Origin of the sequence: Mesonia sediminis, assembly GCF_042684705.1 — a bacterium.
Classification (GTDB): Bacteria; Bacteroidota; Bacteroidia; order Flavobacteriales; family Flavobacteriaceae; genus Mesonia; species Mesonia sediminis.
This window is the reverse complement of sequence record NZ_JBHULZ010000008.1, coordinates 1-57671: the sequence shown is the minus strand read 5'-3', so window position 1 is coordinate 57671 and position 57671 is coordinate 1. Positions and strand designations below refer to the sequence as shown.

48 protein-coding genes and 5 tRNA genes (1 of these 53 running past the window's edge) are annotated in these 57671 nt (G+C 36.2%); 41 read left to right on the top strand and 12 right to left on the bottom strand.

The window, feature by feature from the left end; genetic code table 11:
• Window positions 1–146, bottom strand: the start of a protein-coding gene (locus tag ACFSQ0_RS01615) for a class I SAM-dependent methyltransferase (protein WP_379043198.1). The gene continues 580 nt to the left of window position 1, outside the view; only the first 146 of its 726 coding nucleotides appear in the window; the start codon lies at window positions 144–146; its stop codon lies beyond the left edge, outside the window.
• Window positions 147–164: 18 nt separating this feature from the next.
• On the opposite strand from ACFSQ0_RS01615, the gene ACFSQ0_RS01610 reads away from it, so the two are divergent.
• A complete protein-coding gene (locus tag ACFSQ0_RS01610; protein ID WP_379043195.1) occupies window positions 165–659 on the top strand; it encodes a YkgJ family cysteine cluster protein in 495 nt (164 codons plus the stop codon).
• A gap of 163 nt (window positions 660–822) precedes the next feature.
• Here the strand turns inward: ACFSQ0_RS01610 and ACFSQ0_RS01605 are convergent, their stop codons facing one another.
• Complete coding sequence (locus ACFSQ0_RS01605; RefSeq protein ID WP_379043192.1) at window positions 823–2049, bottom strand: exo-beta-N-acetylmuramidase NamZ family protein; 1227 nt, start codon at window positions 2047–2049, stop codon at window positions 823–825.
• 9 nt (window positions 2050–2058) lie between these two features.
• Here ACFSQ0_RS01605 and ACFSQ0_RS01600 point away from each other — a divergent pair, with 9 nt between their 5' ends.
• The 3 genes from ACFSQ0_RS01600 to ACFSQ0_RS01590 all read left to right on the top strand — a co-directional run bounded on the left by ACFSQ0_RS01600 (window position 2059) and on the right by ACFSQ0_RS01590 (window position 6583).
• Window positions 2059–3300, top strand: a complete 1242-nt coding sequence (locus ACFSQ0_RS01600; protein ID WP_379043189.1) for an ABC transporter permease — start codon at window positions 2059–2061, stop codon at window positions 3298–3300.
• A gap of 140 nt (window positions 3301–3440) precedes the next feature.
• On the top strand, window positions 3441–4421 hold the full coding sequence (locus ACFSQ0_RS01595) for a PLP-dependent cysteine synthase family protein (protein WP_379043186.1): 981 nt from the start codon (window positions 3441–3443) through the stop codon (window positions 4419–4421).
• A gap of 65 nt (window positions 4422–4486) precedes the next feature.
• The gene (locus tag ACFSQ0_RS01590) at window positions 4487–6583 is read left to right on the top strand and encodes an amino acid carrier protein (RefSeq protein ID WP_379043183.1); all 2097 of its coding nucleotides are present in this window, start codon (window positions 4487–4489) and stop codon (window positions 6581–6583) included.
• Between the two features lie 11 nt (window positions 6584–6594).
• Here the strand turns inward: ACFSQ0_RS01590 and ACFSQ0_RS01585 are convergent, their stop codons facing one another.
• Window positions 6595–7008 (bottom strand): hypothetical protein, encoded by a 414-nt coding sequence (locus ACFSQ0_RS01585; protein ID WP_379043180.1) that lies wholly within the window; start codon window positions 7006–7008, stop codon window positions 6595–6597.
• Between the two features lie 264 nt (window positions 7009–7272).
• On the opposite strand from ACFSQ0_RS01585, the gene ACFSQ0_RS01580 reads away from it, so the two are divergent.
• From ACFSQ0_RS01580 to ACFSQ0_RS01450, 27 genes are all read left to right on the top strand, one after another.
• A complete protein-coding gene (locus ACFSQ0_RS01580) occupies window positions 7273–8544 on the top strand; it encodes a DUF2851 family protein (protein ID WP_379043178.1) in 1272 nt (423 codons plus the stop codon).
• Between the two features lie 4 nt (window positions 8545–8548).
• Complete coding sequence (locus tag ACFSQ0_RS01575) at window positions 8549–8779, top strand: PspC domain-containing protein (RefSeq protein WP_147860563.1); 231 nt, start codon at window positions 8549–8551, stop codon at window positions 8777–8779.
• Between the two features lie 3 nt (window positions 8780–8782).
• Entirely contained in the window at window positions 8783–9814 is a 1032-nt protein-coding gene (locus ACFSQ0_RS01570; RefSeq protein ID WP_379043175.1) for a potassium channel family protein, read from the top strand.
• 94 nt (window positions 9815–9908) lie between these two features.
• Window positions 9909–12002, top strand: coding sequence for an amino acid carrier protein (locus ACFSQ0_RS01565; protein ID WP_379043172.1), 2094 nt, complete (start codon window positions 9909–9911; stop codon window positions 12000–12002).
• Between the two features lie 11 nt (window positions 12003–12013).
• The gene (locus ACFSQ0_RS01560; protein ID WP_379043169.1) at window positions 12014–12883 is read left to right on the top strand and encodes a helix-hairpin-helix domain-containing protein; all 870 of its coding nucleotides are present in this window, start codon (window positions 12014–12016) and stop codon (window positions 12881–12883) included.
• Between the two features lie 42 nt (window positions 12884–12925).
• Window positions 12926–14083 (top strand): acyl-CoA dehydrogenase family protein, encoded by a 1158-nt coding sequence (locus ACFSQ0_RS01555; protein WP_379043166.1) that lies wholly within the window; start codon window positions 12926–12928, stop codon window positions 14081–14083.
• Window positions 14084–14172: 89 nt separating this feature from the next.
• Window positions 14173–15066, top strand: a complete 894-nt coding sequence (locus tag ACFSQ0_RS01550) for a tyrosine-type recombinase/integrase (protein WP_379043164.1) — start codon at window positions 14173–14175, stop codon at window positions 15064–15066.
• Between the two features lie 128 nt (window positions 15067–15194).
• Window positions 15195–15268 (top strand) — tRNA-Thr (locus ACFSQ0_RS01545).
• A gap of 37 nt (window positions 15269–15305) precedes the next feature.
• Window positions 15306–15388, top strand: a tRNA-Tyr gene (locus ACFSQ0_RS01540).
• 24 nt (window positions 15389–15412) lie between these two features.
• Window positions 15413–15485, top strand: a tRNA-Gly gene (locus tag ACFSQ0_RS01535).
• Between the two features lie 69 nt (window positions 15486–15554).
• Window positions 15555–15626 (top strand) — tRNA-Thr (locus ACFSQ0_RS01530).
• 108 nt (window positions 15627–15734) lie between these two features.
• Window positions 15735–16922 carry an elongation factor Tu gene (tuf, locus tag ACFSQ0_RS01525; RefSeq protein ID WP_147860557.1) on the top strand — a complete coding sequence of 396 codons (1188 nt, stop codon included), beginning with the start codon at window positions 15735–15737 and terminating at the stop codon, window positions 16920–16922.
• A gap of 51 nt (window positions 16923–16973) precedes the next feature.
• A tRNA-Trp gene (locus tag ACFSQ0_RS01520) sits at window positions 16974–17046 on the top strand.
• 138 nt (window positions 17047–17184) lie between these two features.
• Window positions 17185–17382, top strand: a complete 198-nt coding sequence (secE, locus tag ACFSQ0_RS01515) for a preprotein translocase subunit SecE (RefSeq protein ID WP_147860556.1) — start codon at window positions 17185–17187, stop codon at window positions 17380–17382.
• A gap of 14 nt (window positions 17383–17396) precedes the next feature.
• Window positions 17397–17948, top strand: coding sequence for a transcription termination/antitermination protein NusG (gene nusG, locus ACFSQ0_RS01510; protein WP_147860555.1), 552 nt, complete (start codon window positions 17397–17399; stop codon window positions 17946–17948).
• Window positions 17949–18017: 69 nt separating this feature from the next.
• Window positions 18018–18455 carry a 50S ribosomal protein L11 gene (gene rplK, locus ACFSQ0_RS01505; RefSeq protein ID WP_147860554.1) on the top strand — a complete coding sequence of 146 codons (438 nt, stop codon included), beginning with the start codon at window positions 18018–18020 and terminating at the stop codon, window positions 18453–18455.
• 18 nt (window positions 18456–18473) lie between these two features.
• A complete protein-coding gene (gene rplA / locus ACFSQ0_RS01500) occupies window positions 18474–19172 on the top strand; it encodes a 50S ribosomal protein L1 (protein WP_147860553.1) in 699 nt (232 codons plus the stop codon).
• Between the two features lie 10 nt (window positions 19173–19182).
• Complete coding sequence (gene rplJ / locus ACFSQ0_RS01495; protein WP_147860552.1) at window positions 19183–19704, top strand: 50S ribosomal protein L10; 522 nt, start codon at window positions 19183–19185, stop codon at window positions 19702–19704.
• Window positions 19705–19765: 61 nt separating this feature from the next.
• Window positions 19766–20140 carry a 50S ribosomal protein L7/L12 gene (gene rplL / locus ACFSQ0_RS01490; protein WP_147860551.1) on the top strand — a complete coding sequence of 125 codons (375 nt, stop codon included), beginning with the start codon at window positions 19766–19768 and terminating at the stop codon, window positions 20138–20140.
• Window positions 20141–20312: 172 nt separating this feature from the next.
• Window positions 20313–24125, top strand: a complete 3813-nt coding sequence (gene rpoB / locus ACFSQ0_RS01485; protein WP_379043156.1) for a DNA-directed RNA polymerase subunit beta — start codon at window positions 20313–20315, stop codon at window positions 24123–24125.
• A gap of 54 nt (window positions 24126–24179) precedes the next feature.
• A complete protein-coding gene (gene rpoC, locus ACFSQ0_RS01480; RefSeq protein ID WP_379043153.1) occupies window positions 24180–28481 on the top strand; it encodes a DNA-directed RNA polymerase subunit beta' in 4302 nt (1433 codons plus the stop codon).
• A 13-nt stretch (window positions 28482–28494) separates the two neighbouring features.
• Window positions 28495–28809, top strand: a complete 315-nt coding sequence (locus ACFSQ0_RS01475) for a DUF3467 domain-containing protein (protein WP_147860548.1) — start codon at window positions 28495–28497, stop codon at window positions 28807–28809.
• 195 nt (window positions 28810–29004) lie between these two features.
• Window positions 29005–29373: a T9SS type A sorting domain-containing protein gene (locus tag ACFSQ0_RS01470; protein WP_379043150.1), complete on the top strand. Its 369-nt coding sequence runs from the start codon at window positions 29005–29007 to the stop codon at window positions 29371–29373.
• An 11-nt stretch (window positions 29374–29384) separates the two neighbouring features.
• On the top strand, window positions 29385–30083 hold the full coding sequence (locus tag ACFSQ0_RS01465; RefSeq protein ID WP_379043147.1) for a T9SS type A sorting domain-containing protein: 699 nt from the start codon (window positions 29385–29387) through the stop codon (window positions 30081–30083).
• Window positions 30084–30086: 3 nt separating this feature from the next.
• Window positions 30087–30791, top strand: coding sequence for a T9SS type A sorting domain-containing protein (locus ACFSQ0_RS01460; protein WP_379043144.1), 705 nt, complete (start codon window positions 30087–30089; stop codon window positions 30789–30791).
• 3 nt (window positions 30792–30794) lie between these two features.
• Entirely contained in the window at window positions 30795–31484 is a 690-nt protein-coding gene (locus ACFSQ0_RS01455; protein WP_379043141.1) for a T9SS type A sorting domain-containing protein, read from the top strand.
• Between the two features lie 99 nt (window positions 31485–31583).
• Window positions 31584–32192, top strand: coding sequence for a T9SS type A sorting domain-containing protein (locus ACFSQ0_RS01450; RefSeq protein WP_379043138.1), 609 nt, complete (start codon window positions 31584–31586; stop codon window positions 32190–32192).
• A 72-nt stretch (window positions 32193–32264) separates the two neighbouring features.
• Here the strand turns inward: ACFSQ0_RS01450 and ACFSQ0_RS01445 are convergent, their stop codons facing one another.
• Window positions 32265–33851 (bottom strand): peptide chain release factor 3, encoded by a 1587-nt coding sequence (locus ACFSQ0_RS01445; RefSeq protein WP_379043135.1) that lies wholly within the window; start codon window positions 33849–33851, stop codon window positions 32265–32267.
• A gap of 205 nt (window positions 33852–34056) precedes the next feature.
• Between ACFSQ0_RS01445 and ACFSQ0_RS01440 the strand changes: the two genes are divergently transcribed.
• The 7 genes from ACFSQ0_RS01440 (at window position 34057) to ACFSQ0_RS01410 (ending at window position 43499) form a co-directional block, all read left to right on the top strand.
• A complete protein-coding gene (locus ACFSQ0_RS01440; protein ID WP_379043132.1) occupies window positions 34057–37929 on the top strand; it encodes an SdrD B-like domain-containing protein in 3873 nt (1290 codons plus the stop codon).
• Between the two features lie 9 nt (window positions 37930–37938).
• Window positions 37939–38868, top strand: coding sequence for a PorP/SprF family type IX secretion system membrane protein (locus ACFSQ0_RS01435; RefSeq protein WP_379043129.1), 930 nt, complete (start codon window positions 37939–37941; stop codon window positions 38866–38868).
• Window positions 38869–38878: 10 nt separating this feature from the next.
• Window positions 38879–41200, top strand: a complete 2322-nt coding sequence (locus ACFSQ0_RS01430) for an OmpA family protein (RefSeq protein WP_379043126.1) — start codon at window positions 38879–38881, stop codon at window positions 41198–41200.
• Window positions 41201–41262: 62 nt separating this feature from the next.
• Entirely contained in the window at window positions 41263–41778 is a 516-nt protein-coding gene (gene idi / locus ACFSQ0_RS01425) for an isopentenyl-diphosphate Delta-isomerase (RefSeq protein WP_379043123.1), read from the top strand.
• Between the two features lies 1 nt (window position 41779).
• On the top strand, window positions 41780–42190 hold the full coding sequence (locus ACFSQ0_RS01420) for a 6-pyruvoyl trahydropterin synthase family protein (protein WP_379043120.1): 411 nt from the start codon (window positions 41780–41782) through the stop codon (window positions 42188–42190).
• Window positions 42174–43166: a type I phosphomannose isomerase catalytic subunit gene (locus ACFSQ0_RS01415; protein ID WP_379043117.1), complete on the top strand. Its 993-nt coding sequence runs from the start codon at window positions 42174–42176 to the stop codon at window positions 43164–43166. The genes ACFSQ0_RS01420 and ACFSQ0_RS01415 overlap by 17 nt, the downstream gene beginning before the upstream one ends.
• Before the next feature lie 66 nt (window positions 43167–43232).
• Window positions 43233–43499, top strand: coding sequence for a hypothetical protein (locus ACFSQ0_RS01410; RefSeq protein ID WP_379043114.1), 267 nt, complete (start codon window positions 43233–43235; stop codon window positions 43497–43499).
• Window positions 43500–43504: 5 nt separating this feature from the next.
• On the opposite strand, the gene gldG is transcribed toward ACFSQ0_RS01410, so the two are convergent.
• From gldG to ACFSQ0_RS01390, 4 genes are read right to left on the bottom strand one after another with little or no spacing between them, the layout of a single operon-like run.
• Window positions 43505–45175: a gliding motility-associated ABC transporter substrate-binding protein GldG gene (gene gldG / locus ACFSQ0_RS01405; RefSeq protein WP_379043111.1), complete on the bottom strand. Its 1671-nt coding sequence runs from the start codon at window positions 45173–45175 to the stop codon at window positions 43505–43507.
• 1 nt (window position 45176) lies between these two features.
• Window positions 45177–45908 (bottom strand): gliding motility-associated ABC transporter permease subunit GldF, encoded by a 732-nt coding sequence (gene gldF / locus ACFSQ0_RS01400; RefSeq protein ID WP_379043108.1) that lies wholly within the window; start codon window positions 45906–45908, stop codon window positions 45177–45179.
• A complete protein-coding gene (locus ACFSQ0_RS01395; RefSeq protein WP_379043105.1) occupies window positions 45908–46204 on the bottom strand; it encodes a putative quinol monooxygenase in 297 nt (98 codons plus the stop codon). The genes gldF and ACFSQ0_RS01395 overlap by 1 nt, the downstream gene beginning before the upstream one ends.
• Window positions 46204–47034 carry an SAM hydrolase/SAM-dependent halogenase family protein gene (locus ACFSQ0_RS01390; RefSeq protein ID WP_379043102.1) on the bottom strand — a complete coding sequence of 277 codons (831 nt, stop codon included), beginning with the start codon at window positions 47032–47034 and terminating at the stop codon, window positions 46204–46206. Before ACFSQ0_RS01390 ends, ACFSQ0_RS01395 begins: the two co-directional genes overlap by 1 nt.
• Window positions 47035–47127: 93 nt before the next feature.
• Between ACFSQ0_RS01390 and ACFSQ0_RS01385 the strand changes: the two genes are divergently transcribed.
• Together ACFSQ0_RS01385 and ACFSQ0_RS01380 are read left to right on the top strand one after the other, a co-directional pair.
• Window positions 47128–48081: a PhoH family protein gene (locus ACFSQ0_RS01385; RefSeq protein WP_379043099.1), complete on the top strand. Its 954-nt coding sequence runs from the start codon at window positions 47128–47130 to the stop codon at window positions 48079–48081.
• A gap of 3 nt (window positions 48082–48084) precedes the next feature.
• Complete coding sequence (locus ACFSQ0_RS01380; protein WP_379043096.1) at window positions 48085–49044, top strand: phosphoribosylaminoimidazolesuccinocarboxamide synthase; 960 nt, start codon at window positions 48085–48087, stop codon at window positions 49042–49044.
• Between the two features lie 57 nt (window positions 49045–49101).
• On the opposite strand, the gene ACFSQ0_RS01375 is transcribed toward ACFSQ0_RS01380, so the two are convergent.
• Together ACFSQ0_RS01375 and ACFSQ0_RS01370 are read right to left on the bottom strand one after the other, a co-directional pair.
• Window positions 49102–50193, bottom strand: a complete 1092-nt coding sequence (locus tag ACFSQ0_RS01375; RefSeq protein WP_379043093.1) for a DNA topoisomerase IB — start codon at window positions 50191–50193, stop codon at window positions 49102–49104.
• 132 nt (window positions 50194–50325) lie between these two features.
• Window positions 50326–51414 carry a M42 family metallopeptidase gene (locus ACFSQ0_RS01370; protein ID WP_379043089.1) on the bottom strand — a complete coding sequence of 363 codons (1089 nt, stop codon included), beginning with the start codon at window positions 51412–51414 and terminating at the stop codon, window positions 50326–50328.
• A 105-nt stretch (window positions 51415–51519) separates the two neighbouring features.
• Here ACFSQ0_RS01370 and ACFSQ0_RS01365 point away from each other — a divergent pair, with 105 nt between their 5' ends.
• Window positions 51520–52191 (top strand): DUF4294 domain-containing protein, encoded by a 672-nt coding sequence (locus tag ACFSQ0_RS01365; RefSeq protein WP_379043086.1) that lies wholly within the window; start codon window positions 51520–51522, stop codon window positions 52189–52191.
• 114 nt (window positions 52192–52305) lie between these two features.
• On the opposite strand, the gene ACFSQ0_RS01360 is transcribed toward ACFSQ0_RS01365, so the two are convergent.
• Both ACFSQ0_RS01360 and ACFSQ0_RS01355 read right to left on the bottom strand, forming a co-directional pair.
• Window positions 52306–53727: a SusD/RagB family nutrient-binding outer membrane lipoprotein gene (locus tag ACFSQ0_RS01360; protein WP_379043084.1), complete on the bottom strand. Its 1422-nt coding sequence runs from the start codon at window positions 53725–53727 to the stop codon at window positions 52306–52308.
• A gap of 9 nt (window positions 53728–53736) precedes the next feature.
• A complete protein-coding gene (locus ACFSQ0_RS01355; RefSeq protein WP_379043080.1) occupies window positions 53737–57027 on the bottom strand; it encodes a SusC/RagA family TonB-linked outer membrane protein in 3291 nt (1096 codons plus the stop codon).
• Window positions 57028–57671: the final 644 nt, after the last annotated feature.

Genomic DNA, 57671 nt, shown 5'->3' with positions numbered 1-57671 from the left:
AAAGCTCTAAAAAGGTAGGCGGTGGGAATTTCATCTTCATCGAAATCTTCTTGCCAAACACGTATTGATTCGGCTTGACCCTTAATAAAATAATCGTGAACGGCTTCTCCAAAAATATCGGGATTATAGGTTTTATCTTGTTTCATTTCATTTACTTTTGTGGTATGGAAGATTTGCTGAAAAACCTACCCAAAAACGCCAAAGATAAGCATAAGCAGAACAAAAAGTTTTTTGCTAAGCTTAAAAAAAAGCCCCCCAAACAACTTGATGTCTTGATGCAAGATTTACACGAGGAAGAATTTGCTAAAGATTATTGTTTAGATTGTGCTAACTGCTGTAAAACTACTGGACCGCTTTTCACCGATAAAGATATAAACCGGATTTCGAAATTCTTGAGAATGAAACCAGCTAACTTTATTGCTACCTATTTGCGTATTGATGAAGATCAAGATTATGTTTTGCAGCAGGTGCCTTGTGCTTTTCTGGCCGAAGATAACAGGTGTTTGATTTATGAAGTGCGCCCAAAGGCTTGCGCCGAATTTCCGCACACCGATCGGAAAAAATTTCATCAAATTTCTAATTTAACACTTAAAAATGTGGCTATCTGTCCGGCAGCTTATGCAATTGTTGAGGCGATGAAAGAGAAAATTAAAGTTTAAATAGAATAATTTGTTCGCCAAGATAGCATAGAGCTTTATTCTGGCCTGTACCGAACTTATTTACAATAGAACAAGTATTTTCATCAAAAAGTATCAAAGCGAGATGACTATTAAATGTTCCCAGAATTTAATAGTTTTACAGTTACCCATAATTACACCCAAGCTATTCGTAAATCAAATAATTAGCTCTCATTTTTTTAAATGCTTTAAGTGCAGGTTTCCAAGTTTTGCGAATGGCTTCTGGGCTTAAACCTGCTTCGATTTGAGATTGTAATTTTGCAGTGCCCGCTAACTTGGTGAAAAAAGAGTTAAAAAATTTACTTTTATCGGCAGTATTTTGATAGGCTTCAATCAGCCAATCTAATTGTATTTTATTTTCGATTTTACTATTTGAGAGGTTCCTGCCATAACATAATTGACCCATATGTTTTGGGTTTTTGGCCCCCTCATTAGCTTTTGGGGTATAGGAAAAATCAAAATAATTTTTGGCTAAAAAAGGTGAGCCAAAAACTTGGAATTGCAAGGCTGTACCACGCCCTGCATTTACCTGGGTGCCCTCAAAAAAACAAAGACTAGGGTATAGTTTTATAGCCTGAGCGTTGGGAAGATTTGGCGAGGGTTTTATGGGTAAAATATACGGGTCTTGGCGCGTGTAATTTTTTACAGGAATAACTTCTAATTCGGGTTTTACGCCTTTTTCGAGCCAATTTTGGCCTATAATCATTTGGGCATATTCGCCTATACTCATACCATGAACAACAGGTATAGGATGCATCCCAACAAAACTTTTATGTTGTAATTCTAAAACGGGACCGTCTACATAAGCGCCATTGGGGTTAGGCCTATCGAGAACCAAAACAGCAATATTATTTTCGGCTGCAGCCTCTAGTACATAATGCAAAGTTGAAATATAAGTGTAAAACCGTGTGCCTACATCTTGTATATCAAAAATGAGTAAATCTATACCTTCTAGTTGCGCTGGAGTGGGTTTTTTGTTTTTTCCATACAGCGAAATGATGGGTAGACCCGTTTGTGTATCCATACCGTTTTTTACTTGCTCGCCTGCATCTGCCTTACCTCTAAAACCATGCTCGGGTGAGAAAACACGAACAATATTAAAATTATGTACCAATAAGCTATCGACCAAATGGGTATATGCTCCGTTTTCTTTAAATATAACCGAGGTCTGATTCCCTACTATTCCGATACGTTTACCTTTGAGTTTATTAAAATAAGCTTGTGTTTGGTTTGCTCCTACCATTAATGTACTTGAGGGTGAAACCTGGCGCTCGGTATTGTGGGTTTGTTTTTCTGAATTTGTTTGAGCCTGACAAGAAACCAGACCTAAAACCGCAAGAAAAAGTGTATTTTTGACCAATTGAAAAAACATAAGCTAAAATTGAATTTCGAATTTTTTATAAGTAAGCGCCTTATCGGTGCTAAAGATTATAAAAGTAGTATATCTGCACCAATTATTAAAATAGCGGTTACTGCAATTGCAGTAGGAGTGGTTATGATGTTGGTTGCCGTAGCTACAGGTGTGGGGCTACAGCAAAAGATCCGCGATAAAATAGCGGCATTTAATGGGCATGTTAAAATAAGCAGTATTAATAATACAGATGCACAGATTTCGGTTATTCCTATCGATAAGCATCAAGAATTTTACCCCGATTTTAATCAAATTGAAGGTATAAAACACATTCAGGCGGTGGCTACCAAATATGGGGTCATACGTACCGCCGAAACTTTTGAAGGAATTGTAGTAAAAGGGGTAGGCCAAGATTATAACTGGACGTATTTTGAAGAGTATTTGGTATCTGGAAGGTTGCCTCAATATAAAGCAAACTCACCCAATAGTAAAGAAATTCTAATCTCTTCTTATCTCGCAAAGCGATTGAAGTTTGAGTTAGATGATCAAGTGGTGGTCTATTTTATGAATGATGAAAATCAAAAACGCCCTCGCTTAGTGGCATTTGAAGTGGTAGGAATATACAATTCTGGCTTTCAGGAATTTGACGAAACCTTTTTATTAGCCGATATTACCCAAATACAACGTTTAAACAAATGGGATGCTAATCAAATAGGTTATTTCGAGGTGTTTGTAGATAACTTTAAAGAGCTTCCTCAAAAGGGAAGAGCAATTTATGAACACATTAGTTCTTTCTTAGATGCCGTGAGCATTCAGCAAGAATATGCTTCAATTTTTGAATGGTTGGCCTTATTTGATTTTAATATCGGACTTATTATTGGAATTATGATTTTGGTCTCAGGAATTAATATGATAACAGCTTTACTGGTACTCATACTAGAAAGAACCCCCATGATTGGGATGCTTAAAGCCTTGGGCGCAACAGATTGGAGTATCCGTAAAATATTCCTTTATAACGCCGCCTATTTAATACTAAAGGGTTTATTTTGGGGTAATGTAATTGGTATTGGTTTGTTGCTTATTCAAAAACATTTTAAGCTGATTGCCCTCAACCCAGAAACCTATTATGTTACCGAAGCACCTGTATTCTTAAATTGGAATTACGTTGTACTAATAAATTTAGGTACGCTTTTACTTTGCTTATTTATGCTTTTAATACCTAGTATTTTAATTGCGAGAATAAATCCGGTAAAGGCGATTAAGTTTGACTGATTTGGAGCCTCTCGCTTAAAGCGGATTTTAATTATCAAATTCTTATTTTTATAAGATTTTAAACCTGTTTTGTTAAGCATTTATTAGAATTTTATTACTCGTAATATGTTTCTTATCTTTGCAGCCGAAAAAATTGCACGATGGATTATAAAAACAATATATTAGAAACCATAGGAAATACCCCATTGGTTAAAATAAATAAATTAGCTGCCGAAATTCCTGCTTTGGTTTTGGCAAAGTATGAAACTTTTAATCCGGGTAACTCGGTAAAAGACCGTATGGCGGTGAAAATGATTGAAGATGCCGAAAAAGAAGGAAAAATAAAACCAGGAGGTACTATAATCGAAGGAACTTCGGGAAATACTGGTATGGGGCTGGCCCTTGCTGCAATTGTAAAAGGTTATAAAATGGTTTGTGTAATTGCAGATAAACAAAGCAAAGAAAAAATAGATATTTTACGCGCCGTGGGGAGTGAGGTGGTTGTTTGCCCCACCGATGTAGAACCAGACGATCCGCGTTCTTATTATTCTACTTCTAAGCGTTTAGCCGAAGAAACTCCCAACTCTTGGTACGTGAACCAATATGATAACCCCAGTAATGCCAAAGCGCATTATGAAAGCACCGGACCAGAAATTTGGAAACAAACCGAGGGTAAGGTTACGCATTTTGTAGTAGGAGTGGGAACGGGAGGTACTATTTCGGGAGTTGGTAAATACCTGAAAGAACAAAACCCGAATGTTAAGGTTTGGGGTATAGATACCTATGGTAGTGTTTTTAAGAAATACCATGAAACCGGTATATTTGATGAAAAGGAGATCTACCCGTATGTTACCGAAGGAATCGGAGAGGATATTTTACCTAAAAATGTAGACTTTTCAATTATCGATGGTTTTACCAAAGTAACCGACAAAGATGCTGCAGTTTACACCCAAAAACTAGCTAAAGAAGAAGGCATGTTTTTAGGAAATTCTGCAGGTGCCGCTATGAAAGGCTTGTTACAGTTAAAAGAACATTTTACCAAAGATGATGTGGTGGTGGTATTGTTTCACGACCATGGAAGTCGCTATGTAGGTAAAATGTTCAATGATGATTGGATGAAAGCCCAAGGTTTCCTGGACTAAAAAAATAAATTACAACATTAAATCCTGCCAAAAGCAGGATTTTTTTATTAAATAAATTACAACCCATGAATAAATATTTGTATTGCCTATTCGTATTATTAATTAGTTTAAATCCGCTTTTAGCTCAAGATCAATTAAATACAGATAAGAGTCTGTTCGTTGAATTAGAGCTTAAAAATCCTAGTCGGGAGATAAATGATGCCGAGGCCATGCTACAAGTGAGTGGAGGGGTAGCACCTTATACGTATTATTGGAGCAATAAAGAAACTTCTATGCAAGCCACTAAATCTACCGGTCTAATTGAGGGTATGGCTCATCAAGTTCGTGTAGTAGATAGTCAAGGTAATGAAGTTACCAAATCCTTTAAAATCCCGGCCCAATCGATTACCGAAATTTTTAACAGCAAGGTACAACCTGCCGTTGATGTATTGGCGAGTATTCTTTTTTGGGATCCTTTTGCTAGTTTGGGCGTATATGACCCCGTGGTTTACACCCAACATGAGCGTATTGGTATTCCTAAATGGGATGCCACAACACAGGCTGCTTATACCTTGAAAACTTGGTTGGTAGCCGATGGTGAATCCGTTAAAACCGGAGATAAGATAGCAATAATACAAAGCGATAGCGGTAAAGAGATGCCGGTTTTTGCTAGTGTAAACGGTAGTTTAGAACATAAAGTAGGTGAAGGAGAAGTAATCTACAATCCAGATGATCAAAAAGATGTGATACAAGCCAATGCTCACATTTTAGCACGCATCGCATTTGAAGAGCCTCGACCTTTATTGCATAATAATGGAGAGGTAAGAACCAATACCATTCCGTTTATCGTGATTTGGCTTATTTTAGGAAGTATATTTTTCACCTTTCGTCTGGGGTTCATCAACATCAGTGGTTTTAAACATTCCATTGATTTGGCAAGAGGTAAATATGACAACCCCGATGCGCCAGGAACTATAACCCACTTTCAAGCCATGGCAACAGCCGTATCGGCTACCGTTGGATTAGGAAATATCGCAGGTGTGGCAGTGGCCATATCTTTGGGAGGAGCCGGAGCAACTTTTTGGATGTTTCTAGCTGGTTTTTTTGCGATGTCACTAAAATTTGTTGAATGTACGCTAGGGGTAAAATACCGATTTATCAATAAAGAGGGGCGTATATTTGGTGGGCCTATGAATTACCTGCGTTATGGTTTAGAAAAGAAAAACCTAAAAGGTCTTGGAAAATTTTTGGCAATTCTATTTGCAGTACTTGGGGTGGGAGCCTCTTTTGGCGGAGGAAATATGTTGCAATCTAACCAGGCCTTTAAAATAGTATCAGAACAATTACCGTTTTTACAAGGTCACGGCTTTTGGTTTGGTGTTATTTTTGCCCTGCTAATAGGTGCTGTAATTATAGGTGGTATAAACAGTATAGCCCGAGTAACCGGTAGGGTTGTTCCATTTATGGCGGCGGTTTATATTATTGGTTGTTTAATTGTTATTGGTGTGCATATTGAAAATATAGGCGGAGCATTCGCAGCTATTTTTAACGGTGCCCTTTCTGCCGATGCGCTTAAAGGCGGATTTATTGGCGTATTGATTATTGGCCTACAACGAGCTGCATTCTCTAGTGAAGCAGGAGTAGGATCGGCAGCTATTGCCCACAGTGCCTCAAAAACAAATACTCCCATCGCCGATGGTTTTACCTCATTAGTAGAGCCATTTATAGATACTATGGTGGTGTGTACTATGACCGCGCTAGTGCTTATCTTTTCGGGAATGCACGAGAGAACAGGCTTAGGTGGGGTAGAGCTAACCTCAGACGCTTTTGGTAGTGTGATATCCTGGTTTCCTGCAGTGCTGGCTTTTGCTGTTTTCTTATTCGCCTTTTCGACAATGGTCTCTTGGTCGTATTACGGAATGCGTTCTTGGACCTACCTTTTTGGTAGAAGCAAACAATCTGAACTTGTTTTTAAAGTATTATTTTTAGTTTTTGTAGTGCTCGGAGCTTCAGTAAGTTTAGGGGCCGTGTTGACTTTTGCCGATATGATGATTTTGGCCATGTCTTTTCCTAATATTATCGGGTTATATTTATTATCATCGGAGGTTAGAGCAGATTTAAAATTGTATTTAGCAAAACTCAAGAAGGGAGAACTTTACATAAACCCTAAGTTTAGGGAGTAACTTTTTTTATTTTAAGTAACCAAGCGGTCTTTGTGTTGAAAAAAAGCATAAAGACCGCTTCCTATTAAATAGCAGCCTACATCTAAAAGGTCTGCCGTATACCGGCTGTTTACCTGCGGTAGATAGCATTCAAAATATAAAGAATAACCAACCACCAACACCACGAGCATCAAAACCGTAAAACGAAACGAAGGAAAAACAAACTGCATTACACCTTGAATAATACCTAATACAACAGGCATACAAACAATATCCATCAAATGGTTAGTAAGGAAAGTAGGTAAACTGTAATGGCTGGCCTTGAGTCCTAAATAGATAAGTGCTATAGCGGTACTTACGATCCATAACCTGCGGGTATAACTCATATTAGTAAAAAAGAAATAAGCCAAGCCAAAAAAGCCCCAATAGCCAATACACCACTCCATAAGTAAAAACCAACATCACCTAAAAACCTTAGGAAGGCATTTGAACTATCTCGTAGGCTTTTTTTTTGTTTTGAATTTTCTTTTTTAGGTGACGTGTCCATGCTGCTTTTGTACTGCTTATATTTTAGCCTAAAAATACACTTATTTTTAGGCTAAAAAAAATAGTAAAATCTACAAGTTTATAATTTATTAGGTATCTTTAAGCCTATGTTGTTATAAATGAGCGATTAAAAGCTCTCGGATAGGTTTTGTTTGTCTTGTAATATGAAAGAAGATTATTTACATTATGTATGGAAATTTAAAAAATTTAATTTCCTAAATCTAAAAACCAGTCAAGGTCTACCCATTGTTGTAAAACATGTAGGCTGGCATAATGAAGATAAAAGCGGTCCCGATTTCTTTGATGCGAGAATTCAAATTGATCACCAATTGTGGGCGGGTAATGTTGAAATTCATCTTAAGGCAAGCGATTGGTTTGCACACCACCATCATACCGATAAAGCTTATGATAATGTTATCTTGCATGTAGTGTGGGAAGAAGATATGCCCGTTTATAGAAGCGATGGTAGCAGTATACCTAGTCTTTGCTTGAAGCATTACGTAAATCTAGAAAGCTTAGAACACTACCAAGAATTATCTAGGCAAAAAAAGTTTATCAACTGTGAAAACCTCTTGCCATATTTTTCAACTTTTATAATCCATAGCTGGCAAGAGAAATTATATGTACGCCGTTTAGAGCAAAAAACAGAATACATTCAACTTTTATTAAAAAACACCAAAAACGATTGGGAAAAAGTTTTGTTTATTCTCTTTGCTAAAGGCTTTGGCCTTAACGTGAACGGCTTATCTTTTCAACAGATGGCTGCTAATATTCCATTTAACCTAGTCCGTAAAACGCAAAAAGTTCAAGTCTTAGAAGCCTTGTTTATGGGGATGTGTAAATTATTAGAAGGTGAGAAAGAAGATGTCTATTACCAAGAGCTCCAAAAAGAATTTAGTTTTCTTCGCCATAAATACCAATTAGCAAGTATTACAAACCCTTTGGCATTTTTTAGGTTAAGACCACCAAATTTTCCTAGCATTCGGCTAGCTCAGTTAGCTTATTTATATCAGGATTCGGCCAATTTTTTTAATTTACTGATTGAAAAACCCGATATTCGATTATGGAGAGATCTCTTATTTAAAGTTAAAACCAGCCCGTATTGGGAAACGCATTATAATTTTGAGGTCAACTCCAAAACTAGGGTAAAAAAACTCTCTACTTCTTTCGTAGATTTAATGATCATCAATGTATTGGTTCCCTTTAGTTTTAGTTATCACAAAGCCCGCGGAAAAGAAGTGGTAGATGATTTGTTTAGCATAATGAGTTCGCTTAAAGCGGAAGAAAATTCTAGTGTTAAAAAATTTAAACAATTAAAACCTGAAATGGTACAAAATGCTTGGCATTCGCAATCTTTACTAAGCTTATACCAAGATTACTGTAAAAAACAAAAATGTTTAAATTGTCAAATTGGTGTATCTTTGCTTAACAAATAACCCTATGCTTAACCTTATTTATAAAATTCGCTATTATTTTGAACGCAATGGCTTTTATGTAAGCACTCGCCTAGCCGATAGGTTGGGGATAAAGGTTAAAAGTGTTCGTTTGTTTTTTATTTACCTTTCATTTGCCACCTTAGGGGTGGGCTTCGCTGTTTATTTAACGCTTGCCTTTTGGTTAAAATTAAAAGACTTAATCTATACTAAAAGAAGCTCGGTATTTGACCTGTAGCGTATGCAAAAAATCTCTACCAAGGTACTTTTAGCTTTACTTTTACTCGTTACTATTGTAATAGGTGGAGTGATAGGCTTTAAACTGCTTGCCGATTACTCTTGGATAGATGCTTTCTATATGACGGTTATAACTGTTACCACAGTGGGGTTTGGTGAGGTAGTACCCTTAACGCCAGACCAAAAATTATTTACCGGCATTTACATCATATTGAGTATATCTATTTTTGGGTATGCGATATCAACGGTTATTGAATTTATTCTGAGTGCTAACAATATTGGTACTTTAAAACAAAGACGTATGCAAAAAGAAATTTCAGCCCTTTCCAATCATATTGTAGTTTGTGGCTATGGCCGAAATGGTAAAGAGGCCGTACAAAAATTGAGTTCAAATAAAATGAATTTTGTTATAATTGAAAATTCTGAAGAACAACTTGATCAAATCCGCCAAGAGGGTTTTTATTATATTGCTGGTGATGCCACCCAAGATGAGGTGCTAGAAATGGCAGGTATAGAAAAAGCGAAAGTGCTTTTGTGCTCCTTGCCCAGCGATGCCGATAATCTATTTATTGTACTCTCGGCGAGACAGCTCAATCAAAACCTTACTATAATCAGCCGGTCTACAGATGAAAGCTCAAATAAAAAGCTAAAACTAGCAGGAGCAGATCAAGTCATTATGCCCGATCGTATTGGTGGTAGTCATATGGCTTCATTGGTTGTAAACCCAGATTTGATTGAGTTTATGAGCGAGTTGGCAAATATTAATGAGAACGAAGAGGTTGAAGATCAAATTTTGGTTAAGAAAATCAACTTTTCTTTATTAGGACGCTCAATCCCTATGAGCATTGCCGAGCTAAACCTTAGAAAAGATACAGGATGTAGCATTATTGGGGTTCAAGCCAAAACCGGTGAATACACAATAAATCCAGAGGCTGACATGAATTTAGATGAGTTTTCACAATTGATAATAGTGGGAAATATGCATCAAATGCGTAAACTTAAAAGTAAATATCCTAGACTTAATTTTAAAGTATAAACGCGATAGCAAGTACTTTTTCTTTAAATAGTAAGCTAAAAATTTAATTTTTTTTTAATATTGCTATCTATTCTATCAAAAAACAAGATATCTTATGAGAAAGTATTTACTTTCGTTTTTATTTTTTTTACTGATTTTTTCATCGCTGCAAGCTCAAGAAGATTTTAATGAGAAAGATATTAAAGTCGTACCAGAGCTAATTAATCCGTCAAATTTAATCAATGACGGAATTATTGAACTGAATGTCACAGGGGGCGTTCCTCCTTACACTTTTAAGTGGAGTGACCAAGACACTTCGCTAAAATCTAACAAAGCAACTGGTGTTGTTGAGGGTATTGATTATACAGTAGTAATTACAGATGCTGAACAAAATACTTTAACCAAATCTTACCGCATACCTGCCGAGTCAATTACAGAAAACTTTAATGGCGCGTTTAAACCCATTGTAGATAATCTGGCTTCAATTTTATTTTGGGACCCTTTTTCGGCTATAGGTTTGTATGATCCTATTGTGTACGCCGATGAAAAAAATGTCCCTATTCCTAATTGGTATTCAGGAATTCAAGACGCTTATAAATTAGAGGAGTGGTTGGTAAAAGAAGGAGAACACGTAGATAGAAACCAATCTATTGCTATAATTAAATCGGAAAAAGAAGGAAATATAGAAGTTAAAGCATCTGCAAGTGGAACGCTAACCCATTTGACGTCTGAAGGAAATACCATTTACGATTACCAAAATACAGAAGATGTAATTGAAGCGGGAGCACATTTTTTTGCCAAGGTGAAATACGATGAGCCAGTAATATTGACACACCCCAACGGAGACCCTATTACTTTTCCTATTCCTTTTATTGTAGTTTGGTTAATTTTAGGAGCTGCCTTTTTTACTTTAAGAATGGGCTTTATAAACCTAAGAGGGTTTCGCCACGCTTTAGATTTGGCTAAAGGAAAATATGACGACCCCAATGCTCCAGGTAGAATTACTCATTTTCAAGCATTAGCTACAGCGGTTTCGGCAACTGTTGGTTTAGGGAATATTGCTGGTGTAGCAGTGGCAATTTCATTGGGTGGTGCTGGCGCAACCTTTTGGATGATTTTAGCCGGACTGTTAGGAATGTCTTCTAAGTTTGTAGAATGTACTTTGGGTGTAAAATATAGGTTTATCAGTAAAGAAGGAAAGATTTTTGGGGGACCAATGAACTACCTCCGCTACGGATTAGAAAAACGAAATATGTCTGGTTTAGGTAAATTTTTAGCAGGTTTCTTTGCCGTCTTAGGAGTAGGAGCATCTTTTGGAGGAGGTAATATGTTTCAAGCCAATCAATCTTTTGAGATCTTATCGGGTCAATTTCAATTTTTAGAGGGACACGGCTTTATCTTCGGACTTGTGGTTGCGGCTTTGGTAGCAGTAGTAATCATTGGAGGTATTTCAAGCATTGCTAAAGTTACCGGTAAGGTAGTTCCTTTCATGGCAGCCATTTATGTTTTGGGAGCCTTAATTGTTATTGGTATAAACATTGAAAATATTGGCCCCGCCTTTAATGCTATTTTTGAAGGTGCTTTTAATCCTACGGCCCTAAAAGGGGGAATTATCGGGGTACTTATTGTAGGCTTTCAAAGAGCTGCTTTTTCTAACGAAGCTGGTGTAGGTTCTGCAGCTATTGCCCATAGTGCCGCAAAAACAAATCATCCTCCATCAGAAGGTTTTGTAGCCTTGCTAGAACCTTTTATAGATACTGTAGTAGTTTGTACGCTTACCGCATTGGTTTTAATTTTTACAGGAATGCACGAAGTTGAAGGAATAGGCGGAGCTCAGCTTACCTCAGAAGCCTTTGCTAGTGTAATATCTTGGTTTCCCTATGTATTGGCGGCCGCGGTATTTTTGTTCGCTTTTTCAACAATGATTTCTTGGTCTTATTATGGTATGAGAGCTTGGACCTATTTATTTGGGAAGTCAAATCAATCGGAATTAATTTATAAATTACTATTTTTATTGTTTGTGGTGGTAGGAGCATCGGTAAGTTTAGGGGCTGTGTTAGATTTTTCAGACATGATGATCTTAGCGATGTCATTCCCTAATATCATTGGGTTGTATATATTATCTGGAGAAGTACGTGATGATTTACGGGAGTATTTGAGAAAATTAAAAGCCGGTGAGTTATTTAAAAAGCAAAAAATTAAAGTGTAAAATAAAAGTAAATGAAAAGCAAATTATCCCATTTCAGGTTCAATAAAAGAGAACAAAATGGGATTTTTGTTTTTATAATCCTCTTAGTTCTTGGTTTTTTTATCATTGCTTTTAAAGAGCATTTATTTGCTGGAACTAGCACAGTGATTCTTAAGCCAGATCAAGCGTACGAAGCTCAAATAGATAGTTTAAAACAAAAAGCTGCCGCGGAAAGAGTGGCGTATCAACAAAAACCATTTAACCCAAATTTTATCAGCGATTATAAAGGATACCTCTTAGGTATGAACGTAGATGAAATAGACAGACTTCTTGCTTTTAGAGCCAAAGAGCAATGGATTAATTCTGCACAAGAATTTCAAGCGGTAACAAAGGTTTCAGATTCTTTACTTACTGCCATCGCTCCACTGTTTAAGTTTCCAGATTGGGTGAAGCAGAATCAAATCCGTAAAGCTGCAGAACCAAAGCATCTTAGTTATGCTAAAAAAAGTGATTTGAATACTATGACCTTTGAAGAGCTGGTTCAAGTAAAAGGGATTGGTGAGGTTTTAGCCAATCGTATAATCAAATACAGAACTAAACTTGGCGGATTCCTTCACGATATTCAATTAAAAGATATTTATGGGTTAAATTATGAAGCCCAGAAAAATTTGCTAGCACTAAGCACGGTAAAAACCCCTCCCGCACACACAATAAAAGATCTTAATACCATAGAGGTGATTGAGCTTTCAGAAATTCCTTACTTTAATTATGAAAGTGCACGAGATGTAGTACAATACCGTAAGTTAAATCAAAAAATTAAAAATTTTAACGAGTTGGCAAAAATTGAGTCCTTTCCAGCTCATAAATTAGATAGAATACAATTATATTTGAAGATTGATTGAAAAATCAAATAAATAGCAATTGTTAAAAGAAAAAGAAGAAATATGTATTTTACAGAAGAGCACGAACTCTTTAGGCAGAGTTTAAAGGAGTTTTTACAGAAAGAAGTCGTTCCGCATATCGATAAATGGGAAAAAACAGGTACTATAGAGCGTTTTATCTGGAAGAAATTTGGTGAGATGGGATACTTTGGGATTAATTATCCGGAGCAATACGGCGGACTAGATTTAGATCTTTTTTACACCGTTATTTTTCTCGAGGAACTGCAAAAAATTAATTCTGGCGGATTTGCAGCTGCGATGTGGGCGCACGCCTATTTAGCGATGACTCACTTAGCAAAAGAAGGAGATGAGCGTATTAAAGAGGAATATTTGGCGCCTAGTATTGCTGGAGATAAAATAGGTTGTCTTTGCATCACAGAGCCTTTCGGCGGATCTGACGTAGCTGGAATGAAATCAACCGCAGTTAAAAAAGGAGATAAGTACATTTTAAATGGATCAAAGACCTTTATAACCAACGGTGTTTATTCTGATTATCTTGTGGTAGCTTCCAAAACGACTCCAGAAAAAGGGAATAAAGGAATGAGTATCTTTGTTGTCGATCGCGATACTCCGGGAATTGCAGCTACAAAATTAGATAAATTGGGATGGCGGGCTTCAGATACCGGTGAAATTAGCTTCACTGACGTTGAAATTCCTGCAGAAAATTTAATGGGAGAAGAAGGTAAAGGTTTCCCCTATATCATGCAGCATTTTGCTTTAGAAAGATTAATAATGGGAGTAAATGCACACGCTAGAGCCGAGTTTGCATTAGATTATACGCTTCAGTATATGAGCGAGCGAGAAGCCTTCGGTAAAACCATAAACAAGTTTCAGGCCTTAAGGCATAAAATGGCCGAAATTGCAAGTGAAGTAGAAATGTGTAAAACGTTTAATTATGCTATCACTAAACAATTGGATGAAGGAGCTTATGTTGTAAAAGAGGCAAGTATGTCAAAATTACTTTCAACTAAAATGGCAGATAGCGCTATTTACGACTGCTTGCAAATGTTAGGCGGTTATGGTTATATTGAGGATTATCCTTTAGCACGATTGCTTCGCGATTCACGATTAGGACCTATTGGAGGAGGGACTAGTGAGATTCTTAAAGAGATTATCGCAAAAATGATTATAGATGGCAAAAGTTATAAGCCGGCAACCTAGTATTATTTAGGTTTGTAAAACCAAGAAATAACTACACATTACCAAAAAAATCAGGTTAAACTACTATATTTAACCTGATTTTTCTATTTATGGATGCTATTCAAAAATTCCTGGATTACTTAAAGGTTGAGAAAAACTATTCTTCTCATACACTTATGGCTTATAAAAATGATTTGGTTGGTTTTGAGCAATACTTGCAAAAGATTAAACCCGACGCCAGCATTGTAAAAGCTACTTACTCTTCTTGTAGAGGGTGGTTGGTAGCGCTTTCTCAGCGAGGTTTAGATAACCGTAGCATCAACCGTAAGGTTTCTACTTTACGTAGTTTTTATTTTTTTTTGTTAAAGATACGTGAGATAGAGAAAAGCCCTTTAAGCCAACATAAACCTATTAAGGTCAAGAAAAATTTACGTGTACCCTTTTCAAAAGAAGAAATGAAAAGGGTGTTTGATTCGTTGGCCATCGATAGCTTTTCGGATGCGAGAGACCGTTTGCTCATCGAGTTGTTTTATGCTACAGGAATGCGACGCGCCGAGTTAATTAATTTACATTTAGTAGATCTAGACCTGAGTCAAATGACGGTTAATGTATTGGGTAAGCGAAATAAAGAGCGACGTATACCTTTATTAAATAGTTTGGTAGTACCTATTGAAGCGTATTTAAAATTCCGTAAAGATCATTTAGCACATATAAAACAAGAGAGTACTTATCTTTTTATAACAGACAGCGGCAATCCGGTTTATGCCGATTGGGTTTATAAGAGAGTCAACCAAATTTTTAAAACTTTTTCGCAAAAAAAAGTCTGTAGTCCGCATATTTTGCGACATAGTTTTGCTACTCACTTATTAACAGAAGGTGCTAACATACAAGAAATCAAAGAGTTGTTGGGTCATTCTAGTTTAGCCTCTACAGAGGTTTATGCAAAAAATGACATTCAAGGATTGCGCAAAGTTTATCTTTCAGCTCACCCACGTTCTAAATAATTGAAAATTAAGGTATTGAAAAAAAATATAAAAAAAAGTAAAAAAAAGTTTTGCGTAATTGATAAACAGCTCTATATTTGCAGTCCGTTAGAAAAGCGGTAGTTCTTTAAGAATAGACGAAACAAAGTGCCGATGTAGCTCAGCTGGCTAGAGCAGCTGATTTGTAATCAGCAGGTCGTGGGTTCGAGTCCCTCCATCGGCTCTATTCTATGAAATAATGATTCAAAATTAATTAAATTGGGGAGATACTCAAGCGGCCAACGAGGACAGACTGTAAATCTGTTGTTTTTTAACTTCGCAGGTTCGAATCCTGCTCTCCCCACAAAATTTAGAAATAATTTGGAATGCGGGAGTAGCTCAGTTGGTAGAGCGTCAGCCTTCCAAGCTGAATGTCGCCAGTTCGAACCTGGTCTCCCGCTCTATTTTCTTTAAGTGAAAGCTGAAGAGGGTAGGGCTTTACTTGTATAAAAGTAACTCTGAATCACTAGGCCGACGTAGCTCAGGGGTAGAGCGCTTCCTTGGTAAGGAAGAGGTCACGAGTTCAATTCTCGTCGTTGGCTCAAAAAGCGTAAGTCGCTTACTTATACTGGCAGCTTTTTAAAGTTGTTTTTTGTATTGTATATAATTTGAACACTAATATATAACTAAGATTAAAACAAGTATTAATTATGGCAAAGGAAACTTATGATCGTTCCAAACCGCACTTGAATATAGGTACAATTGGACACGTAGATCACGGAAAAACAACTTTAACTGCAGCTATTACTAAGGTGTTAGCTGATGCTGGGTATTCAGAGGCTTCTGCTTTTGATCAAATTGATAATGCTCCAGAAGAAAAAGAAAGAGGTATTACAATTAACTCTTCTCACGTAGAGTATGCTACTGCAAATCGTCACTATGCACACGTTGACTGTCCAGGTCACGCCGATTACGTAAAGAACATGGTAACTGGTGCTGCTCAAATGGACGGTGCTATTCTTGTGGTTGCTGCTACAGATGGTCCTATGCCACAAACTCGTGAGCACATCTTATTAGGTCGTCAGGTAGGAATTCCTAGAATTGTTGTTTTCTTAAACAAAGTTGATTTAGTAGATGATGAAGAGCTTTTAGAACTAGTAGAAATGGAAGTTAGAGACTTGTTATCTTTCTATGAGTATGATGGTGACAATGGTCCTATCGTTGCAGGTTCTGCATTAGGAGCTTTAGAAGGAGAGCAAAAGTGGGTTGATACAGTATTAGAGCTTATGGAAGCTGTTGATAACTGGATCGAGTTACCAGAGCGTGATGTTGATAAGCCATTCTTGATGCCTATTGAAGATGTATTCTCTATTACAGGTCGTGGTACTGTTGCAACTGGTCGTATTGAGACTGGTATTGCAAACACTGGAGATCCTGTAGAGATTATTGGTATGGGTGCAGAGAAATTAACTTCAACTATTACTGGTATTGAGATGTTTCGTCAGATATTAGATAGAGGTGAAGCTGGTGATAATGCTGGTATCTTATTGAGAGGTATTGAGAAGACTCAGATTTCAAGAGGTATGGTAATTACTAAGCCAGGTTCTGTAACTCCTCACGCTAAGTTTAAGGCAGAGGTTTATATCTTGAAAAAAGAAGAAGGTGGTCGTCACACGCCATTCCATAACAACTACCGTCCTCAGTTCTACGTAAGAACAACTGATGTTACAGGAACTATTAGTCTTCCTGATGGAGTTGAGATGGTAATGCCAGGTGATAACTTAACTATTCACGTTGAGTTGATTCAGCCAATCGCAATGAATGTTGGTCTTCGTTTTGCTATCCGTGAAGGGGGTAGAACAGTAGGTGCCGGTCAGGTTACTGAAATTTTAGACTAATTTAAATATAGTTTAGGTTAAGGTTTGGTAGCAAACCTTAACCTAAATCCTACGGGTTTAGCTCAGTTGGTAGAGCACTGGTCTCCAAAACCAGGTGTCGGGAGTTCGAGTCTCTCAACCCGTGCAAAGCACTGGAAAAGTGCTGGTCAAATCGGTTTTATATTAAGACCGATTTGCTGAATTAAAACAAATTCAAAGGCGATGCGCCTTTTTTTCTTCAGAGAAGAGATAAAGATGCTCATCTTTTGTAAACCTTAATAAAATGGCAGGAATCGTAAAATATATATCTGAGTCTTATAGTGAATTGAAAAATCATGTTACTTGGCCTTCATATGCGGAAGGGCAAAGACTTACGGTTATAGTGCTTGTTTTTTCGGTAATATTCTCTTTAGCAATTTGGGGGGTGGATACTGTTTTTAGTTCTGTGATTGAGCAGTATTTTGATTGGGTTAAATCTTAAGAATTACAAGTAATATGTCTGAAGATAATTTGAAGAAGTGGTACGTTGTTCGTGCGGTAAGTGGTCAAGAGAATAAGGTTAAAGATTATATCGAGAAAGAGATTTCTTATCAAGGTTTAGAAGATTTTGTAGATCAAGTTCTAGTGCCTACAGAGAAAGTTATACAAATTAGAAATGGTAAGAAAATAAACAAAGAAAGAGTTTATTTTCCTGGTTATGTAATGGTTCAGGCAAATTTAAGTGGTGAGGTGCCGCATATCATTAAGAGTATCAATGGTGTGATAGGTTTCTTGGGTGAAACTAAAGGTGGTGATCCTGTGCCTTTAAGACGTTCTGAAGTAAATAGAATGTTAGGTAAAGTTGATGAGCTTTCTGTTAAAAAGGATACCGTGGCTATTCCATATACAGTTGGAGAAACAGTTAAAGTGATAGACGGACCTTTTAATGGCTTTAACGGTACTGTAGAAAAGGTAAATGAAGAAAAACGCAAGCTTGAGGTGATGGTGAAAATTTTTGGAAGAAAGACACCAGTAGAGTTGAGCTATATGCAAGTTGAGAAAATATAAATTGTTACATATATAGAATTATTGTTAATGCTTCCACTTTAAAAATAATTCAATTTTAAATTTTTAAAAATGGCAAAAGAAGTAAGTAAGGTTGTAAAGCTACAAGTTAAAGGAGGAGCGGCGAACCCGTCTCCACCAGTAGGACCTGCTTTGGGTGCGGCCGGTGTGAATATCATGGAATTCTGTAAGCAATTCAATGGTAGAACACAAGATAAAGCTGGAAAGGTGTTGCCTGTTGTGATTACAGTATATAAAGATAAATCTTTTGATTTTGTAATTAAAACACCACCTGCTGCAGTGCAAATTATGGAAGCAGCCAAAGTTAAGAAAGGTTCTGGAGAGCCAAACCGTAAAAAAGTCGCTAGTATTACTTGGGATCAGGTAAAAGCTATAGCAGAAGACAAAATGCAAGATTTAAATGCATTCACAGTAGATTCAGCCATGAAGATGGTAGCAGGTACTGCTCGATCTATGGGAGTGAATGTTAAAGGTGAAGCACCATTTTAATCTATAAAGAACTAAAAAATGGCAAAATTAACAAAAAAGCAAAAAGAAGCTCAATCTAAAATAGATTCTTCTAAATCATACACGGTAGCCGAGGCTTCTGCTTTAATTAAAGAGGTGTCAAACGTAAATTTTGATCCTTCTGTAGATTTAGCAGTGCGTCTAAACGTTGATCCGCGTAAAGCGAATCAAATGGTAAGAGGGGTGGTAACGCTTCCTCACGGTACTGGTAAAGATGTAAAAGTATTGGCTTTAGTAACTCCAGATAAGGAGCAAGAAGCTAAAGATGCTGGTGCAGACTTTGTAGGTTTAGATGAGTACTTAGATAAAATAAAAGGAGGTTGGACAGACGTTGATGTGATCATCACAATGCCGAGCGTAATGGGTAAATTAGGACCATTAGGTAGAGTTTTAGGGCCTAGAGGTTTGATGCCTAACCCTAAAACCGGAACGGTAACTATGGATATCGCTAAAGCTGTAGCTGATGTAAAAGCTGGTAAAATTGACTTTAAAGTTGATAAAACTGGTATCGTGCACGCAGGTATAGGAAAAGCCTCTTTTGATGCAGAGAAAATTGCTGGAAACGCAAGAGAATTATTAACTACTTTGGTGAAATTGAAGCCGCAAGCGGCTAAAGGTGTGTATATTAAAAGTATTCACATGTCTAGTACAATGAGCCCAAGTGTTGCAATTGATACTAAAAGGTATACTGAGCAATAAATAAATCATTATGACAAGAGAAGAAAAATCACAAGTAATAAAGGATTTAACGGCCCAGTTAGCAGATACATCTACCATCTATTTAGCAGATATCTCTGGTTTAGATGCTGGAACTACTTCAAATTTAAGAAGAGCTTGTTTTAAAGCAAACGTTTCGCTATCTGTAGTTAAAAATACCTTATTAGCAAAAGCTATGGAAAGCTCTGATAAAGATTTCGGAGACTTACCACAAGTACTTAAAGGAAATACTTCTATTATGATTTCTGAAACTGGAAATGCTCCAGCAAAAGTAATCAAAGAATTTAGAAAGAAGTCTGAAAAACCGTTATTAAAAGGAGCTTTTATAGATGAAGCTATCTATGTAGGTGACGAAAACCTTGAAGCCTTAGCCAATATCAAGTCTAAAGACGAAGTTATTGGAGATATCATCGGTCTATTACAATCGCCTGCTAAAAACGTTGTTTCTGCACTTAAATCAGGAGGCGGAAAAATCGCTGGTATTTTAAAGACTCTTTCTGAAAAGGAAGGATAAAAAACGTACGCACTTTTTAACAATTATATAAACTAAATTACACATTTTAAAACGATAGAAAATGGCAGATTTAAAAGATTTCGCAGAACAGTTAGTTAACTTAACAGTAAAAGAAGTTAATGAGTTAGCTGATATTTTAAAAGAAGAATATGGTATTGAGCCTGCTGCTGCTGCAGTAGCTGTTGCTGGTGGTGCTGCCGCTGGTGGTGAAGAGGCTGAAGAGCAAACAGAATTCGACGTGATTCTTAAGTCAGCTGGAGCTTCAAAACTAGCAGTAGTTAAATTGGTTAAAGAATTAACTGGTTTAGGATTAAAAGATGCTAAAGGATTAGTAGATGGTGCACCTGCTCCAGTAAAAGAAGGTGTTGCTAAAGACGAAGCTGAGGCATTAAAATCTCAATTAGAAGAGGCAGGAGCTGAGGTTGAGCTTAAATAAGCTTAACAAGCAATATTATTTAGGTTTAGACCTCAAGCATTGCGTCTTGAAGGTCTAAACCATTTTGCGTATGTATACGCAGCGTTTAGTCGCAAACATTATAACTTTAATTAAGTGTTTAATTTTTAGAGCTTCAAATTAAAATTAAATACTTTCAAATTCCGTCAAATAGATGTTAGAAACGCAAGTTGAAAGATTGAATTTTTCTTCTGTTAAAAACAGACCAGATTATCCTGACTTTTTGGATATTCAGATAAAATCGTTTCAAGATTTTTTTCAGTTAGAAACCAAATCAGAAGAAAGAGGGAATGAAGGATTATACAATACATTCCTAGAAAATTTTCCCATTACCGATACCCGCAACCAATTTGTATTAGAATTTCTAGATTACTTTATTGATACTCCAAGATATTCTATTCAAGAATGTATAGAAAGAGGCCTAACTTATAGCGTGCCTCTTAAAGCCCGTTTAAAATTATATTGTACAGACCCTGAGCACGAAGACTTTGAAACTATAGTGCAAGATGTATATTTGGGTACTATCCCTTATATGACACCTAGTGGCACCTTCTGTATTAACGGAGCAGAACGTGTTGTAGTGTCTCAACTACATCGTTCGCCAGGGGTTTTCTTTGGGCAATCTTTTCACGCAAACGGAACAAAATTATATTCTGCAAGAGTAATTCCTTTTAAAGGATCTTGGATAGAATTTGCTACCGATATTAATAGCGTTATGTATGCTTATATCGATAGAAAGAAAAAATTACCAGTTACCACCTTATTTAGAGCTATCGGCTTTGAGCGAGATAAAGATATTTTAGAAATATTTGATCTTGCCGAAGAAGTAAAAGTGTCTAAATCTGGACTTAAAAAGGTGTTGGGTAGAAAACTTGCTGCCCGTGTACTTAACACTTGGTATGAAGATTTCGTAGATGAAGATACTGGAGAAGTGGTTTCTATTGAAAGAAACGAAATTGTTCTTGATCGAGATACCGAATTAGAGAAAGAGCATATCGAAGAAATTCTTGAAACGGGTACTAAAACCATTTTATTACACAAAGAAGATAATAGCACAGGAGATTACGCTATTATTCATAATACACTACAAAAAGACCCTACCAATTCAGAAAAAGAGGCGGTAGAACATATATATAGACAATTGCGTAACGCCGAGCCGCCAGATGAAGAAACTGCTCGCGGAATTATAGACAAGCTGTTCTTCTCTGATCAGCGCTATAATTTAGGAGAGGTTGGTCGTTACCGAATGAATAAGAAATTAGGTTTAGATATCGCTATGGATAAGCAAGTGCTTACCAAAGAAGATATCATAACCATTATAAAATATTTAATTGAGTTAATCAATTCAAAAGCTGAAATTGATGATATTGACCACTTGTCTAACCGTCGTGTGAGAACTGTAGGTGAGCAATTATCACAACAGTTTGGTGTGGGGCTAGCCCGTATGGCTAGAACCATTCGTGAGCGTATGAATGTGCGTGATAACGAAGTGTTTACTCCAATAGATTTGATTAACGCGAAGACATTGTCTTCTGTTATTAATTCTTTCTTTGGTACCAATCAACTTTCGCAGTTTATGGACCAAACCAACCCTTTAGCCGAAATTACGCATAAGCGTAGATTGTCTGCTTTAGGACCAGGAGGTTTATCTAGAGAGCGTGCAGGTTTTGAGGTGCGAGATGTTCACTACACACATTACGGAAGATTATGTCCTATTGAAACCCCAGAAGGACCGAATATTGGACTGATTTCTTCGCTATCGGTTTATGCTAAGGTAAACTCTATGGGATTCATCGAAACTCCATATAGAAAAGTAGAAGAAGGGAAGATAGATTTGGCTAATGACCCAGTTTATTTTTCTGCCGAAGAAGAAGAGGAAAAGTTAATTGCGCAGGCCAACATTCCTACCAAAGAAGACGGGACAATCGATGCCGAAAAGGTTATTGCCCGAATGGAAGGTGATTTCCCTGTTGTAGATCCTAAAGAAGTTCACTTTACGGATGTAGCACCTAACCAAATTTCTTCAATATCTGCATCATTGATTCCTTTCTTGGAGCATGATGATGCAAACCGTGCTTTGATGGGATCAAACATGATGCGTCAAGCAGTTCCGTTATTGCGTGTAGATTCACCAATCGTAGGAACAGGCTTAGAGAGACAAGTTGCCTCAGATTCGCGCGTGTTGATTAACGCAGAAGGAGAAGGAACTGTTAAATATGTAGACGCACGTAAAATTACTATTGAATACGATCGTACAGAAGAAGAACGCATGGTAAGTTTTGACTCTGATGATAAGACCTACGATTTAATTAAGTTTAGAAAAACCAACCAAGGTACTTCGGTAAACTTAAAACCAATTGTTAAGGTGGGTGACCGTGTTTCTAAAGGACAGGTACTTTGTCAAGGTTATGCTACCGAAGCCGGAGAATTGGCGCTGGGTAGAAACATGAAAGTTGCTTTTATGCCTTGGAAAGGATATAACTTTGAGGATGCAATCGTTATCTCAGAGCGTGTTGTTCGTGAAGATTTATTTACTTCTATTCATATCGATGAATATTCATTGGAGGTGAGAGACACCAAATTAGGTAATGAAGAGTTGACCAATGATATACCTAACGTATCTGAAGAAGCCACCAAAGATTTGGATGAGCACGGAATGATTCGTATCGGAGCGGAAGTTAAGCCAGGCGATATCTTAATCGGTAAGATTACTCCAAAAGGAGAATCTGATCCTACTCCCGAAGAAAAGTTATTACGCGCTATTTTTGGAGATAAAGCAGGAGATGTTAAAGATGCATCTTTAAAAGCTTCACCTTCTTTAAATGGAGTAGTAATTAACAAGAAACTTTTTGCTCGTGCGGTAAAAGATAAAAGAAAGCGTGCAAAAGATAAAGAGGAAATTGCCAAACTCGAAGATAAGTACAAAGTTAAATTTGAAACGCTTAAAAATGAGTTGATCGATAAGCTTTTTGCTATTGTAGGCGGTAAAACAGCTCAAGGTGTTAAAAATGATCTTGGAGAAGATATCTTACCAAAAGGTAAGAAGTATACCTTGAAGATGTTAAATTCTGTTGATGATTATACCCATTTAACGCAAGGTACTTGGACTACCGACGAGCATACCAATGCTTTGGTAGCCGACTTAATACACAATTATAAAATTAAAGAAAATGACCTGCAAGGTAATCTTAGAAGAGAAAAGTTTACTATTTCTGTAGGAGATGAGTTGCCATCAGGTATCATTAAATTGGCCAAAGTATATATTGCTAAAAAGCGTAAACTTAAGGTAGGAGATAAAATGGCAGGTCGTCACGGTAACAAAGGTATTGTTGCTCGTATTGTTCGACAAGAAGATATGCCATTCCTTGAAGATGGAACACCAGTTGATATTGTACTTAACCCACTAGGTGTACCTTCTCGTATGAATATCGGTCAGATTTATGAAACTGTATTAGGATGGGCAGGCGAGAAATTAGGTCAGAAATATGCTACACCAATTTTTGATGGTGCAACTATAGACCAAATTAATGAGTTAACCGATAAAGCTGGGATACCACGATTTGGACATACCTATCTTTATGATGGAGGAACTGGTGATCGTTTTGATCAAGCGGCAACTGTGGGAATCATCTACATGTTAAAGTTAGGTCATATGATTGAAGATAAGATGCACGCCAGAAGTATTGGGCCATATTCGTTAATTACGCAACAACCACTTGGAGGTAAAGCTCAATTTGGAGGTCAGCGTTTTGGAGAGATGGAAGTTTGGGCACTTGAAGCTTATGGAGCATCAAGTACACTACGTGAAATCTTAACGGTAAAATCTGATGACGTAATAGGAAGGGCTAAAACTTACGAAGCAATCGTGAAGGGTGAGCCAATGCCAGAACCAGGACTACCAGAATCTTTTAATGTATTAATGCACGAATTAAAAGGTTTAGGTTTAGATATTAAATTAGAAGAATAATCAAGTAGTAACAGCGATTATTCAAATTAGCAAAATTCTTTAGTACCATACATTATGGCAAGAAATAATGACAAGAATACACAAAAGAGATTTAACAAAATCTCTATAGGTTTAGCATCTCCAGAGGCTATTTTAGCAGAATCTCGAGGAGAAGTGCTTAAACCTGAAACCATTAACTACCGTACGCACAAACCAGAAAGAGATGGGCTTTTTTGTGAGCGAATCTTCGGTCCTGTAAAAGATTATGAATGTGCTTGTGGAAAATACAAACGCATTCGTTACCGCGGGATTGTTTGTGACCGATGTGGGGTAGAGGTTACTGAAAAGAAAGTTCGTCGTGACCGTGTGGGTCACATCAATTTGGTAGTTCCTGTAGCGCATATTTGGTATTTTAGATCGTTACCCAATAAGATAGGATACTTATTAGGTATACCTTCTAAGAAATTAGATATGATAATTTACTACGAGAGATACGTAGTAATTCAACCGGGAATCGCTAAAAATGAAGAAGGAGAACCTTTACAAAAAATGGATTTCCTTACAGAAGAAGAATACCTAAACATCTTAGACAGCTTACCACAAGAAAATCTTTATCTAGAAGATGAAGATCCTAATAAGTTTATCGCTAAGATGGGAGCAGAGTGTCTTATTGAGATTTTAAAACGTCTAGACTTAGACGAATTATCTTACGAGTTAAGACATAAGGCAAATAATGAAACTTCTAAGCAACGTAAAACCGAGGCGCTTAAACGTCTTCAGGTAGTGGAAGCTTTTAGAGAGGCTAACGAAAGAAAAGAAAATAAACCAGAATGGATGATAATGAAAGCCATTCCGGTAATTCCACCAGAGTTAAGACCATTGGTGCCGTTAGATGGTGGGCGTTTTGCAACTTCAGATTTAAACGATCTATATAGACGAGTAATTATTAGAAATAATCGATTAAAGCGTCTTATGGAAATTAAGGCACCTGAAGTCATTTTACGTAACGAAAAACGTATGCTTCAGGAATCTGTAGATAGTTTGTTTGATAATACCAGAAAATCTTCTGCTGTTAAAACAGATTCTAACAGACCGCTTAAATCTTTATCTGATTCGTTAAAAGGAAAGCAAGGACGTTTCCGTCAGAATTTATTAGGAAAACGTGTAGATTATTCGGCTCGTTCGGTAATTGTTGTTGGTCCAGAAATGAAATTGTTTGAGTGTGGTTTGCCTAAAAACATGGCTGCAGAACTTTATAAGCCTTTTATTATTAGAAAACTTATAGAGCGCGGTATCGTTAAAACGGTTAAATCGGCTAAAAAAATTATAGATAAAAAAGAACCAGTTGTTTGGGATATATTAGAGAATGTGCTTAAAGGACATCCGGTTTTATTAAACCGTGCTCCAACTTTGCACAGATTAGGAATTCAAGCATTCCAGCCTAAATTAATTGAAGGTAAAGCAATTCGATTACACCCGCTTGTTTGTACGGCATTTAACGCCGATTTTGACGGAGATCAAATGGCGGTGCATTTACCATTAGGTCCAGAAGCAATATTAGAAGCTCAATTGCTTATGCTTGCCTCTCATAATATATTAAACCCAGCTAACGGTTCGCCCGTTACTGTACCTTCTCAAGATATGGTACTTGGTTTGTATTATATGACCAAAGAAAGAAAATCTACACCCGAGCGCAAAGTATTAGGTGAAGGACTTACTTTCTACTCTGCAGAAGAGGTAATTATTGCTTATAATGAGAAGAAGGTGGAAATCAATTCTAGTATTAAAGTAAAAACAGAAGACTTTAATGAAGAAGGAGAGTTGGTTCCACAAATTATTGAAACAACCGTTGGTCGTGTTTTATTTAATGAAGAAGTTCCAAGAGCAGCTGGTTTTATTAATGAAGTATTGACAAAAAAATCGCTTCGAGATATTATTGGTAATATCTTAAAAGTGACTAGTGTACCTGAAACAGCCGAATTCCTTGACAAAATTAAAAGTCTAGGTTACGGATTTGCTTTTAGAGGTGGATTATCATTCTCGTTAGGGGATATTATTATTCCGGCCGAAAAAGAAGGTATGATTCAAGATGCTAATGAGCAAGTTGAAGGTATTATGGCTAATTATAATATGGGTCTTATTACCAACAATGAGCGTTATAACCAGGTAATTGATATTTGGACAGCGACCAATGCTAATCTTACTGAATTGGCAATGAAGAGAATCCGCGAAGATAACCAAGGTTTTAACTCGGTTTATATGATGCTTGACTCAGGAGCGCGTGGTTCTAAAGAACAGATTAGGCAGCTTACTGGTATGCGTGGACTTATGGCAAAACCTAAAAAGTCGAATTCTGGAGGTGGAGAAATTATTGAGAATCCAATTTTATCTAACTTTAAAGAAGGTCTTTCAATTTTAGAATACTTTATCTCTACTCACGGTGCACGTAAGGGTCTTGCAGATACCGCACTTAAAACTGCAGATGCGGGTTACTTAACCCGTAGATTGGTAGATGTATCGCAAGATGTAATCATTAATGAGGTAGATTGCGGTACCCTTAGAGGAATCGAAGTTAGCCCACTGAAGAAAAATGAAGAGATTGTTGAAAGCTTAGCCGAAAGAATTATCGGTAGAACTGCTCTTAATGATGTGATTGACCCTATATCTGAAGAAGTATTGGCTGAAGCTGGTCAAGAAATATCTGAAGAAATAGCTAAGAAAATAGATGCTTCTGTATTAGAAAGTGTCGAAGTTAGATCTGCTCTTACTTGTGAAGCGAAACAAGGGGTTTGTGTTAAATGTTATGGTCGAAACTTAGCTACCGGTAAAACGGTACAAAAAGGTGAAGCCGTTGGTGTAGTAGCCGCTCAATCAATTGGAGAGCCGGGTACACAGTTAACCTTGAGAACGTTCCACGTAGGAGGTATTGCAGGTAACATCTCTGAAGATAGTAAACTTGAAACTAAATTTGCAGGTATCGTAGATATCGAAGACCTTAAAACTGTTAAGGGAGAAGATAATGAAGGAAACCCTGTAGATGTGATTATCTCGCGAACTTCTGAATTGAAAATAAGAGATGCCAAAACAAATATTGTATTAAGTAACAACCTAATTCCTTATGGTGCACAATTATTTGTGAAGCCAGGAACAAAAGTTGAAAAAGGTACTGTGATTTGTCAATGGGATCCTTATAATGGGGTGATTATTTCTGAATTTGCTGGTAAAATTAAATTCGAAAATATTGAGCAGGGAGTTACTTATCAAGTTGAAACCGATGAGCAAACTGGTTTCCAAGAAAAAGTTATTTCTGAATCGAAAAATAAAAAGAAAATCCCTACTTTATTAATTATGGGTAAAGGCGACGAGGTAATTCGTTCGTATAACTTGCCAGTCGGCGCCCACTTAATGGTAGATGACGGGGAGAAAATTAAAATAGGTAAAGTTTTAGTGAAGATACCACGTAAATCATCTAAAGCAGGTGATATTACTGGAGGTCTTCCTAGAGTTACTGAGCTATTTGAAGCACGTAATCCATCTAATCCAGCTGTAGTATCAGAGATTGATGGGGTAGTTTCGTTTGGTAAAATTAAACGAGGTAACCGTGAAATCATCGTTGAATCAAAACTGGGAGAGGTTAAGAAATACTTAGTGAAATTGTCTAATCAAATTCTTGTTCAAGAAAATGATTACGTAAGAGCGGGTATGCCTTTATCTGATGGATCTATTACCCCAGAAGATATTTTAAATATCAAGGGGCCTAGCGCGGTACAACAGTACTTGGTAAATGAAGTACAGGAAGTATATCGCTTGCAAGGGGTGAAAATTAACGATAAGCATTTTGAAGTAGTAGTACGTCAAATGATGCGTAAAGTTAAAATTCAAGATCCAGGAGATACTATTTTCCTTGAGAATCAATTAATTCATAAAGATGATTTTATTGATGAGAACGATGAGATTTTTGGTAAAAAAGTTGTTGAAGACGCGGGAGATAGTACAAATCTAAAAGCGGGTCAAATTGTGACTGCACGTCAATTAAGAGATGAGAATTCTTTATTAAGACGTGAAGACAAGCAATTGGTTACGGCTAGAGATGCACAACCAGCGACTGCCACACCAATACTGCAAGGTATTACAAGAGCTTCTTTACAGACCAAGTCTTTCATCTCTGCGGCTTCTTTCCAGGAAACCACAAAAGTATTGAACGAAGCTGCTGTAAGCGGTAAAGTTGATACCTTAGAAGGACTTAAAGAAAATGTAATCGTAGGACACAAGATTCCAGCAGGAACCGGATTAAGAGAATACGATGATATTATTGTTGGTTCTAAAGAAGAATTGGATCAAATGCTGGAAGCCAAACAAGAAGTGAATTATAATTAATACTGAACGTACAATGAGCGAAGATCAAAAAAATAAAAAGAATCAATTAAATATTGAGCTCGATAATGAAACGGCACAAGGTAAATACAGTAACTTGGCCATCATAAATCATTCTCCGGCAGAATTTGTGGTTGATTTTGTGAGTATTATGCCAGGAGCCCCAAAAAGTAAGGTGCAATCTAGGATTATTCTTACTCCGCAGCACGCCAAACGACTGCATAAGGCACTTGGTGAAAATATACAGCGTTTTGAGCAAGCACATGGTACTATAGAAAACGATGATAAGCCACCCATCCCATTAAATTTTGGGCCTACGGGTCAAGCTTAATAAAAGAAACTCCGAAGTAAGAACTTCGGAGTTTTTTTTAGTATTTAGTAAATTTTAATCACACATCTTAAAATGAGTATAAAAAATAATCAAAAAAATTATTTTATTTTGATTATTTATTAAGTTATATTTATAAAATTAACTAAAATAATATTTTATGAAAAAAATTACTTACTTGCATTAGCTAGTTCAGCGATGTGGGGGAAAGAAACCTATCCAGCAGTTTATTATTATTACATAGAAGAAAAAGAAGCTGGAATTTCTTTTTTTAGCGAGAGGCACAAGGATTACACTATCATTATTAGTGAAAGTTCTTATGCTATACAAAGCTTAAGTCCTAATCCCGCAAATAGCCAAGTGCAAATACATTATCAATTTGAAGGAGCAACTTCAAGCTACATCAGTATTACTTCTGTAAAAAATGCAGTAAGCAATAATTATATATTGAATGTAGATGATCCCAATTTTAATATTGATGTTGCTAACTATACCTCTGGGATTTATGTGGTTACTCTTTATTGCGACGGTGAAAGCGTTGAATCAAAATATCTTATAGTACAATAAAAATTTAAATCATGAAAAGATTTATAAAATTAGTTATTTTCTTGTTAAGCCTAACTAGCTTCGCACAAGTGGCCCCGCTAGAAAATCATACTTGGTATTTAGAGAAATTGGTGATTAACGGGAATGATTTTCTGCCACCAAGTGCCTATCAAAATAGTTATACTGCAAATTTTGCCAACAATGCAGATTTTATTTTTTTAGCCGCTTGTTATCCAGTTGATGGTACATTGACGTACAATCAAAACCAAAATTTTAATATTAATTTTGCGGGCTATCCTTTAGATTGTGATGGCTTATCTCAGCAAGTTATAGATTATGATTTAAAAATAATTAACGATTATGTTAATACTAATGCACCAAATAATCCTTTTTCTTATTCCTTCACTTATCAACCTAATTATATAGTGTTAACAGTAACTAACGCCAATGGCGATCAAGCTATATACCGTAACCAACAACTTGGGATTTCTAGCAATGACAAATCAGAAGTTAATCTTTATCCTAATCCCGCAACAAACAGTTTTCAATTAGATATAAATGCTGGGAGCAATATTAAAACAGTTCGTATTTTTTCCGTTAACGGAAAAGAAGTAATGCATTTTAAACAACCACAAGGCAGTTATAATGTATCTCAACTTTCACCGGGTATTTATTTTGTAAAAATTGAGGGTGAATACGTTAAGAATAATATGAAGCTTTTTAAAATTTAAATCATGAAAGCAATTATAAAATTAGTTATTTGTTTATTGAGCCTAACTAGCTTTGCGCAAGTAGCCCCACTAGAAAATCATACTTGGTATTTAGAAAAATTGGTGATCAACGGGAATGATGTGTTTCCGCCACAAAATTTAAATCCTTATAATGATTTTAACTGGAACAATCAACAAGATTATTTTGTAGTGCAATCTTGTTCGGATTTACTTGGAATAATGATTTATGATGACGGGAATAGTCAATTCACTATAACCAATTCTTCGGTAGGACCAGGCGAATGTCCGAGTGTTCCAGATGCTGATATGTTTGATACCACGTATATCTTCGAGTTTTATGATTTCTATACTGGTCATCCAAACCCATTTACTTATGCTTTTACTAATGTATCCAATTATGTTGTCTTAACAATTACTAGCGCCAATGGGGATCAAGCCATATACCGTAACCAACAACTTGGGGTTTCTAGCAATGACAAATTAGAAGTTGACCTTTATCCTAATCCCGCAACAAGCAGTTTTCAATTAGATATAAATGCTGGGAGCCATATTAAAACAGTTCGTATTTTTTCCGTTAACGGAAAAGAAGTAATGTATTTTAAGCAACCACAAGGCAGTTATAATGTATCTCAACTTTCACCAGGTATTTATTTTGTAAAAATTGAGGGTGAATACGTTAAGAATAATATCAAGCTTTTAAAAATTTAAATCATGAAAGCAATTATAAAATTAGTTATTTGTTTGTTAAGCCTAACTAGCTTTGCGCAAGTAGCCCCACTAGAAAATCATACTTGGTATTTAGAAAAATTGGTAATTAACAATACAGACTTTTCTGTGCCGAATGGGTTTAGTAATTCTTATTTCGCAAATTTTACTAACGGTGCAGATTATTCCCTAAATGCACCCTGTTATCCCATTCAAGGAACATTAAGCTATAGTCAAAACCAAACTTTTAATATCAATGATGCAAGTTCACCTTTAGACTGTGACGGCTTGCCTCAGCAAGTAACAGAATATGATGAAAAAATAATGTTTAGCATTAATCTTTCAAACAACCCATTTTCTTACGTCTTTAGTTACAAGTCCAATTATATTGAACTAACAATTACTAACGCCAATGGCGATCAAGCTATATACCGTAACCAACAACTTGGGATCTCTAACAATGACAAACCAGAAGTTGATCTTTATCCTAACCCCGCAACAAGCAGTTTTCAATTAGATATAAATGCTGGGAGCAATATTAAAACAGTTCGTATTTTTTCCGTTAACGGAAAAGAAGTAATGTATTTTAAGCAACCACAAGGCAGTTATAACGTATCTCAACTTTCACCAGGTATTTATTTTGTAAAAATTGAGGGTGAATACGTTAAGAATAATATCAAGCTTATAAAAATTTAAATCATGAAAACAATTATAAAATTAGTTATTTGCTTGTTAAGCCTAACTAGCTTTGCGCAAGTAGCCCCACTAGAAAACCATACTTGATATTTAGAAAAATTGGTAATAGGTGGAAATGATTTTCTGCCGCCAACGGCTTATCAAAATAGTTATTTTACTGAATTTTTAAATGGCTCGTTATATTATTTTAATACACCTTGCTCTGCTGTTTATCTTGAAGGTGGAATAACACATTTGAATAATCAAAAGTTTAAAATGAATTATGCTTATGTAACTTTATCCACTTGTCCATCTTTAAATGGAGTAGATGAGTATGACTTATTAATATCTCATACATATATAAATATAAGTAATATCAATAATAATTTTTCCTACGCCTTCACTTATCAACCTAATTATATAGTGTTAACAGTAACTAACGCCAATGGCGATCAAGCCATATACCGTAACCAACAACTCGGGATTTCTAGCAATGACAAATCAGAAGTTGATCTTTATCCTAATCCCGCAACAAGCAGTTTTCAATTAGATATAGATGCTGGTAGCAATATTAAAACAGTTCGTATTTTTTCCGTTAACGGAAAAGAAGTATTACATTTTAAAAAACCACAAGGCAGTTATAATGTATCTCAACTTTCACCGGGTATTTATTTTGTAAAAATTGAAAGTGAAATAGGGCAGATAATGAAGAAAATTATTATAGAATAAGCTACCTAAGCCATAATTAAAAAACCTAACTGCAGTAGTTAGGTTTTTTTAGTTTTATTTTTAAAATAAAGTTTAGAACTCAGAAGTGAGATGAAATTTAATTGTTGGGTATTTTTGTTGGGTCATTTGCAATGAAAATGCAGAATCGGCTAAAAATACCAATTGGTTCTTTTTATCTTTGGCTAAATATTTAGCTTTTACCCTTTTAAACTCTTTAAACTCCTCATTTTTTTCATCAGAGGGTTCTACCCATAGCGCTTTATACACATTTAGATTTTCATAATTGCATTTTGCTCCATACTCATGTTCCAATCTGTACTGTATAACCTCAAATTGTAAAGCGCCTACAGTACCAATTACCTTTCGGTTATTCAACTCGAGTTTAAACAGTTGTGCCACTCCTTCATCCATCAATTGGTCAATACCTTTTTCTAGCTGCTTTGACTTCATGGGGTCTGCATTGTTGATGTATCTAAAATGCTCTGGGCTAAAACTAGGTATTCCTTTGTATTGCATTTTTTCGCCTTCGGTAAGCGTGTCACCTATTTTAAAGTTGCCAGTGTCGTGCAAGCCTACGATGTCACCCGGATATGAAATATCTACGATTTCTTTTTTCTCTGCAAAAAAGGCATTTGGACTACTAAACTTCACCTTTTTTTGATTTCTTACGTGTAAATAGGGCTTGTTACGCTCAAAAGTTCCCGAGACAATTTTCACAAAGGCTAGCCTATCTCTGTGTTTGGGGTCCATATTGGCATGTATTTTAAACACGAAACCGCTAAACTTATCTTCTGTAGGTTCTACCAAACGCGTATCGCTTTCTTTAGGTCTGGGGCTAGGAGCAATTTTTATAAAACAATCAAGCAATTCTCTCACTCCAAAATTATTTAAAGCACTACCAAAAAATACGGGTTGTAAATCGGCTTTTCTGTATTCCTCAATATCAAATTCAGGATAAACGCTTAAAGCTAAGTCTAAATTATCTCTTAGCTCTTCGGCGTGTTTTTCGCCAATTAGTTCATCGAGTTCTGGGTTTTCAATTTCATCTATTTCTACCGTTTCCTCAATATCTTTTCGAGGGTCTCCAGTAAATAGATTTACATTTTTCTCCCAGATATTATAGATTCCTTTAAAATCATATCCCATACCAATAGGAAAACTTAGTGGAGTGACGCTTAAGCCTAATTTTTGCTCAATTTCATCAAGCAAATCAAAAGCATCTTTTCCTTCTCGGTCTAGCTTATTGATGAAAACAATAATGGGAATTTTGCGCATACGGCAAACCTTAACCAATTTTTCGGTTTGTTCTTCGACTCCTTTAGCTACATCTACCACCACTATAACACTATCTACGGCAGTTAAAGTTCTAAAGGTGTCTTCGGCAAAATCTTTGTGACCCGGCGTATCGAGAATATTAATTTTAATATCTTTATATTCAAAAGCTAGTACCGAGGTGGCCACAGAAATTCCACGCTGGCGCTCAATTTCCATAAAATCACTAGTGGCGCCTTTTTTTATTTTATTAGATTTTACCGCTCCAGCCTCTTGAATGGCCCCTCCAAAAAGCAATAATTTTTCTGTAAGCGTTGTTTTACCAGCATCAGGATGCGAAACGATACCAAAGGTTCTACGCTTGTTTATTTCTTGTTTTAACTTCATGCGGCAAAAATACTTAAAATTTGTTGAAACAAAACCTCCTGTTTTTAATTCTGATTGATTATTGTTAATAATAAAAAAGTATGTAACTTTTAACTAATTCATTTTTATTAAATAATGCGTACCTTTACCCCAAATTAAAATTTTATTCTTCTGTACTTGAGTGGATAAGCTTTTATTAAACCTAACCAATAAATTTTCTTTCTGTATGAAGGTGTTTTTACGAGTTCTGTTTTTACTCTTTTTCTTGTTTGTTTTTGATTTTACTTACTCTCAGCAAAAACAACCGCCATCAATTTTTAGCATAGACGCTATTATTTTAGGAAACAACAGCATATTTGCCACTACCACTGTATCGGGTAGAATTTATCGAGATGCTAATAATAATGGTACCCAAGATCCGTTTGAGAATGGTATTCCCAATGTAGATGTTTTAATTTTTGGGGCAACTATTTCCCAAGCTGTTTCTACCGATGCCAATGGCGATTGGATAGCGGTTATAGATCCAGGGCCAACCACTATTGCTATTGATAATACTGATTTACCTCCAGGGTACATTCAAACAGAAGGTACAAATCCACAAACCATTAATGCTGTTGCCAATGTCGATAATTTTACCGATAATGATGGTTTTTATTTTGAAGGTCAAATAAACGGTCATTTATATTTTGATGTCAATGGTAATGGATCGCAAGATTCAGGCGAACCCGATATGCCTAATGTCACCATAAACATTACCGATACTTTTGGGCAAGTTACCAGTGTGAGTACAGATGCCAATGGAGACTGGCTAGCTACGGTTGCAGCTGTAGACGTAAGTATTGATATAGATGATAACGACCCCGACTTCCCTACAGGGGCTATACAAACTGAAGGAACAGATCCTACCCCTTTTACGGTAATCAATAATACCAATACTTTTACCGAAAATGACGGTTTTTATGAACAAGGTATATTAGAAGGGCATCTTTATTTAGATGTAAACGGTAACGGAACACAAGACACAAGTGAACCAGATTTAGCCAATATCGATGTGAACGTTGTTGATGCTTTGGGAACTACTCATGCCTTAATTACTGATGCAAACGGAAACTGGTCGGTAATTTTGCCAGCAGGAAATGCTACCTCTACTATAGATGTTAATGATCCCGATTTCCCCACAGGAGCGGTACAAACCGAAGGAACTAATCCTACTACAACCATGGTGGTGAACAATCAAACGGTTAGCGATGATGGAGTGTTAAATGATGGTTTTTTTGAATCAGGTACACTAGAGGGGCATGCTTATCTTGATAAAAATGGAAATGGAAGTCAAGACCCTACAGAGCCAGATTTGGCAAATGTAGATGTAAACATTACCACCTCTTTAGGTACTAACTTGGTTGTGGTTACAGATGCCGCTGGAAATTGGAGTGCTATGGTTCCTATTGGGAATACCACCGCTTTTATAGATGTAAATGATCCTGATTTTCCCACTGGTGCTATACAGACAGAAGGAACCAATCCTACCACAAGTTTTGTTACTTTGAATACAGTGGTAAGCGATGATGGGACTACAGTAAATGATGGATTTTATGAAGTAGGTACCTTAGAAGGTCGAGTTTACTTTGATGCCAACGGTAACGGCACCCAAGATAATCAAGAAACAGGTATTGCCAACGTTAGAGTAAATGTTACCGATGTGTTTAACACTACCCAAGTAGTTACCACTGATGGAAACGGAGACTGGTCTGTTAATCTGCCAGCAGGTACTGCAGTGTCAGATATTGAGAATAGTGATTTGCCTAACGGGGTGTTGCAAACCGAAGGAACAGATCCTACAACCAGCACCATTGTGACAGGTCAAATTACAAGCGACGACGGGCCCAATACCAATGATGGTTTTTTTGCGGAAGGTACACTGCTAGGCCACTTGTACCACGACCAAAACAATAATGGTGTTCAAGATGCGGGAGAACCTAATTTACCCAATGTAGATGTTCAAATAACCAATAGTTTGGGTATTACTACGGTAGTCACTACTAACGCAACTGGAGATTGGTCCATTACTACTCCAGTGGGAAATACAACTTCTTTAATCGATGTTAACGATCCAGATTTTTTAGTAGGAGCCGTACAAACCCAAGGTACGAATCCCACCACTACTGCCGTTACGGCAAATAACGTTTTAAATGAAGTTCCAGACGGATTTTATCTGCCAGCTCAAAACTTAGGTACGCTACAAGGCCATCTATATTTTGATAGCAATGGAAACGGAACCCAAGATGCCGGTGAGCCCGATTTAAGTTATGTTGATGTGGTAATAACCGATTCGCAAGGAATAATTCAAGTGGTAACCACCAATACTTCGGGCGATTGGAGTGCAAACGTGGCAGCCGGTAATACGCAATCGGCTATTGATAGAAATGATCCAGATTTTCCTGCGGGTGCCATTCAAACCGAAGGTACAGACCCTAGTATTACCGCTGTTACTGCCAATAATACGATAAGCGAAACACCAGATGGCTTCTCATTTACAAATCAGGCAACAGGAACTTTACAAGGTCATGTATACCACGATGTAAATGGTAACGGAACCCAAGATAGTGGTGAACCCGATTTTTCAAATGTTCAAATTATTGTTCAGGATGCTGCAAACTTAATTTATAATACTGTTACCGATGCTAATGGTGATTGGTCTGTAGTGGTTAATGCAGGGGCTGCGACCTCAAACATTAACAATGCCGACTTACCACCTGGTTTTGTGCAAACCCAAGGTACTGATCCTACAACAACTAATGTAATAGCCAATACCGTAACAGCTGAGACTCCCGATGGCTTTACAGATTCAAACTTACCTCTCGGCGAGTTAACGGGGCATATCTATTTTGATAGTAATAATAATGCCACTCAGGATACTGGAGAACCCAATTTACCTAATGTAGATGTGCAAATCATAGATGTAAATGGTATAATACAAGTAATTTCTACAGATGCTAATGGAGATTGGAAGGTAACGGTACCCGAAGGTTTAACCACTTCAGATATAGTCTTAACCGATCCAGATATGCCTGCGAATGTGGTTCAGACCGAGGGTTCTAATCCAACAATAACTGTAGTCGTAAAGAATACTTTTACAAGCGAAGTTCCAGATGGTTTCTTTGTGCCTAATACCCAATTTGGAATGCTCCAAGGTCATTTGTATGAGGATGCTAACAATAATGGCATACAGGACGCTGGCGAACCCGACTTGCCTAATGTTGATGTAGTAATAACCGATGCACTGGGTATACAACAAACCTTGGTTACCGATACTGCCGGAAATTGGAGTGTTAGCGTGCCAGAAGGTATAACCCGTAGCGAAATTCAAACCACAGATCCAGATTTTCCTGCCGGTGCGGTACAAACCCAAGGAACAAATCCTACGCTTACCGTGGTGGTGGCAAACACTACAACCAGTGAAGTGCCTGACGGATTTTACACTACGGGTAATGAAGTTGAAGTTTTTAGAGGGATTGTTTACTTGGATGTAAACGGTAACGGAACCCAAGATGACAACGAGCCAGGTATTCCAAATATTCCAGTACAAATCACCGATGGTCAAGGAAATATGATTCAAGTACAAACAGATAGTCAAGGGGAATGGGAAGAAGAGATATTTACAGGGCAAGTATTGTCTTATATAGATGTAGATAGTCCTAATTTTCCCTCCTACTCGTATCAGACAGAAGGGAGTAATCCTAGTAGTTTTACTTTGCTGAAGGATTCACCAATTTTCGAGAAAAATGGTTATCACTTAGAACCTTTACACGTATACAATGCGATTTCTCCTAATGGTGATGGTAAAAATGACGTACTTATTATTCAAGGTATCGAGCGTTATCCTGATAATGAATTCAAGGTGTTCAATCGTTGGGGAGTGTTGGTTTATGAAGCGAAAGGTTATGGACAAGACAATAAGTTTTTTACTGGCTTTAGTCAAGGAAGAGCCACCCTTAATAAGGATGAAAAATTACCTTCAGGAACTTACTTTTATACCTTAAAGTATAGAGATAGTAATAATCAAGAACGAGATTTAGACGGTTATTTGTACATCAATTAATAAAATAGTATGAACAAGAATATTTTTCTTTTAATCATAAGTATGGTGCTTGTTGTACCATTTAGTAATGCACAACAAGACGCACAATTTACACAATATATGTACAATCCGCTTAGCTTTAACCCAGCCTATGCGGGTAGTCGTGATGTGCTTAGTGCCGTTCTAATTCATCGTTCACAATGGTTGGGCGTACAAGGAGCTCCAACCACACAGCATTTGAGTGGTCATAGCCCAATAAATGAGACTATGAGTGTAGGCTTAAATATTATGCGTGATGAGGTAGGGCCAATGCAAGAAAATACTATTCAAGCAAGTTATAGCTACGGTATTTTTCTTAATCGAAGCTTGAGACTTAACTTCGGTTTGCAATTGGGAGCAAATTTACTCGATGTAGATTTTAATAAATTATCGATTAGAGACCCTAATGATCCCAACTTTGCTGAAAATATCGATAAGAAGTTTTCGCCACAATTCGGTTTAGGTGCCATGCTATATGATGAAAATTATTATGTTGGAATTAGCGTTCCAAATCTGGTTGAAACCGAACATTTTGATCAATCCAATAATTCAAATTCGAAAACTTTAGTAAAAGAAAAAGCCTCTTTCTATCTAACTGGGGGGTACGTTTGGCAAGTTTCTCCCAATTTAAAATTTAAGCCTACTTTACTATCAAAAATTACAACGGGCTCTCCCTTGCAAATAGATATTTCAACAAACTTCTTGTTGTATGATAAATTTACGCTAGGAGCTGCTTACCGTTGGGATTCGGCTATAAGTGCATTGGCTGCATTTCAAATTTCAGACTCCTGGTTGATAGGTGTTGCCTACGATATGGAAACGACCTCTTATTCGGCCTACAACAATGGTAGCCTAGAAGCCTTCTTAAGATTTGAGTTATTCAAGAAATACAATAAAATGCTAACGCCACGATTCTTCTAAAAAATTGGTTATGAAAATGCGAAATATTACTTACTTACTTTTTCTTATCGTCTTTTTCTTTCAAAGCGCATTATTGGCACAGGAAGATAAACTAAAAGAAGCAGATAAAATGTTCGATAGGTATGCCTTTATAGATGCCCGAGAAATATACTTAGAAGTGGCAAAAGCGGGCTATGAGTCTGAAAACCTTTTTAAAAAACTTGGGGACTCTTATTATTTTAACGGAGAACTTACTCAAGCACTCAATTGGTATGAAAAGCTCTATGCATTGAAAACAGAAAATCTAGACGAGAGTTATTTGTTTAGGTATGCCATGGCTTTAAAAAGTAATGAACAGTACAAAAAATCGGATTCGGTGCTTCTAGAGTTTGAAAAATTAAAAGAAAATGATTCGCGGGTTGAACTTTTAAAAGGAGAACGAAATTACCTCGAATTAATTGAACTGCAATCTGGTAAGTTTGAAATTGAATTGGCTAATATCAATTCAAAGTTATCAGACTTTTCGCCCCAAGTGGTTGATAGTTTGTTGATTTTTGCATCCAATAAGGAAGTTGCTTCTACAGTAAAAAGGGTTCATGAATGGAATAAACAACCTTATTTAGACTTGTATTTTGTAAAGCTTAATGAAGATAATCAAATTGTGAGCGAGCCAACCCCATTTGAAGAAACCATTAATTCAAAATTCCACGAATCTTCGGCTTGTATGACAAAAGATGGCTTAACCCTCTATTTTACCCGAAATAATTACAATAAGAAAAAATACGGAAAAAGTGAGGAGGGAATCAATTTTTTAAAAATATATAAATCAGAACGTGAAAGTATAGATGCCCCTTGGGGAACACCAGAGGAGTTACCCTTTAATAATGATAACTATTCCGTAGCACATCCTACCTTAAATAAAGACGAGACTAAGTTATTTTTCGCCTCAGATATGCCAGGTACTAGAGGAATGTCTGATATTTATTTTGTCGAAATTTTAGCTGACGGTTTTGGGGATCCTGTAAATTTAGGCGAGCACATTAATACAGAAGCCAGGGAAACTTTCCCATACTTTTCAGATAAAAATGAGCTTTATTTTGCCAGTGATGGGCATATTGGTCTAGGAGGTCTAGATGTATTTGTCACCGTTTTGAAAGAGGATGGTACATTTGGCGAAGTTTTTAATGTTGGCGCACCTATAAACAGTTCAAAAGATGACTTTAGCTTCGTATTTACACAAGGAAGCAAAAAAGGTTTTTTTGCTAGTAACCGTCCAGGCGGATTAGGCGAAGATGATATCTATCATTTCACTCAAAAAGAAGATTTAATAACCGCCTGTCAACAATATGTGAGTGGAGTAATTACGCAAACCGAGAACCAACAACCCATTGCAGGAGTGAAAGTAGAGTTGTATGATGAAAATTTAACTTTCCTAGATGAAACGGTTACAGATGATGAAGGGGGCTATGAATTTACTCTTGATTGCGATACACGTTATATTATACGAGTTTCAAAAGATCAATTCAAAACCGACGAGAAGCTGTTAAAATCGGGGTCTGAATTTGAGAAAAATTTTGATCTTCCTTTGAACGTAGAAAAAGGAGGTAATTCAACCTTGGGCGTAACTAAAGCGGGAAAAGGAGATGATTTACGAAGTCTGCTACAACTCGACCCTATTTATTTTGATTTAGATGATAGTCAAATAAGAGCAGATGCTGAGGTGGAATTACAAAAAATCGTTGCAGTACTTAAAAAGTATCCTGAGATGAAAATTGATATACGATCGCATACCGACAGTAGAGCTGGAGACGCCTATAATATGCTTTTATCAGAAAAAAGGGCACAAGCAACCTTGTCATACCTTAGAAACCAAGGTATTTCTTCAAAACGAATATCAGGAAAAGGGTATGGCGAGACGCAATTAATCAACCATTGTGAAAACAATGTACCTTGCTCAGAACAAGAACATCAATTAAATCGTAGGTCAGAATTTATCATATTAAATGATAATGAAACACCAGAGGAGCTAAGAAAAAACATCAGTAAACGTCAGCTAGAAAGCCAGCAAATAAAAGACAAAACAGAAAATAATAAGCTTACTACAACTTACGATTTTACTGGAAATGAGATTTATTATACCGTTCAAATTGCAGCGGTAAATAAAAACAATCCTTTGGTTCGTTTCAATGAGGTTTCTAGTGTATTTAACCATGTTTATCCCGATGGGCTACGAAGATATTTCTCTAAGTTATTTAAAACGAGAGAGGAAGCAGAGCAGTATAAGATGGTCGTTCGTGAGGCTGGTATCCAAGGTGCCTTTGTGGTAGGAATTCAAGGGCAGAACAGATTCTAAAAAAAGGCTAAACCACCATTATAGTTTAGGTTATCTCAAATACTTTTGTATTTTTGATAACTATGGAAGAACAAGTGATTTTGGTAAACGAGAAGGATGAGCAAATCGGTTTGATGGAAAAAATTGAAGCTCACCAAAAGGCTTTATTGCATAGAGCGTTCTCGGTTTTTGTCTTTAACGACAAAGATGAAGTGATGATTCAACAACGTGCCTTAGGTAAATACCATTCCCCAGGGTTATGGACCAATACTTGCTGTAGTCATCAAAAGCCAGGCGAAACCAATACTCAGGCCGGTGAAAGACGACTGCAAGAAGAAATGGGTTTTACCACGCCTTTAAAAGAAGTTACTTCTTTTATATACAAGGCCCCATTTGACAATGGTTTAACAGAACATGAATTTGACTATATCTTAATTGGGCATTATAATGATGTACCTCAAATTAACGAAGAAGAGGTAGCATCTTGGAAATGGGTTACTTTAGATTTTTTGAAAAAAGACATCGAAGCCAATCCCGATATTTATACCGCTTGGTTTAAAATTATTTTCGAAAAGTATTATCAATATATTTCAAAATAACATGGTTAGCGTTTGTAGGAAAGCACATTTTAATGCGGCTCATAGGCTTTTTAATAAAGAATGGAGCGATGAAAAAAATAAAGCTGTATTTGGTAAGTGTAGCAATCCGCTTTATCATGGTCATAATTATGAGTTGGAAGTTCAAGTAACTGGACCGGTAGATCCAGTCACGGGTTTTGTTATTGATTTAGGGCTATTAAAGCAATTAATTAAAGAAAAGGTTGAAGACGTTTTAGATCATAAAAACCTCAATTTGGAAGTTCCAGAATTTAAGGACCTAAATCCTACAGCAGAAAACATAGCCATTGTTATTTTTAATTATTTGAGACCATATTTAGATGAAGATTTAAAGCTCGCAATTACCTTATACGAAACACCTAGAAATTTTGTTAAATATGAAGGAAAGAAATAAGGAAGCTAAGCTAAGCCCACTTTTATTTAAACCTATCTTAAAACAAAAAGTATGGGGAGGTACTCGTTTAGTTAAAGAGTTTAATAAGCCCTCGAATTTTGACAAAATTGGAGAAAGTTGGGAAATAAGTGATGTCAAAAACAATTCATCAGTCGTTGTTCAAGGTCCTTTTAAAGACCAAACCTTAAGTGCTCTTTTACAAAAATTTAAAGGTGAATTAGTGGGGCCTAAGGTTTATAAAAAATTTGGTGATACTTTTCCCCTTTTAATTAAATTTATAGACGCTAGCGAGAATTTATCGGTGCAACTACACCCCGACGATAATTTGGCCCAAAAGCGCCACAATAGTTTTGGGAAAACAGAAATGTGGTATGTAGTAAAAGCCGATGAAGATGCTCATTTAATAACTGGTTTTAAGGAGCCTTGTACAAAAGAAAACTATTTGCAAGCATTAAATCAGGGAGATATAGCTTCAATATTAAAAAAAGAGTTTGTTGAGGCTGGTGACGTTTTTTTTATAAGCCCTGGTTTAATTCACGCCATTGGTAAGGGTACCTTATTGGCCGAAATACAGCAGACTAGTGATGTTACTTACCGTGTGTATGATTGGGACCGTGTTGATATTGATGGGAATAAACGTGAACTGCATACAGATTTGGCAATAGATGCCATTGATTTTTCTTTTCCTATTCATTATAAAATATCCTATGAAGAGAAAGTTAATCAACCTGTAAGCCTAGTTGAAAATATTTTTTTTACTACTCAAAAACTCAATTTGGTAGATGTAACCAATTTTTCTATTGAAATTATAGATTCGTTTGTTATTCTAATTGTTATTGAAGGAAAAATAATAATTAAAGATAAGCATAATACAATGAGCGTTGAAGCGGGGCAGAGCGTTCTTATACCTTACCAATTAAAACAAGCAGTGAATATTTCTGCCAAACAGGCTACAGTTCTTCATGTGAGCATTTAATATTAACTTGAATTCTTTTTTTACACGTATAAATAGACTAATTTTGGCGAATAAAATTATAATGCTATGGCAAGTAAGAAAAACCTGAAAAAAGATTTAAATTATGTGATGAGCGATATTATAGAAACCGCTATCATATATCAAATAGCTCATCCAGAGGAAGACGCAAAAGAAACAGATGCTATTATTGCAGATGCCGTTAGCGATTTCAATGCTATGATTACAAAAATTAACCAAAGAGATGTAGAGCATAAGGGTAAGCACCTTAAAGAAGTGAGCAAAGAAATTGAAACTAAAGCACACGACTTAATTTCAAGAATCAACGCTTTGTAAATATTTTAGCGAGCATACTTTCTCTTTCTAAGATTATAGTAAATAGCTGCAGCTATCGTTAATATTAATAGCGGTAAGCCTAAATTTAAAAGTTGCCAAGTTAACCGTTCTTGTGCAACTTTTTCTGTATTTAAGAAAGCCAATTTTACATCTTTACTGCGAAGTGCCAAAAGACCTTTGTCATCTAACATATAGTTTACCGCATTTATCAAAAGCGACTTGTTTCCATAAGTGGTTCCAGTAAATCGGTCAAAACCCAATTCAATAGGGCCATTTCTACCAAATTCATTTTTAACAATATCCCCATCGGCTATAACTACCATTTGAGTGGAATCACTACTTTCTCTATAGTCTTTATAATCTACCGGTTTAATTCTTTTATCATAAACCGATTTAAATTTTCCTTCTATTAAAACACCTATATTCTTGGTGCCTTGATTAAAACCTTTAGCTTCAGTTTGGCTTACGAGTTCCTGTAAATTGAGTAAACTTGGTACTTGTTCTAATTTGGTTTTTGGTGAGCTGTGTAATAAAATGGTCTTTTTTAATCCCTTTCTTTCAAGTGTGTCTATGGGGCTAGAAAACTCGAGTTTTACCGCTTCTATATTTTTGATTATGGGATGGTTATTTGTGCTTATTGCTAAGGGCGAATAAAACCAAGGGATAGGTTTAAACTGCGTATTGTTTCCTTCACCCTGAGCCAAAATCAGTGGTGCCGATACAAGGTCTTGTACCAAGCTTGGATTAATTCGTATACCGTAGCTAAAAAAATAATCTTGTAAATTCAAGTTTTTCGGCATCGCAAGAGCAGTTTTTTCCGGATTGCTAAACAAGCTATCCTTTTCTATAATAACGCCTTCTGTCAGCCAAAGCATTTTACCGCCTTGCATTAAATATTGGTCTAAAACAAACTTTTCTTTTTCTGTGAAAGCCATACTAGGTTTAGCTTCAATTACCAAATCAAAACCTTCAAGTTGCTTTAATGTCTTTATAGGATTTACGACCGTAGAATCTAAAGTAAATGGTGCTATATAATAAAACTCTTTAAGAGAATTTACAAAATCGGCTATATGGGGATCTGCCAATTCTCCATTACCGCGCATTACCGCAATTTTTTTTGTCTTTTCGTATACCAACTGGTTAAGCGCACTGGCAAAATTATATTCAAGATTTGCAATTGAAAGATTTACTATCTCCTCATTACTACTGGTAATATTCTTTTTTAAAAGCGGAATTTTCACTTGTTTGTCATTTAATTCGGCAACAGCCCAAGGAAACATAAGTCGCTCTGTTAACTTGCCATTTTCTCTTATATTAAGCGATTCTGGCGTCATTCCTGCTTGGTAAAACCTTTGAGCCACTTGTTGTGCATCTTCCTCTTGATTAAGCGGATTGATAAACTCAAACTTTACATTTTTATTTAGTGCTGCAAATTCTTCTAGTAAATACTGGGTTTCTAGCTGAAGTCTTTTAAATTCACCGGGAAAATCTCCTCTTAAAAAAACCCTTATAGCAACAGGTTCTGTTACATCAGAAATAATATTTTTGGTGTTGTTCGATAAGGTGTACTGCTGGGCTGAGGTCAAATCAAATCGGTAAAAGAAAAAGTTACCCAAGATGTTGATCAAAACAATTCCTAACACAAAAAGGAGTAATGGTTTTAGATTTTTAAGCATACTAAGCGATTTCTTTACGGATTTGGTTTCTGGTTAAAAATATAAATAGGGCGATAATACTAAAAAAATAAATGAGATCGCGAGTGTCTATCACGCCACGACTTATGCTTTTATAGTGATAATTAATCCCCAGATAAGAAAGATCATATTGTTGGTTTCCTAGGAGGTGGATGCCTTCTAGATTATCTAAACCAACAAAGAAAATAAATAATAGTAGCACCGAGGCCATAAAAGCCATTATTTGATTTTTTGAAATACTTGAACAAAATAAACTTATGGCAGCATAGGTAGCACTTAATAAGACTAATCCGATATAACTGGTGAAGAGTGCTCCAAAATCGGCATTTCCTGGTGTTTTACCCAACTGGTAAATGCTAAATACGTAAAGGATGGTTGGTAAAATGGCCATTAAGCTTATGGTTAAAACGCCTAGATATTTACCCCATACTAATTGATTGTGAGAAATTGGCTTGGTAAGTAATAGCTCTAGTGTGCCCTGCTTTTTTTCTTCAGAAAAACTACGCATACTTATCGCAGGAATTAAAAATATAAAAATCCAGGGAGCAATAGTAAAAAACGGAGTGAGATTGGCAAATCCGAAATCAAGTATATTGTACCCGGTGTTAAACACCCACAAAAACAAACCGTTAAGTGTTAGGAATACACCAATCACCAAATAGCCGGTGAGATTAGAAAAAAAAGATTGGAGTTCTTTTAAATAAATAGCTTTCATTAATCTAAAGTATAAAGTTTATCTAGTGTCCAAGCCTCTGGTTTGGCATTAAAACCTGCTTTAGTTGCTGGCCAAATTAATTTAAATAATTGGGAATGACGATAGCGCTCTAAAGCCTCTTGGTTTTCCCAATAACTATAGGTAAAAAATATATTATCATGATTTTTGTCTTGATAGAGTTCTAAGAATTGGCAGCCTTCAAAACCTCTTATTTTTGTTTTGTATTCTTCAAAAAGAGATTTAAAATCAATTACCGCCTCTGGTTTAAAAGACAATTTAACTATTCGTACTATCATTAATTAAAATTTATGGTTATGGTGTCTAGCAATTTTAGCCCCAGTAAGGTCGAGGCACTTCCTACAGTATGTGGGTTACTTTTATAGATAGCAATTTCTAAGTAATTGGCCGTGTTAAAAATAGCCATTTTTTTACCCTCTTCTTCTCGAATTTCTTTAGCTTCATTAAAGTCTATAGCGTGGCTATAGGTATCGTATATTTTTGTAAAACGCGTGGTTCGCGCACTTATTACAAAATCACGCCCTTTTCCTATTTGCTGAATGGTATTACGCGTTACATTGGTTACCACATTGCCATAATTGTCTATATATATAACGTGACCTTGTATTTGATTTTGAGCATCATTTATTTGAGGCTTTATCGCTTTTAATTGTTTAATTGCTGTAATGGGTTTTCCAATAACCTCTAGCGTACCACCTCGTGCAATATGAGATGCTACTTTTACAAATATATCTAAAACCGGAAAAGTGGTTTCGACCGCATCGTGGATATTGATTTCTACAATTTTTTGTGGATTGATTTCTGATGCGATTAACGAAAGGATTCCATTGTCTGCACAAATAAAATAATGATCATCTAAAGCAATGGCTAAATGTTTGTTTTCTGGTGTGATTTCTGAATCAACACCAATAATATGAATGCTGCCTTTTGGAAAAGTGTGATAAGCATTTTTGATAATATAAGCCGCTTCTAAAGTATGAAAAGGAGATACCTCATGGCTTATATCAACAATATTAACATCGCCAAGCTCACTAAAAATAGAACCCTTTATAGCCCCAATAGAGGGGTCTTTAAATCCAAAGTCTGTCGTAAGCGTAATAATGGGCATAAAAGTTAATCTTTAAATGCTAAACTTTACTTAGTTTTTGCGTAAATTTGTGATGCGAATTTAATTATAAAAGACCAATAAATACACGCCCATTTGAACGAAGTTGAAATAGAATTACAAGAGATAAGTCCAAAAGAATTTTTTGGGTCTCAAAATAGTAACATACAATTGTTAAAACGCTATTTTCCGAAACTTAAAATTGTTGCTCGAGGAAATAAAATTAAAGCATTTGGAGATGAAGAACGATTAATAGAATTTGATAAGCGTCTTCATATGCTGTTAGAGTACTTTGCCAAGTATAATAAACTTGATGAAAACGGGATTGAGCGTATACTCACAAGTGATAAAAAAGAAGATTACGAGACAAGTCTTTCCAGTTCAGATATTTTAGTTCACGGCGTAGGGGGCAGGTTAATTAAGGCTCAAACGGCCAACCAGCGTAAACTGGTTGAGCTCTGCCAAAAGAATGATCTGGTATTCGCAGTTGGTCCTGCCGGTACAGGTAAAACATACACCGGCGTTGCACTAGCTGTAAAAGCACTAAAAGAAAGACAAGTTAGAAGAATAATTTTAACTCGACCCGCAGTTGAAGCAGGAGAAAACTTAGGCTTTTTGCCAGGTGATTTGAAAGAAAAATTAGACCCATATATGCAGCCACTTTATGATGGTTTACGCGATATGATTCCGCATGAAAAGCTTGAATCATTTATTGAAAAAGGAACTATACAAATAGCCCCCATGGCGTTTATGCGTGGTAGGACTCTTGACGATGCTTTTGTAATTCTTGATGAAGCACAAAACACCACCCACGCCCAAATGAAGATGTTTTTAACACGAATGGGGAAAAACGCTAAATTCATGATTACAGGCGATCCAGGTCAAATAGACCTTCCGCCGCGCGTTACCTCTGGCTTAAAAGAAGCCCTTTTGGTACTTAAAGGTATTAAAGGAATTGGTATGGTATTTCTTGACGATAAAGATGTAATAAGACATAAATTGGTAAAAGAAGTAATCGCAGCCTATAAAAAAATAGAAACTCCAGAATAAAAAATGACAAATACCCTAACTCAAACTCAGTTCAATTTCCCTAATCAAAAAAGACATTATAAAGGGAAAGTACGCGAGGTATATTTTTTAGAAAATGATTTGTTAGTCATGATTGCGACCGATAGGTTGAGTGCTTTTGATGTCATATTACCTAAAGGCATTCCTTATAAAGGTCAAATACTAAACCAGATTGCAACAAAAATGATGCAAGAGACTGCAGATATTGTACCCAATTGGCTAGAGGCAACCCCAGATCCCAACGTAGCTATAGGAAAAAGTTGTGAGCCTTTTAAAGTAGAAATGGTTATTCGTGGCTATTTGGCAGGCCACGCCGCTAGAGAGTACAAGGCAGGAAATAGAATTTTAAGTGGTGTTGCTCTGCCAGAGGGACTAAGAGAAAATGACAAATTGCCTGAACCCATAATCACGCCAGCCACCAAAGCAGAGCAAGGGGATCATGACGAAGATATATCGCGAGAAGAAATTATTCAAAAGGGTATAGTAAGTGACGAAGATTATTTACAATTAGAGAAATATACTTATGCACTTTTTCAAAGAGGGTCTGAGATTGCCGCTTCACGCGGATTGATTTTAGTAGATACCAAATATGAATTTGGAAAAACAAAATCAGGTGAAATTGTATTAATCGATGAAATACATACACCCGATTCTTCACGCTACTTTTACGCCGACGGTTATGAGGAGAGACAAAAGAACAATCAAAAACAAAAACAATTATCTAAGGAGTTTGTTCGAGAATGGTTAATTGAAAACAATTTTCAAGGTAAGCCAGGTCAAAAGTTACCCGAAATGAGTGACGCGTTTTGCGAACTCGTTTCAAAACGCTACATAGAGCTGTATGAGAAAATTACTGGTGAGAAATTTATAAAAGCATCATTAGAAAATTTAGCGGAAAGAATAGAAAAAAATATTAAGCAATATTTAAGTAACAAAAAGAATTAAAAATTTTTTAAAAAGCCATCTCAAATAAGAGGTGGTTTTTTAATTATATTTAGGATTTTAATTTTTTGCGCACGAACTTTCTTTCTTAGGAATATTTAACTCATAGCTCTCAACTAATTTTAAAATTTGACACTCTGTAGGTGATAAGTATTTATTTTCTGAAACGTTATCTATTTCATTTAAAGCGCCCTTCCTATATTGTTGAGGTAGAATTGGGTGTACGTAATACTTTTTACAAACCGCTCTTGTGTTTCCCAAATTTTTTGCGGTTTCATCGTATGCCTTAAGAATATTCTTTTCAATTGTTTTTTGATCCTCGGTTTTAGGCAGGTCTACTAAATATTCATAAAAAATACAACTAGCTCCCCACGTCCTAAAGTCTTTTGCCGAGTAAAATTCTCCGCAACTGGATTGTATGTAATTATTAATCAAACCGCTATCAATGGTTTCTTTGTCACCATTTTTATCGTAATAGCTAAACAACTCCCAACCTGGTATTTCTTCACATTTATTAATCAATCGCATAAGTTCGGGGTCATCTACAACTATATGATGTTTCTTCCCCTTTTTTCCGATGAAATCGATCGACATTTCATCCTCCTTTCTAGAAATATGCTTATTGCGTAAAGTAGATAAACCATAGGTTTTATTTTTTTTGGCGTAATATTGGTTCCCCACCCGTATATGGGTTTCTTCTAGCAGCTTAATTACAATGGCTAATACCTTTTCTTTTGGCATCCCTGGACGGTTCAAATCTTTTTCTAAACGCTTACGAATAATAGGTAATTTTTTCCCAAAAGCAAGCATTTTAAAAAATTTGGTCTGATTTTTAAATTTAGACCAAATAGGATGATACTTATATACTTTTCTTTGTTTAGTATCTCTTCCTACAGCTTGTAAATGCCCGTTTTCAATAGGCGAGATTTTAACCTCTTGCCATCCAGGCGGAATACGTAGCTTTTTAAAGCGTTCAATTTGCTTTCTAGCTTTTATTTTCCTCTTTCGATTATCTGTGTAATAAAATCCTCGACCATGTTTATGCCTTCTAATCGTCAAATCTTTGTTCTTTACATATATTAAATTAGCCACAGCGGCGAATTTCTCTGGAGCATCCTTCCATTTTCTTAGACGATCAATATTTAACTGCATTCTTACTTTTCTTTTCTAAATTTAAAAAAGATAATCTAAGGAGCTACTTAATAAATAGTGAATTTTTATTTAAAAAAACAAGGGCAATTGAAAATTCAAAAGCCCTTGTTTTGAAACGATATCTATAAAGATTTAATCGAAGTAGCTAAAAGTTTCTCCGTCTTTAATTTTTAATAAACTTTCATAAATCAGTTTGATCACGTTTTCTACATCATCCCGGTGAACCATTTCAACGGTGGTATGCATATAGCGTAGGGGTAAAGAAATCAAAGCAGAAGCTACACCGCCATTGCTATAAGCAAATGCATCGGTATCGGTACCAGTAGCTCTGCTGACCGCTGCACGTTGAAAAGGAATCTTTTTCTCTGTCGCGGTATCAATGATCATTTCTCTTAATTTATTTTGAACAGCAGGAGCATAACTTATAACTGGGCCATCGCCAATTTTGGTTTCGCCTTCTTTCTTTTTGTCAATCATAGGAGTTGTCGTGTCGTGCGTCACATCTGTAACTATGGCTACATTTGGCTTTATTCTTTGCGTAATCATTTCTGCTCCTCTTAATCCGATCTCTTCTTGCACAGAATTGGTTATGTAAAGGCCAAAGGGTAATTCTATTTTATTTTCTTTTAAAAGCCTAGCTACTTCAGCAATCATAAAGCCACCCATTCTGTTATCAAGTGCTCGACAAACGAATTTATTTTCATTTAAGATGAAAAACTCATCGGGATATGTAATAACACAACCTACGTGAACACCAAGTTTTTCAACTTCTTCCTTTGTGGTGCATCCTACATCAATGGTAATGTTTTCTAGCTTTGGATGCTCTTCATTGCTTTTGTCTCTTGTATGTATAGCTGGCCAGCCAAATACCCCTTGAACGATTCCTTCTTTCGTGTGAATATTTACTCGTTTTGATGCCGCAATCATGTGATCACTTCCGCCATTTCTAATCACGTGAATCAGTCCGTCTTCAGTTATATAATTTACATACCACGAAATTTCATCAGCGTGTCCTTCTATTACCACTTTAAAAGGAGCATCTGGGTTAATTACTCCCACTGCAGTTCCGTAGGTATCGGTAATGAAATCATCTACATAAGGCTTTAAATAATTCATCCAAAGTTTTTGACCCTCCCATTCATAGCCTGTAGGAGCAGCATTATTTAAATAGCTTTCTAGAAAATTTAATGATGACTTGTTTAATAGTGAATCTTCGTCCATATAAATTTATTTTTTTGATTCACGAATGTACACAATAAATTTTTCATTTGCCGATTTGTACCTTACTTTTGGTATGGTTTTCGATCATATTAAAATAAAAAAATCGTGCGCAGCTTTTTAATTTTTACATTCTCTATTACTTTTCCTTTATTGGGTTTTTCTCAGAAGGTAACCACCCAATCTTCGAATAGAAATAAGGAGATTAAATTAAAATATCTGATAGAAAATGATAGTACCATTGTAGATCCTGTTAAATTAGAAGAGGTTGTGTTACTTAGCCCAATGAAATTCAAGAGTAGGTTAGAGCGCAGGGAATATTTAATTTTAAAACGAAAAACTAGAAAGGTGTGGCCTTATGCTACACTAGCTGCCGAACGTTTACAGACATTAAATAAACGGCTCGAAAATATTGAACGAAAGGCCGATAAACGCCGCTATACCAAGATAATCCAACGTTATATTGAAGAAGAGTTTACTGAAGAACTTAAAAAACTTACGAAAACAGAAGGCCAGATTTTGGTTAAATTAATGTATCGGCAAACAGGTGAAACTACTTTTGATATTGTGAGAAATTTGAAAAGTGGTTGGCGTGCCTTCTGGTACAATACTACAGCCAGTTTGTTTAATATCTCGCTTAAAGAAAAATATGATCCTATTAATGTAAAAGAAGATTATTATATCGAGCATATTTTACAACGTTCTTTTCAGCGAGGTATTTTAGAACGTCAGCCCGCTGTAGATGAAATTAATTTATTAAACTTAAAAAAGAAATTCTAATTATTGGAAAGATTATTTCTATTTTAAACTTTTATGTATTAAAAAACCCGAGCCTTGGCTCGGGTTTCCTAACAATATAGAGTCTAGTGGAACGGACCGGCTATTGTTATCAAATTAATCTTCATCCCAAAATAAGGGTGTCTGTTGATCATCACCTCCAATGGCGGCAGAACCCGCTTCATAATTGGCGGCATTTAAATTTTGCTCATTGATAGGATAAGTATATCGTAAAGGTACTGGGTTACCCGATTGAGCTGCAGTATTTAGTGTTGGATTGTTTAATTTTCTCCAAACATACCAGCCTTGCATTGGGTTATCAAACATAGCTATCCAGAATTGCTTTCCTACCAATTCTTTCCAATTGGCGGCATTATAACTTACTCCTGGCTGGGCAAGATAGGCTGCGGCTAAGGATGAATCTCCCGTCCAATAGGTAATACTCGCAGTAATTCCGTTCTCATAATGTGAAGCGGCATTACTCACTCCACCTACACCTTCCGCCGCAGCTTGAGCCAAGAGAAATTCTACTTCAGCGTAATCCATTAGAATACCTGGGTGAGAAGGATCAGTCATTTTATCACTGAGATGCGTGTGTGAGCCGTAAGGGCTTTCGGCACCATATGTACCGCCAATATATCCGCTAACATTGTCATCAAAATAAGCCATTCTGCGTGGATCATTTAAGGTGTTCATATAGTCAACTATGGTGTTGGCAGCCACATAGTCATTACGACCGCTTTGAATTACATCTTCCCAAATTGGGTTGGTGTTTGGTGGTGAATCTAAATAGGTGAATAATGCATTATCATCATTAGATGTCATTACTCCATTGGTTGTTGCTGCTTGTATAGCATCATTAGCTAAAGTAGCGTTAACATTTATTAGCCTGGCTCCCAAACGTAATAATAGTGAGTTACTAAACTTTTGCCATTTGGCCATATCTCCACCATAGATTAAATCTTGGCTTGAGAATCCTTGTCCTGCAAAGTCACTATTTATGGCAATTAACTGCATAATTAAGTCTTCATAAATACCAGCAGCGTTATCATATTTAGGTAGGTAGTTGTCTTTTGCAAGAGCTTCAGAATAAGGGATATCACCAAAGGTATCTACCAAAAACTGCCAAGTATACACTTCGATAACTGTAATTTGTGCTATTCGTGCATCAACTTCTTCTTGCGTTAATAAGTCTTCGTTCTCAAGCACGGTTTCTTTCGCATCTTTGAGATCGCGTAATACATTTCTATATAAAATTGACCAATGGTTTTGAGGAATATTTCTTTCTCTCAATTCATAATTCGGTTCATCTAAATATGTCGTAGCGGTTAAGTACTGACTTATGAACCTGAATATATTAGTATTTACATTTAAGTTTGCATTTTGATCAGACAAACTTTTTGTTGCATTACTAAATAGAAATCCTGCGGGAACGCTTTCCGGATTTTTAGGATCTTCATTCAATCGCTCGTATTTATCATCACTACACGCAGTAATTAATAGCAGTAGTGAGAATAAGGGTATGATATATTTTTTCATTGTCATAATTTAAAAGGTTAATTTAAGACTTGCACCAAACTCACGTACGGCAGGATATGCACCAGATTGGTAACCTTGTACATTTCCTGAGCTTAATCCAGCTTCTGGGTCAGAAAACGGTATATTCTTATCGATTATCCATAAATTTCTACCTATCAAAGAAATTGATGCGGTATTAATAAATGTTTTTTCTAAAAGATTGTCATTAAATCTATATGTTAAGTTTACTTCACGTAGTTTAACAAAAGAAGCATCGTAAACGTGATCTTTATTAGCCGCACGAGCATATCCGTATGGATTTGCATAGGTGTTAAAACTAGCGCGGGTAGTGTTGGGTTGACCATCTTCGGTTACTCCAGGTAGAATTAAGCCACCACTATCTGCACCATTAGTTACAGGATCTCTTAAAGGATTCCCAAGGTCATTTAAGCCAGTTGTATTTTTATACAAACCAGTAGCATAACCGTACCAAGTATCAAGAGAAAAGATATCACCACCTTTTTGTACATCAATTAAAAAACCTAAACTTAAGTTTTTATATTTAAAGGTGTTTTGAATACCACCAGTCCAATCAGGTTGAATGTTACCAATAATGTTATTGTTGCTATCGGTAGTCAAATAATATCCATTAGAACCAACAACACGCTGGCCATTTTCATTGTAAATATAGTCTGTTCCACGAATAGCTCCGTATGGCTGCCCTGGACTAGCATCTATTGTTATTCCTCCTTGTAAACTTGCCAAAGGTAAGTTGTCCAAACCTTCCTCTAAAGATATCACTTCACTTCTGTTCCGCGCCCAATTTACTGTCATATTCCAACTGAAATCTTCCATTTTTATGGGGTTAAGACGCATTTGTACTTCAAAACCTTTGTTTTCTAAAGAACCTGCATTTCGAATCGTTGAAGAGAAACCAGTCGCATTTGAAATCGAAACAGGAGTAATTAGATCTTCAGTAGTATTATTATAATACGTTACATCAAATCCAAGTCGATTTTTAAGGAAATTAGCTTCTAAACCGAATTCATAAGCTTTGAGGCGCTCAGGTTTTAGGTCTGGATTTCGAAGTAGGTTAACATTACTAGCTACTGCAGCCTCTCCAAACGGATCAAGCAAAGCTAAGGTCTGAATTATTCGCTGCGGATCGGTATCATTAGAAACCTCTGCATAGTTGGCTCTAAATTTTGCAAAAGATAACCAGTCTTCTTCAATAATATTTGAAAGTAAAATACTGGTTGAGATAGAAGGGTAGTAATAGGAATTATTATCTGCTGGCAACGAAGAAGAACGGTCTCTTCTTAACGTACCTTCAATAAAATAAGTATTTAAATACCCTAAACTTGCTCGTGCATATAAACCATCAACCATTTTGGTGGCCTCATATTCGGTAGGTGCTAATAAATTAGATACCGTATTGCTTAGAGCATATAAACCAGGTACTCGAAGACCGCCGTTGGTAGATTGCGAAATGCTATTCCAATCTTGACGTCGTAAATTCCAACCTGCAATCCCTTCTAGATTTAAATCATCGTTTAAATCTTTATTAAAAGATAGAATAATGTCATAATTGTATTCAGACTGTGTGTTTAAATATTTAGAGTAACCAGAAACTCCAGAACTTCCTACATTTCTTCGTTCTTCACGGATTTCATTGTAGGTGTCAAAAGTAAATCTTCCTAATACACTAAAAACATCATTAAGCTCATAGTTTAAATTGAAATTACCAAAGTATCTGTGACGATTATCGGTTTGGTAATTTTCATAACGGGTCCAGTATGGGTTGTCTGAGTAAATAGGTCTTAAGTCAGTTCTACTTCTTGGATTCCAAGTAATATTTTGACGCGTCAATAAATAAGCCTCCTTTTGTTCTTTTAGGTCAACATTTGTTTGCCACCATTGTCTAAATTGCTGCATTGGGTTTTCAGAATCATAACCCGTACCATATCTTCCTTTTCCATCTGTTTTTACATAATTAAAGGTAGCACCGGCCTTAAACTTTTCAGTAAGATCCTGCTGACCACTAAACTTAATCGTATTTCTTTTGATTTTACTATTGGGTAAAACACCTTCTTGATCAAAGTTAGTAACGCTTAAGCGAAATGTACCTGTGTCGCTTCCGCCATCTAACGCGAAAGAGTTAATGGTAGTCATTCCCGTTTCCCAAATCGAATTTGGGTCATTTTTACCAGGTAGCCATGGTGTAGCTTGCCCGAAGGTTGGTAAAGAAGGGTAAATAGAATTCCATTGGTTTACCATAATATTAGGATTAAATGCTGCTCCATACGAGGCATCTTCGGTAAATGGAGTGTATAAAGTGTTGTAAACCCCGTTTCCATTTGAATCAACGTTGGTAAAATAAGGATCCCAAGGTTGAGAACCAGGTTGGTCTTCCCAATAAATAGCATCTCCATTAACGTCGGTACCAATCCTATCAGAATAATAAGGACCATAACCAGCACCATATTCTTTTTGATATTCGGGTAAAGTCTCATCGTTTACTTCAGAAACCATTACCGTCGAAGAAACACTAACTCCAATACCTTTACGTTTTTGGCCTTTCTTAGTCTCTATAATAATTGCTCCATTTGCTGCTCTTGACCCATAAAGCGCAGTTGCGGCTGCACCTTTCAAAACGTTAATAGACGCAATATCCTCAGGGTTAATATCTGTGGCGGCATTACCGTAGTCATATCCTCCTCGACCACCTTGCTGATCGGTGGTATTATTATTACTGTTATCTATAATAATACCATCGATTACGTATAAAGCTTGGTTATTTCCTGTCAAAGAAGCATTACCCCTAATAACAGTATTTGAAGATCCGCCCATAGTACCCGAAGGATTAACTTGTAAACCGGCAACTTTACCTTGAAGCGAGTTTACAAAGTTTGATTGGGGTACATCCGAAACCTCATTACCACTAACTTCTTGGGTGGCATAACCTAATGATTTCTTTTCACGCTCAATACCTAAAGCGGTCACTACTACTTCATCTAACTCTGAAGCGTCAGCTTTCATAATTACATCTATAGTAGATTTGCTCCCTACCATTTTTTTAGTGGTCACCATTCCCACATAGCTAAATACTAGGGTTGATTCTGAAGAAGCACTAATACTATAATTTCCATCGAAATCAGTCTGTGTTCCTTGCGTTGTGCCTTCAATTAATACGTTTACACCAGGTAAAGGCATGCCTGTTTCATCGGTTACCGTTCCAGTAACTGTTTTTTCTTGAGCCATAATTAAAGTGCTCATGAAAAAAAACAGAAGTGATGAAATCACTTTCATTTTAGTTTTCATATTTCTTGTTTTATTTGAATTAGCCAAATCTAAAGTACAAAAATTGATAGAACAAAATGTTAAAACTTGTTTTTTTAACAAATTAGCTGTTAATATGTTAAAAATTAATTAAAACTAATAATAGTGCTGTTTGATTTTGTAATAAGAAATTAAAACTATATTTAAAAAAGCACTCGGTTTATAGTTATGACTCTTTTAAAGACCGATTATCACTCCATCGCTTTCGCGGAATTATTCTCGTTTCATATTAATAATTAGGCCAGCTTAAATAGGAGTGAGAGGATTTTGATTCTTTTCCGATCCTGAATTTTTGCAATAAGAATAAGCCTATAGAATAAGAGTATAAGCAAGTAAACTTCCATTTTAGTAAGCCTGAAAAAAAAACTTTTAAAAAACTTTAGGTGGTTAAATCACTTGTTAGCAAGCCATTAGTATTTCATTAAAAAATAAATCAAAAAAAAGCCCATAAAAAGTTTGCGCAATGGAATAAAGGTTCTACATTTGCACCCGCAAACGACGCAAGTCATTGTAAGTTCATTTAAAAGCGAAATAGTTTAGTTTAGGGGTTGTGAGATAAAGAAAGACTTTTTATCTTTGCCTTCTTAAATAAGCTAAGCGGTTGTCAAAAATAAATTTTAAAAAAA

Excerpts from the sequence above, each read along its gene's own strand:
- ACFSQ0_RS01610 (WP_379043195.1), top strand. The coding sequence starts at position 165 with ATGGAAGATTTGCTGAAAAACCTACCCAAAAACGCCAAAGATAAGCAT.
- ACFSQ0_RS01605 (WP_379043192.1), bottom strand. The coding sequence starts at position 2,049 with ATGTTTTTTCAATTGGTCAAAAATACACTTTTTCTTGCGGTTTTAGGT.
- ACFSQ0_RS01595 (WP_379043186.1), top strand. The coding sequence starts at position 3,441 with ATGGATTATAAAAACAATATATTAGAAACCATAGGAAATACCCCATTG.
- ACFSQ0_RS01590 (WP_379043183.1), top strand. The coding sequence starts at position 4,487 with ATGAATAAATATTTGTATTGCCTATTCGTATTATTAATTAGTTTAAAT.
- ACFSQ0_RS01585 (WP_379043180.1), bottom strand. The coding sequence starts at position 7,008 with ATGGAGTGGTGTATTGGCTATTGGGGCTTTTTTGGCTTGGCTTATTTC.
- ACFSQ0_RS01580 (WP_379043178.1), top strand. The coding sequence starts at position 7,273 with ATGAAAGAAGATTATTTACATTATGTATGGAAATTTAAAAAATTTAAT.
- ACFSQ0_RS01575 (WP_147860563.1), top strand. The coding sequence starts at position 8,549 with ATGCTTAACCTTATTTATAAAATTCGCTATTATTTTGAACGCAATGGC.
- ACFSQ0_RS01570 (WP_379043175.1), top strand. The coding sequence starts at position 8,783 with ATGCAAAAAATCTCTACCAAGGTACTTTTAGCTTTACTTTTACTCGTT.
- ACFSQ0_RS01565 (WP_379043172.1), top strand. The coding sequence starts at position 9,909 with ATGAGAAAGTATTTACTTTCGTTTTTATTTTTTTTACTGATTTTTTCA.
- ACFSQ0_RS01560 (WP_379043169.1), top strand. The coding sequence starts at position 12,014 with ATGAAAAGCAAATTATCCCATTTCAGGTTCAATAAAAGAGAACAAAAT.
- ACFSQ0_RS01555 (WP_379043166.1), top strand. The coding sequence starts at position 12,926 with ATGTATTTTACAGAAGAGCACGAACTCTTTAGGCAGAGTTTAAAGGAG.
- ACFSQ0_RS01550 (WP_379043164.1), top strand. The coding sequence starts at position 14,173 with ATGGATGCTATTCAAAAATTCCTGGATTACTTAAAGGTTGAGAAAAAC.
- tuf (WP_147860557.1), top strand. The coding sequence starts at position 15,735 with ATGGCAAAGGAAACTTATGATCGTTCCAAACCGCACTTGAATATAGGT.
- secE (WP_147860556.1), top strand. The coding sequence starts at position 17,185 with ATGGCAGGAATCGTAAAATATATATCTGAGTCTTATAGTGAATTGAAA.
- nusG (WP_147860555.1), top strand. The coding sequence starts at position 17,397 with ATGTCTGAAGATAATTTGAAGAAGTGGTACGTTGTTCGTGCGGTAAGT.
- rplK (WP_147860554.1), top strand. The coding sequence starts at position 18,018 with ATGGCAAAAGAAGTAAGTAAGGTTGTAAAGCTACAAGTTAAAGGAGGA.
- rplA (WP_147860553.1), top strand. The coding sequence starts at position 18,474 with ATGGCAAAATTAACAAAAAAGCAAAAAGAAGCTCAATCTAAAATAGAT.
- rplJ (WP_147860552.1), top strand. The coding sequence starts at position 19,183 with ATGACAAGAGAAGAAAAATCACAAGTAATAAAGGATTTAACGGCCCAG.
- rplL (WP_147860551.1), top strand. The coding sequence starts at position 19,766 with ATGGCAGATTTAAAAGATTTCGCAGAACAGTTAGTTAACTTAACAGTA.
- rpoB (WP_379043156.1), top strand. The coding sequence starts at position 20,313 with ATGTTAGAAACGCAAGTTGAAAGATTGAATTTTTCTTCTGTTAAAAAC.
- rpoC (WP_379043153.1), top strand. The coding sequence starts at position 24,180 with ATGGCAAGAAATAATGACAAGAATACACAAAAGAGATTTAACAAAATC.
- ACFSQ0_RS01475 (WP_147860548.1), top strand. The coding sequence starts at position 28,495 with ATGAGCGAAGATCAAAAAAATAAAAAGAATCAATTAAATATTGAGCTC.
- ACFSQ0_RS01470 (WP_379043150.1), top strand. The coding sequence starts at position 29,005 with ATGTGGGGGAAAGAAACCTATCCAGCAGTTTATTATTATTACATAGAA.
- ACFSQ0_RS01465 (WP_379043147.1), top strand. The coding sequence starts at position 29,385 with ATGAAAAGATTTATAAAATTAGTTATTTTCTTGTTAAGCCTAACTAGC.
- ACFSQ0_RS01460 (WP_379043144.1), top strand. The coding sequence starts at position 30,087 with ATGAAAGCAATTATAAAATTAGTTATTTGTTTATTGAGCCTAACTAGC.
- ACFSQ0_RS01455 (WP_379043141.1), top strand. The coding sequence starts at position 30,795 with ATGAAAGCAATTATAAAATTAGTTATTTGTTTGTTAAGCCTAACTAGC.
- ACFSQ0_RS01445 (WP_379043135.1), bottom strand. The coding sequence starts at position 33,851 with ATGAAGTTAAAACAAGAAATAAACAAGCGTAGAACCTTTGGTATCGTT.
- ACFSQ0_RS01440 (WP_379043132.1), top strand. The coding sequence starts at position 34,057 with ATGAAGGTGTTTTTACGAGTTCTGTTTTTACTCTTTTTCTTGTTTGTT.
- ACFSQ0_RS01435 (WP_379043129.1), top strand. The coding sequence starts at position 37,939 with ATGAACAAGAATATTTTTCTTTTAATCATAAGTATGGTGCTTGTTGTA.
- ACFSQ0_RS01430 (WP_379043126.1), top strand. The coding sequence starts at position 38,879 with ATGAAAATGCGAAATATTACTTACTTACTTTTTCTTATCGTCTTTTTC.
- idi (WP_379043123.1), top strand. The coding sequence starts at position 41,263 with ATGGAAGAACAAGTGATTTTGGTAAACGAGAAGGATGAGCAAATCGGT.
- ACFSQ0_RS01420 (WP_379043120.1), top strand. The coding sequence starts at position 41,780 with ATGGTTAGCGTTTGTAGGAAAGCACATTTTAATGCGGCTCATAGGCTT.
- ACFSQ0_RS01415 (WP_379043117.1), top strand. The coding sequence starts at position 42,174 with ATGAAGGAAAGAAATAAGGAAGCTAAGCTAAGCCCACTTTTATTTAAA.
- ACFSQ0_RS01410 (WP_379043114.1), top strand. The coding sequence starts at position 43,233 with ATGGCAAGTAAGAAAAACCTGAAAAAAGATTTAAATTATGTGATGAGC.
- gldG (WP_379043111.1), bottom strand. The coding sequence starts at position 45,175 with ATGCTTAAAAATCTAAAACCATTACTCCTTTTTGTGTTAGGAATTGTT.
- gldF (WP_379043108.1), bottom strand. The coding sequence starts at position 45,908 with ATGAAAGCTATTTATTTAAAAGAACTCCAATCTTTTTTTTCTAATCTC.
- ACFSQ0_RS01395 (WP_379043105.1), bottom strand. The coding sequence starts at position 46,204 with ATGATAGTACGAATAGTTAAATTGTCTTTTAAACCAGAGGCGGTAATT.
- ACFSQ0_RS01390 (WP_379043102.1), bottom strand. The coding sequence starts at position 47,034 with ATGCCCATTATTACGCTTACGACAGACTTTGGATTTAAAGACCCCTCT.
- ACFSQ0_RS01380 (WP_379043096.1), top strand. The coding sequence starts at position 48,085 with ATGACAAATACCCTAACTCAAACTCAGTTCAATTTCCCTAATCAAAAA.
- ACFSQ0_RS01375 (WP_379043093.1), bottom strand. The coding sequence starts at position 50,193 with ATGCAGTTAAATATTGATCGTCTAAGAAAATGGAAGGATGCTCCAGAG.
- ACFSQ0_RS01370 (WP_379043089.1), bottom strand. The coding sequence starts at position 51,414 with ATGGACGAAGATTCACTATTAAACAAGTCATCATTAAATTTTCTAGAA.
- ACFSQ0_RS01360 (WP_379043084.1), bottom strand. The coding sequence starts at position 53,727 with ATGAAAAAATATATCATACCCTTATTCTCACTACTGCTATTAATTACT.
- ACFSQ0_RS01355 (WP_379043080.1), bottom strand. The coding sequence starts at position 57,027 with ATGAAAACTAAAATGAAAGTGATTTCATCACTTCTGTTTTTTTTCATG.